Source organism: Undibacterium sp. WLX3042 (genome assembly GCF_049544825.1).
Classification (GTDB): Bacteria; Pseudomonadota; Gammaproteobacteria; order Burkholderiales; family Burkholderiaceae_D; genus Undibacterium.
In genome coordinates, this window is the sequence record NZ_CP186698.1 from 980,415 (window position 1) to 1,038,085 (window position 57,671).

Here is a 57,671-nt window from a genome sequence, read left to right on the forward strand (position 1 = left end):
AGCATTACCGCCGTGCCGATGTGGTTGTCCAGCCTTGGTTTATTATCCGGTGATCTGTGGCTGGTGATCGCCTGCGTGGTCATGGGGCTTCTATTGGCTGCCAGCGTGCTGTATCACGGCCTGTATGCGATTTTGAAATTAGAAGATACCGTTGATGCACAGGTCATGGGCTACAAAATTTTCTCTTTTGGTGGCATCGTCTGGATCATGCTCTGCAGTTTCGTTGCGTTACCACTGATGTGGTAAAACCTGCCGCTAGGCGAGCTAACATACGTTAGCTCGTCGCCGCCGTCCCCTGATGCCGGACATGCTGCATCTCAGGCTACATGTCCGGCGTCGCATTACCAGATACTCCCCCCTCTTTTTTCGCAAAAAGCCTTATTGTCGGCATCAATAAAAGGCCTTTTCAGATACTCCCCGGAGTATCTTGATAAGCCGGAAGCCGCCACGTATCCTGCATTTGCCTTGCCGCGCCTAGTTCCAATGACGAATAGACGCCTGTTCGCACAACTCTTAGCATGCTCAGGATCATTCCAGAGAGCAAATCATGAAACGCAGAACCTTTATCTTCACCAGCCTGGTCCTCAGCAGCGGGCTGATACTGCCGGCGTCAGCACAAGTGAGCAATCTCAGTGACGCGATCAATAAAGCCGGGCGACAGCGCATGCTGGCACAGCGGCTGGCGAAAGCCTATCTGCAGTTAGGCATGGATATCGATACCGAACACGCCAGAAAAATTCTGGATCAGTCCTTATCCGTATTTGATCGCCAGCTGGTGGAATTACGGACCTTCGCGCCGAATCCCGACATCAAATCGCGCCTGAGCGAAGCCGAAAAAATATGGCTCGATTACAAACAGCTGCTTGTCGGGAAAGCCCCCAACAAAGCCGATGGAAAAAGTATTCTGGTTTCGAGTGACAAACTGATGCAGCTCACAGATGACAGCACCCTGCAACTGGAAAAAATCGCCGGTAACAGTAGTGGAAAATGGGTGAATCTGGCTGGCCGGCAGAGGATGTTGTCGCAAAAGATGGCGAAGCTGTATCTGGGCCGGCAATGGAATATTGCACCGGCGGATACAGGCAGTCTGCTCAACAACGCACGCAAAGAATTCATTGCTGCCCAGAGTGCCCTGAAAACCGCACCTGTCAACACCGCAAAAATCAGGGATGAGCTGGAACTGGCGCAGCAACAATGGTTATTTTTCGATCATGCGCTGCAACAAGCGGATGATACTAAAACACAGCATCAGTCAGCCACCAACGTGGCTACCAGCAGTGACAGAATTCTGGAGCAGATGGATAAAATCACCAGCCTGTATCAGCAACTTAGTTAACGACGCCGGGCACACGTTTTTTTGCGGATGACAACGTCAGTGCAGACTGATCGTCATGAATTCAGCTGACATTTTTTCAGTTTGTCTTGCAGCGTATTCTCAGAAAGGCGAGACTGCACCCCGTCAGCGCGACGATCGTCTGCCGCACACACAGCAACAGCACGGACATCAAGGCTTCGTTCGCTTCCTTTTTTCCGGCATGCAGCCTGTATCCGGCAAGGAAGGCGGATTTTATGCAACGTCTGCATTTGAGCCACAGGTATTTCTGTGAATTCGCAGAGAGGATGCAGTGATCGGGTAAAATGGCGGATTGTTTTGCTCCGGGCGACTGACGGTCACCGGGCAATCGCTTTCAAATTGCTTTTTACCCAAGAAATTCTACTCGTTCGCTATGCTTGATAACCTTACCCAGCGCCTCGCCAAAGTCGTGAAGACTATGCGCGGCGAAGCCAGACTGACCGAATCCAACACAGCCGATATGCTGCGCGAAGTACGCATGGCGTTGTTAGAAGCGGACGTTGCCTTGCCTGCAGTCCGCGAACTGATCGCCCGCGTCAAAGAAAAAGCGATGGGCGAAGAAGTGATCTCTTCACTGACTCCCGGCCAGGCATTGGTCGGCATCGTTCAGAAAGAACTCGCTGTATTAATGGGCGCCGATCTCGGCGAAGAAGCCTCGCAACTCAGCTTCGCCTGCCAGCCACCGGCAATTATTCTGATGGCAGGTTTGCAGGGTGCAGGTAAAACAACGACCGTCGGTAAGCTCGCCAAATATCTGCGGGAACAGAAAAAGAAAAAAGTGCTGACGGTTTCTGCCGACGTTTATCGTCCGGCCGCGATCGGCCAGTTGCAAACCGTGACAGGGCAAGTCGGTGCGGATTTTTTTCCATCCACACCAGACCAGAAACCAGTCGATATCGCCTTAGCTGCGCTGGATTACGCAAAAAAACATTACCACGATGTGCTGATCGTCGATACAGCCGGTCGTCTTGGTATTGATGAAGCGATGATGCAGGAAATCGCTGCCGTACACGCTGCCGTCAAACCTATCGAAACTTTGTTCGTCGTTGATGCCATGCTGGGGCAGGATGCCGTCAACACCGCCAAAGCATTTAATGATGCATTGCCATTGACGGGTGTTGTACTGACCAAGCTCGATGGCGATTCGCGTGGTGGCGCTGCGTTGTCGGTACGTTATGTGACTGGCAAACCGATTAAATTCGTCGGCGTCGCTGAAAAACTGGATGGCCTCGAAGCCTTTGATGCAACCCGCATGGCCAGCCGTGTGCTCGGGATGGGCGATATTCTTGCGCTGGTGGAATCAGCGCAAAAAGGAATTGACGTCGCTGCAGCCCAAAATCTTGCACACAAAATCAAAGACGGCGGCAAGTTCGACATGAACGACTTCAAAATGCAGATCTCGCAGATGAAGAACATGGGCGGCCTGTCAGGTTTGATGGATAAACTGCCGGCGCAAATGCAACAGGCAGCCGCAGGGGCGAATATGGATCAGGCAGAGAAGTCCGTGCGCCGCATGGAAGGCATTATCAATTCTATGACGCCACTGGAACGCGCGAAACCGGAACTGATTAAAGCTTCACGCAAACGCCGTATCGCCGCCGGTGCCGGTGTGCAGATACAAGAAGTCAATCGTATGCTCGCGCAATTCGAACAAATGCAGTCTATGATGAAAAAATTACGCGGTGGCGGCATGATGAAAATGCTGCGCGGGATGAAGAGTATGATGCCCGGAAAACGCTGATCTTCAGCCGTCACCCAGAGGTTATAAAAAATGGCCGTATCAGAGGTAAAACCCTGCCGATACGGCTTTTTTTTGGCTGGAAATCCAACGAAGCAGCATTTCCTGCATTTTTTCTTAGAAAACGCACAAAAAACACTTGCATCACCGTGGAAACCGCACCACTATGGGCGATGCGTGAAGTGACGCAATGCAGGAGCTTTTCAAAACGATCAAAGCTCCGTCCACAAAATTGTGAAGGAGGCTATTTATGGCAACAGCAGCAAAAAAACCAGCAGCGAAAACAGCTGCAGCACCAAAAAAGGCAGCAGCAAAACCTGCAGCAGAACGTAAGCCAAACGCAGCGTTCATGAAGCCAATGACAATTTCCCCAACACTCGCAGCAGTGATCGGTGCCGCACCGATTCCACGTACTGAAGTGACGAAAAAAGTATGGGAATATATCAAAAAGCATAACCTGCAAGACGCTGCTAACAAACGCAACATCAATGCAGATGACAAGCTGAAAGCCGTGTTCGGTGGTAAAGCACAAGTCTCCATGTTTGAAATGACAAAACTCATTTCCGGTCACCTGTCCTGATTCATCAGGAACAGCAACCGCAGTTGCGTTGGGAAACTTTATGGGAAGATAATGTCCCATCCCAAACAAAAATGCCCGCATCGCGCGGGCATTTTTGTTTTCTGCTGCTCTTTCCTGAGTGCAGAGCTCAGAAACGCTCTGAACTATTTTTTATATTCCCAGTTCTTCCAGTTTGCCAGTACGGCATTCGGGTATTCCGGCTTACCACGGCTACCGTTATAACGCCCCAGCGCCATGTACAAATCGCCCTTTTCCATATCCATATACAAGCGCAGGATAGAGCAGCCATAGCGCAGATTGGTCTGCATGTGAAATAACTTGGTCGCGTCACCATCACCGATGCTGCGCGCCCAGAACGGCATCACCTGCATATAACCGCGTGCGCCGACCACCGAGGTCGCATATTTACGGAATGCCGATTCTACCTGCATCAGGCCCATGACCAGCGCCGGGTCCAGCCCGGCACGTTTGGATTCATACCATATCGTTTCCAGCAATTCGATGCGCGTCTGATAATCAGGTATCCGCTTTTTGAGACGTGACGACATTTCGCCCAGCCAGTGCAGATAGCTGATGCGCTCTTCTATTGTATTAAAGCTCGGTTTGGGCGGGCGGGGATCAGAAATCGCTTTCGACAAAGCCAGCCGGACCGAATCCGCCAGAGCTTCTTCTTTCTGATTACCGGCTTGCGCAGGCATGGTGTACAACAATGCTGTCCATACACTGAGCAGCAGAATGATCCATCGGGATAACAGCAAAATCGCTTTCAACTTCTTAAAAATGAAGAATTAGGGGGAGTATCTGTCATTTCATGCCTATCGTCTGAATAAAAAAAAGGGAGTTTTAAGATACTCCCCCCAGTATATTTAGACGCTTTAAGCCGCAATCAGCTTGCTCTGCACAAAAGCCAGCATCTCAGCAACCGGAACGTTAGTCGCTTCAGTATCGCGGCGACCGACGTATTCGAGTTTGCCTTCTTTCAGACCACGGTCACCAATCACCACACGATGCGGTACCCCGATCAACTCCCAGTCGGCAAACATCGCACCCGGGCGTTCACCGCGATCATCCAGAATCACGTCAATGCCAGCGTCCAGCATCGCCGTGTACAATTTTTCGGTTTCCGCTTTGACCGCCTCGCTGCGATCCATACCCATAGGGCAGATCACCACTTCAAACGGAGCCAGCGCTGTTGGCCAGATGATGCCTTTTTCGTCGAAATTCTGTTCTATCGCCGCGCCGAGAATACGGGTTACGCCAATACCGTAGCAACCCATCTGCAGTAATTGTGGTTTGCCGTTTTCGTCGAGGAAGGTCGCTTTCATATCTTGCGAATAGCGGGTACCAAGCTGGAATACATGGCCGACCTCAATCCCACGTTGGATCGCCAGCACGCCTTTACCGTCGGGGGAAGGATCACCATCGACCACGTTACGGATATCCATCACCAGCGGTTCTGGCAAATCACGTCCCCAGTTCGCACCGGTGAAATGGAAATCGGCCTCATTCGCGCCGCAAACAAAATCGGCCATATTGGCCACCGTGCGATCGGCGACGACGTGGACAGGCTTTTTAGTATTGATAGGACCGAGGTAACCTGGCATTGTGCCGAACCATTCGACGATTTCCGCTTCGGTAGCAAAACGGTAATTCGCCAGACCGGGTATTTTGTTGGCCTTCACTTCATTCAATTCGTGATCACCGCGCAGCAGCAGCAGCCAGATTTGTTTGCCAGCTTCACCTTTTTCTTCATCATCCACCGCGAGCACGATCGATTTAACGGTGCTTTGCAAAGGAATGTTCAGGAATGCGGCAACGTCCTCGCACTTGGCTTTGCCGGGTGTCGCTGTTTTCGTCAGCGTTGCACCCGCGGCAGGACGGGTTGCTGACAATGCCACCGCCTCGGCCGCTTCCATATTGGCCGCGTAATCCGATGTCGGGCAATACACCAGCGCGTCTTCACCGGTTTCTGCAATCACGTGGAACTCATGCGAGCCAGAGCCACCAATCGCGCCGTTATCTGCGGCGACCGCGCGGAATTGCAGGCCAAAGCGCTGGAAAATCCGGGTGTAAGCATCAAACATGATCTGATACGATTTCTTCAGACCTTCAACGTCGCGATCAAAGGAGTACGCATCTTTCATCGTAAATTCACGACCACGCATCAGACCGAAACGCGGACGGCGCTCATCGCGGAATTTGGTCTGAATGTGATAAAAATTCACAGGCAACTGACGGTACGAACGGATATCAGAACGCACAACATCGGTAATCGCCTCTTCCGACGTAGGCTGAATGATGTAATCGCGGCCGTGACGGTCTTTGACGCGCATCAGTTCCGGGCCCATTTTGTCCCAGCGACCGGTTTCCTGCCAGAGTTCCGCAGGCTGCACGACCGGCATCAGCATTTCAATCGCACCGGCGCGATTCATCTCTTCGCGGACGATATTTTCGACTTTACGAATCACACGCAAGCCCATAGGCATGTAGTTGTAAATGCCGGATCCCAGACGTTTAATCATGCCGGCACGCATCATCAGTTTATGGCTGACGATCTCAGCATCGGCAGGGGCTTCTTTAAGTGTGGAAATAAAAAATCGGGTAGCTCGCATGACAGTGATTCTTTTTAAATGGAAGGTTATAATCAACTCAATTTTAAAGGATTAGCTGGCTAATGCGCCCACTCTTTGCATATTTGATGAAGGAAACCGCGTTTTGTTCGCCAGACTGGCTGCTGCCCGGAATGAAATGGGCTCGCTTTTTGACGTAACCGACGCTTTCAATTGCAGGGACAAGCCGTGTAGCCACAGAAAGTTTTGAGGTTAGACATGCTCGATCGTGAAGGCTTCCGCCCTAACGTTGGCATAATTTTGCTTAACGCCAACAATCAAGTCTGGTGGGGAAAACGTGTGCGCGAACACTCGTGGCAATTCCCGCAAGGTGGCATTAAATATGGTGAATCTCCTGAACAGGCAATGTTTCGCGAGCTGGAAGAAGAAACAGGCCTGTTGCGAGAGCACGTCAAAATTATCGGCCGCACCCGCGACTGGCTCCGTTATGAGGTGCCAGATCATTTTATCAAACGTGAAATTCGCGGGCATTACCGTGGGCAAAAGCAAATCTGGTTTTTGCTGCGCATGGTCGGCCGCGATTGCGATATCAACCTGCGTGCCAGCAACCACCCTGAATTCGATGCCTGGCGCTGGCATGAATACTGGGTGCCGCTGGACGTGGTGATTGAATTTAAACGCGGCGTTTATCAACTGGCATTACAGGAATTATCCCGTTATCTGCACAGAAATGATCATCCCGGAGCCCAGCGCCAGCGTTCGCAGCGACAGCTGCAGAGGGCGAAGGAAAAATTGATTGAGCCCGGTAAACCTGAACAGGAAGAATCAAAATAATTTATGGCAAATGACTATCCATACCGTTCTGCCAAAAGCTGGTCTGGTCTGCTGCTGATTGCAGCCAGTCTGCATCTGCCGCTGACATACGCAACAGAGCTGGAAGACGATGACGCGAATAAGGAAAAACAGGAAGTTGCCCTGCAATTACCCGCCGCACCAAAATCAGAAAATCTGCTGCCTTTTTATAACAGCGGCACACAGACTTTCGCTATCGATAAGCAATCAGTTTCTGTCGAAAAAGATGGCTCCGTACGTTATACCCTGGTGGCAACGAGCAACAGCGGTGCCAAAAATGTCAGTTATGAAGCGATTCGTTGCGAAAGTTACGAAAGGAAACTGTACGCATTTGGCCGCAGCGATGGCAGTTGGTCAGCATCCCGCCGTAAAGAATGGGACAGAATTTCAAACGCCGGCGCGAATAAGCAGCATCATGTTTTATATACGGAGTATTTTTGTGATGGCAACACCATCGGCGGAAAAGCAGCAACGCTGGTCGATCGCTTAAACGGAAAACGCTCACCTTTTAATCGCTAGACAATCCCGTATGCCATACAAAAAAAGGTGCTCAGGCACCTTTTTTTACAGCACAACCAGATTATCCCGATGTATCAGCTCCTGCTCTTCAACAAAACCAAGAATGGCAGCAATTTCAGATGAAGGATGGCGCTTGATCCTTCTTGCGTCTGCACTCGCATAGTTTGACAAGCCTCTCGCAATCACCTGCCCTGCTTCATCTACGCAAGTAACGACTTCGCCGCGGCCAAATTCACCAATGACGTCCAGTACGCCTATCGGTAACAAAGATTTACCATCCTGCGTTAACTTCTGCACGGCACCAGCATCAAGGACAAGGGTGCCTGCAGTTTGCAAGTGATCCGCCAGCCATTGTTTGCGTGCGGCGATCGGTGCCATGTCGGAAACCAGTTGCGTACCGATGGCTTCGCCGTTCGCCAGCCGGACCAGCACATTCTCTTCACGCCCCCAGGCAATCACGGTATGCGCTCCGGAGCTCGCTGCACGCTTGGCAGCCAGAATTTTTGTCAACATGCCACCGCTACCAACGCTGGAACCGGCACCTCCAGCCATCGCTTCCAGTGTTAAATCCCCAGCTTTCGCCTCATGGACAAATGTTGCGTCGGGATTTTTTCGTGGGTCTGCAGTATACAAACCTTTCTGATCAGTCAGAATAATCAACGCATCGGCTTCGATCAGATTGGCAACCAGTGCTCCCAGAGTATCGTTATCGCCAAACTTGATCTCGTCGGTGACCACCGTGTCATTTTCATTGATGATAGGAACGACACCAAAATGCAACAAGGTAAATAAGGTAGAGCGGGCATTCAGATAACGTTCACGATCAGCCAGATCCGCGTGCGTCAGTAAAATCTGCGCCGTACCGATGTTGTGCGCGCGAAAGCTGCTTTCATATATCTGTGCCAGCCCCATCTGACCAACAGCGGCGCAGGCCTGCAACTCATGTATTCCGGTCGGCCGCTTTTCAAAACCCAGCCGCTGCCGCCCCTCTGCAATTGCGCCAGAGCTGACCAGAACCACTTCCTTTCCCATTTGCCGCAATGCGGCGATCTGCACAGCCCACCGTTCTATCGCGACCTTGTCGATACCTTTGCCGTCATTTGTTACTAGCGAAGAGCCTACTTTGATTATCAGCCGTTTGGCTTGCCGGATCACAGAATGCATAAAGAATAAAACCACCATCAATGGGAGGGAAAGTCTTAAATTATACTTTATGTGGAGTTAGCAGGATTAAACTAAATTAAATTCAGACTTCGCTTTTCTTTTCATACCAATATCCTGCAAAGATATTATTTCAATATGAATCAGGAATCCATTTCCCTATGCCTGACAAAGTAGCAGGCGAAAAAAAAGCCTGAAATTCAGGCTTTTTTGATTACTCGTCCCAGACTTTAAAGCGAGGATCATCAGGATCAATAGATAAAATCCCCTGCGCCTCTTCCTTCATCTTCGTCTCTTGCGAACGCTGTTCCTGTGTACGCTTCTCTTCGATGTCTTTGTAAATCGCCATCACCAGATCTTCGCAACCTTCGCGGTTCAGTGCAGAAATTTCAAAGACAGGCCCTTTCCAGCCGAAACGTTTGACAAAGTCTTTGACTTTTTTCTTGCGCTCTTCTTCGCTGAGAACATCGAGCTTATTCAATACCAGCCAGCGTGGCTTGTTATACAAACTCTCATCATATTTACGCAACTCTTTGATCAGAGCTTTCGCATCCTTCACAGGATCAACGTTATCATCAAACGGTGCCAGATCAACAATATGCAGCAAAAGACCGGTACGCTGCAGATGCTTCAGAAATTGCACTCCCAGTCCGACGCCGTCCGCAGCACCTTCGATCAGACCCGGAATATCGGCAATCACAAAACTCTTTTCATGACTGACACGCACCATACCCAGATTCGGATGCAGAGTCGTGAACGGATAATCTGCAATCTTAGGACGTGCATTGGATACGGCGGTAATGAATGTGGATTTACCCGCATTCGGCAATCCAAGCAAACCAACGTCAGCCAGCACTTTCAATTCAAGACGTAACTCACGCCGCTCGCCCTCTTTACCTTCGGTGCGCTGACGCGGAGCGCGATTGGTTGAGGTTTTGAAATGGATATTGCCCCATCCGCCTTCGCCACCTTTGACCAATTCTACCTGCTGACCATGCTCGGTTAAATCAGCGATCACTTCGTCTGTATTGCGGTCTGAAATGACGGTTCCCACCGGCATACGCAGGAAAATATCATCAGCCCCCTTACCGTAGCAATCCGCACCCCGGCCATTTTCACCATCTTTTGCCTTGTGCAGTTTTGAATAGCGATAATCAACCAGAGTGTTGATATTACGATCAGCAACCGCCCAGATACTACCGCCACGACCGCCGTCACCACCATCGGGACCACCGAATGGACGGAATTTTTCACGGCAGAAAGAGGCAACTCCATTGCCACCATCGCCGGCGATCACTTCAATTCTGGCTTCGTCAATAAATTTCATTTTTACCACCTAAAAAAGCTTGTATAAATCTTTGCTACCCAGATGGAACAACCGATTTATACAGGATTTCTTGAAACTAAAAAGGCTCTACCAATGGCAGAGCCTTTTTATCATACTGGCTTGCGCCTTAGCCTGAATTACTTCAAAACTTAAGCTGCAACAACAATTGCGTACTGATGCTTGGAAGCACCTTTAACAGCGAACTGTACTTTACCGTTAACCAGCGCGAACAAAGTGTGATCTTTGCCCATACCGACGTTTTCACCTGGGTGAACACGTGTGCCGCGTTGACGAACAATAATACCGCCAGCATTGATAGTCTGGCCGCCGTAAACTTTAACGCCTAAGCGTTTCGACTCTGAGTCACGGCCATTGCGCGTGGTGCCGCCGCCTTTTTTGTGTGCCATTTAATAGCTCCTTGATACAGGTAATTAACAGATAACCGAGGATTAGCCGTTGATAGATACGATTTGCAATTCAGTGTAGTTCTGGCGGTGGCCTTGACGCTTCTGGTAATGCTTACGACGACGCATTTTGAAAATACGTACTTTGTCGTGACGACCGTGATCTACTACCTTAGCCAGCACCGTAGCACCTGCGACCAATGGAGTACCAAATTTAATTGTTTCTCCAGCACCCAATGCGAGCACTTGATCAATGGTGATTTCGGAGCCAATGTCTGCAGGTATCTGTTCTACTTTAAGTTTTTCACCAGCGACAACTTTATATTGTTTGCCGCCGGTTTTTATGACCGCGTACATGTGAAACCTCATCAAATAAATAAAAGGGATTTTCGCCCGCACCTCAAAAACCAGCTTGGGAATTCGGGAAAACCTCAAATTATACATAGACTTAGACCTAGCGTCAAAAACAATTTGCATATTTTTTCAGCAGAGAAAGTCACGCTGTCAAAAGCGGCTTGAGAAATTTAAAGAAGAATTAAGAAAACAGGAGCAATCTGGCGAATTGCATACTCTGTTACAGCGCAAATTTGATCTTGTCGTCGTATAATCTCGCGGTCTTGAATTAATTAGCAGGATTCCCCCTTGTCAGCCACTGCAAACCCAACCCCTTTCACCGAAGTGATCGCCGCGGACATGTCCGCGGTCAACGGAGTTATTCGTCAGCAACTCTATTCTGATGTGCCACTGGTCAATCAGGTTGCCGAATATATTATCAGCGCCGGCGGTAAACGCCTGCGTCCAGTGCTGGTGTTATTGATTGCAAATGCGTATGGCTACCAGGGTAAATATCATCATGATCTGGCTGCAACAATAGAATTTATCCACACCGCCACTTTATTGCATGACGATGTTGTAGATGAATCATCGCTGCGCCGGGGCCGTCAGACTGCCAATGCCTTGTTTGGTAATGCTGCGTCCGTTCTGGTCGGTGACTTCTTGCACTCACGTGCCTTCCAGATGATGGTGTCAGTTGGCAGCGTTCCGATTATGCAAGTGGTCGCTGATGCCACTAATGTGATCGCTGAAGGCGAAGTGCTGCAACTGCTCAATATGCACGATCCGGACGTCACCGAAGAACGTTACCTGCAGGTGATACGCTCAAAGACAGCCAAATTATTTGAAGCGTCGGCCAAGGTCGGTGCGCTTATCGCCGGAGCGAATGAAGATCAGGTGGAAGCAGCGGCAGAATATGGCCGCAGCATCGGTACCGCATTTCAACTGATAGATGATGTACTCGATTACACGGGAAATGCTGAAGAAATTGGAAAAAACGTCGGCGATGATTTGCGTGAAGGCAAACCGACCTTGCCTCTGATTTACCTTATGAAACATGGCACAGCAGAAGAAAAGGAACTGGTGCGCACGTGTATAGAACAAGGTGATGAATCCAAGTTCGATAAAATTTTACATGCCATTACGCAGTCGGGCGCCCTGAATTATACGAAAGAAAAAGCAGTGGAAGCAGCGCTTAAGGCATCAGCAGCAGTCACTCACTTACCTGATTCTCCTTACAAAGAAGCACTTCTCATCCTGAGTCAGTTCGCGGTTCAGCGCAATCACTGAGCGTTAAAAACTCATTCAAATAGTATGCGATGCGAGGCAAACACAGAAATGTGCTTGCCTCGTTTTATTTGTGCACCACCTGATTCCAGAAGTATTTTTGCTGCATACTTACACACAAAGACAACAGTTCAGTTAACTGACCGCAGCTCAGATGTAAAAAAAAGTAGCATATCTTTACAAAAAAGAGCTTCAGTTGCATCATCGCAAAGCAACTCATTCATTTTGCAAACTTAACCCATAAGTCACTATGTCCGCTGCTCCACCAAACACTGCGCCGCAAGCAACTACACCGGGACTGGCCCGGGCTTTAATGCAAGGTAATTTGCTGACTGCGGCACAAGCCGACACCATAGTAAAAAAAACACAGACGGAAAAAACGGGATTTATCGACGGGCTGTTGCAAAGCAATCTGATCAGCTCTCGGGACCTTGCTACGTTTTGTTCAGAAACATTTGGCTACCCGCTGCTCGACTTATCGGCAATTGATGAGGGCCTGATACCAGACAAACTGGTCGACTCAAAACTGATGCAAACGCAGCGCCTCGTTCCTATTGCCAAAAAAGGAAACAAGCTGGCGCTGGCCGTATCAGATCCAACCAATAATTCTGCATTCGATCAGGTTAAATTTCAGACCAGCCTGGGCATAGAACTCATCATGGTGCAGCATGATGCGTTATTGAAATTGCTGGATAAAATCAGCAAGACGTCAGAGCAAAGTCTTAGTGACCTGTCTGCGGATGAATTCGATCTTGATTTTAAAGAAGAAGATTTAGGTCAGTCAGCAGCAGCGGCCGCAGCTGATGCGCAGGCGAATGAGGTCGATGACGCCCCTATCGTGAAGTTTTTACAAAAAATGCTGGTCGATGCTATCAATATGGGAGCATCTGATCTGCATTTTGAACCGTTCGAAAAATTTTACCGTATCCGCTTCAGGGTCGATGGAGAATTAAGGGAAATCGCCCAGCCCCCGCTGGCTATCAAGGATAAGCTGTCATCACGTATCAAAGTTATTTCCAAGCTCGATATTTCTGAGAAAAGAATACCTCAGGATGGCCGGATGAAACTGGTTCTGAACGCCAACAAATCCATCGATTTTCGTGTCAGCACGCTACCAACATTGTTCGGCGAAAAAATCGTTATGCGTATTCTCGACGGATCGCAGGCACAAATGGGGATTGATGCGCTGGGTTACGATCCGGATCAGAAAGAAATTCTGCTGAATGCGATTCAGCGTCCGTATGGCATGGTGCTGGTAACCGGGCCGACAGGTTCAGGTAAAACTGTATCTTTGTATACTTGTCTGAATGTGATTAACAAACCTGGCATCAACATCTCCACTGCGGAAGATCCTGCTGAAATTAACCTGCCAGGTGTGAATCAGGTTAACGTCAATGATAAAGCCGGCCTTACCTTTGCTGCAGCGTTAAAGTCATTCCTTCGCCAGGATCCTGATGTGATTATGGTGGGTGAGATCCGTGATCTGGAAACCGCAGATATCGCGATCAAAGCCGCACAAACCGGTCACATGGTGTTTTCAACACTGCATACGAATGATGCGCCATCTACCCTGACTCGTCTGATGAACATGGGCGTAGCACCCTTTAATATTGCTTCGTCCGTCATTCTCATTACTGCGCAGCGTCTGGCTCGCCGCCTTTGTACTTGCAAACGTCCGGCGGAAATACTTGATGAAGTGCTGCTGGCAGCGGGATTCAAAGAAGAAGATCTGGACGGAACCTGGAAACCTTATGAGCCCGTCGGATGCGATCGCTGCAATGGAAATGGCTATAAAGGACGTGTCGGCATTTATCAGCTGATGCCAATTTCAGAAGCGATTGAGCGCATTATTCTGAACAATGGCAGCGCTATGGAAATTGAAGAACAGGCGCAACTGGAAGGCGTTCGTAATTTGCGTCAGTCTGGATTGATGAAAGTGCGCCAGGGCTTAACCAGTCTGGAAGAAGTACTCGGATGTACTAACGAATAATCGGAGAGCAGTTACATGGCAACTAATTCCGCCAAACCTATAAAAAAAACGAAAGACGTTCTCTATGCCTGGGAAGGTAAAGATAAATTCGGTAAGACAGTGCAGGGAGAATTACGTGCGGGCGGAGAAGCGATTGTTAATGCAACGCTGAGGCGTCAGGGGATTCTGGTTACCAAGCTGAAGAAAAAAACTTACAGTTCAGGTAAAAAAATTACCGATGCGGACATTACCCTATTCACACGTCAGCTTGCGACCATGATGAAGGCAGGGGTTCCATTGTTGCAGTCGTTTGATATTGTTGCCAAAGGAAATGCCAACCCCTCAGTATCCAAACTGCTGCAGGACATTCGCGGCGATGTAGAAACAGGGACCAGTCTGAATCAGGCATTCAGAAAGTTTCCTTTATATTTTGATCCGCTGTTCTGTAATCTGGTGGGTGCTGGTGAGCAAGCCGGTATTCTGGAAGACTTGCTGACCAGGCTGGCGATTTACAAAGAAAAAACCCAGTCGATCAAGAAAAAAATTAAATCTGCATTAACCTACCCGATTGCGATTCTGTCTGTCGCGTTTGTTGTGACAGCCGTGATCATGATCTGGGTGGTGCCTGCATTCAAAGAAGTCTTCACCAGTTTCGGAGCGGATCTGCCTGCGCCGACCTTGTTTGTTATGGCGATATCCGATTTCTTTGTCAAATACTGGTACATGATTTTCGGTGGTCTTTTTGCGGTCATCTATTTTTTCTTTCAGACCTGGAGACGCTCCTTACAAATGCAACGCACCATGGACAGGCTGCTGTTGCAGGCACCTATTTTCGGCGCCGTGATCAGAAAAGCGACAATTGCTCGCTGGACGCGTACTCTGGCAACCATGTTTGCGGCCGGCGTTCCTTTGGTTGAGTCACTGGACTCTGTTGGCGGTGCTGCGGGCAATGCAGTGTATCTTGACGCTACGATAAAAATTCAAACGGAGGTCAGTACCGGTACCAGCCTGACAGTCGCCATGCAAAATGCAAATGTTTTCCCTACGATGGTGACACAGATGGTTGCGATCGGCGAAGAATCAGGTGCACTCGATAATATGCTGGGAAAAGTTGCTGACTTCTACGAGGAAGAGGTCGATGAGGCCGTTGCGTCTTTATCGAGCTTAATGGAACCACTGATTATGGTGATTCTGGGTGTCATTATCGGTGGTCTGGTCGTCGCGATGTATTTACCAATTTTCAAACTGGGTTCTGTCGTCTGATGTTAGAAGAAATTTTTTTTGCACAACCCGGAAATGTCATCAGCACGCTCGTATTAGGCCTTTTCGGGTTGTTGGTCGGCAGTTTTCTGAACGTCGTGATTTATCGTCTGCCCAAGATGATGCAGCAAGAATCGGATAACTATATTGCGCATGAAACCGGCAAGGAATTACCTCATCAGGAACCTTATAACCTGACGGTACCGCGTTCTGCCTGTCCTCATTGCGGGCACAAAATCACGGCGCTGGAAAATATCCCCATCATCAGTTATCTGCTCATCGGCGGCAAATGCACGAGTTGTAAATCGCCTATTTCGATTCGCTATCCGCTGGTTGAGCTGGTCACTTGCTTGCTGAGCGCAGGTATGATCTGGCACTTTGGCAGCGGTATTGCGGGATTATCTGCCATGTTTTTTGCCTATTTCTTAATTGCGATGACACTGATCGATGCAGATACGCAATTATTACCGGATGATCTGACGCTCCCGTTGCTCTGGCTGGGCTTGCTGGTCAATCTGAATGGAACTTTCACTTCTTTGTCGTCGGCAGTGATAGGCGCGGTGGCTGGCTATCTATCATTGTGGTCAATTTACTGGCTGTTTAAACTGGCAACCGGAAAAGAAGGCATGGGCTATGGCGACTTCAAACTGCTGGCAGCTCTCGGAGCGTGGATGGGCTGGAGTATGCTCCCTGTCATCATCCTACTGTCATCCGTTGTCGGCGCTGTCGTTGGCATTGCTCTGATCGTCATGTCAAAAATGGGGAAAAATACCCCGCTTCCGTTCGGACCTTACCTTGCCGGCGCTGGCTTAATTGCTTTATTCTGGGGAAAACAGTTGTCCGCCATGTACCTGGGAAGCTTCTGATGACCGGGCGATTTTCGGTCGGCCTCACAGGAGGGATAGGCAGCGGTAAAACAACCATTGCGAATATGTTTGCCAAGTTTGGTGCGAGCATTATTGACACCGATGTCATAGCGCATCAACTGACTCAGCCTGGCGGCTTGGCCATGCCTTCGATACGTGAACAGTTCGGAGATAAATATCTGACTGACGATGGCGCGATGGACAGAACCAGAATGCGTGAGCTGGTCTTTGCTGACAACCAGCAAAAACAAAAGCTGGAAAATATCCTTCATCCTCTGATACGCCAAGAAACCGAAAAAGCGGCGTCTCTGGCCACCGGCGCTTATCTCATTTTTGTCGTTCCTTTACTGGTCGAATCAGCAAGCTGGCGCAACAAGGTAAGTCGTATCCTGGTGATTGATTGTGAAGAGCAAACGCAGATTCGCCGAGTGATGACGCGAAATAATTTAAGTGAGGAACAGGTACGTTCCATCATGCGGGCACAGACGAGCCGCCAGCAAAGGCAGGAGGCCGCCGATGATCTGATCTTTAATGACGGCGATCTGAGTTTAATCAGCGACCAGGTCAGAGTGCTACATGAAAAATATCAATCTCTGGCAAAATCATTAATAAACAATCATCATAAAAAAGTGTGATGAAATAATTCCCGGCGAGAACAAAAAAAATTCACGTGGCATTTGTATTTTCTGACAGTATGGTTCAGAATCACGTGAAGCTAGAGTTGGCATAAATTTAAACAGGGATACTATTTTGATTGTTTACGAATACCCTTTCAACGAGCGTATTCGAACGCTATTGCGTTTGGAAGACCTGTACGAAAAATTTACTTTTTTCCTGCATCAGCCAGACCCTCTGCAACATCACATCGCGCTTGCAACCATTTTTGAAATGTTGGAAGTGGCAGGTCGTGCCGATCTGAAATCCGATTTACTGCAAGAGCTTGAGCGACAAAAACACACCCTAATCGGCTTCAAATCCAATCCCAATGTGCAGGCAGAAATGCTGGATAAAGTGCTTGACGATGTCGATCGCGTCAGCAGTGCACTCATTGCCTGTACCGGAAAGACCGGACAAAATATTCGTGACAATGAATGGCTGATGAGCATACGTGGCCGTACTATTATTCCCGGTGGCGCATGTGAATTCGATTTGCCCAGCTATCACGCCTGGCAAAAAAACACGACTGAAAAGCGATTTGCCGACATTACCGCCTGGTTTGCACCGATCGCCCCGTTGTTTGATGCCATCAATGTGGTGTTACGTCTTTTGCGGGAGTCAGGTACTACCAGCAAAGTCATTGCGCAAGCCGGTAGTTATCAGCAGATGTTACAGGGAAAAGTGTACCAACTCCTGCGCGTCAATGTCGCTCGTGAGACTAGCGCTATTCCTGAAATTTCAGCCAACAAATATATGCTCTGGATACGCTTCATGTCACAAGACGGCGATATGAAACCCAAAGCATTTGAGAGCGACATTGCCTTCGATCTCACCCTCTGCAATTTTTAATTTCTGATCATGGCGACATTTGTCAATTGCCCCACCTGCGGTAACAAGGTGGAATGGAAAGAAAGCAGCCTGTGGCGTCCCTTCTGCTCGGAACGCTGCAAGCAAATCGACCTTGGCGCGTGGGCTGAAGAAAAATACACCATTCCCGCTGTCAACTTGCCGGAAGACCCCGAAGAAAACGCTTTGAATTAACGCTTTTGCGGTATGCCGTATTTGCGTAATTTTGTCGCAATCATGGAATGAGAAGTCGCCAGTCGGGCGGCCAGTTTGCGGCTCGAAGGATATTGTGGATAAAGGCGTTCAAGCAGCGCCCGTTCAAACGCAGATACCGACAAATCCCAGTTCTCTGCCGCATCCAGATTGACCTCATCAGCACTGATGCTGCCCTCCGCCCAATCCACATCAGCAGCGCCAAGTACCCGCTGATCCGACATCGTAATTGCCCGGAATACGACGTTTTGCAACTGCCGGACGTTGCCCGGCCAGCGATTCGATACCAGTGCAGCACAGGCAGACGAATTCAGGCGACAAACCGGTTTTTGTGACTGTGTGCAGGCGCGCTCAATAAAATGTCCGGCCAACAGCAAAATATCATCAGGCCGGTCACGTAACGCTGGCATCTCCAGATGAAGAACATTCAGGCGGTAAAACAAATCCTCACGAAACAAGCCTTCTTGTACCATCTTAGGCAAATTCCTGTGTGTCGCACTGATGATACGCACGTTCACCCTGACTTCTTTATCGCCACCGATACGACGAAACTTACCGTCATTCAAAAAACGTAATAATTTCGCCTGCAGATACAATGACATCTCACCGATTTCGTCCAGAAAAACGGTGCCGCCATCGGCCATTTCAAATAAGCCGGGTTTGCCACCACGCTGCGCGCCGGTGAAGGCGCCGGACATGTAGCCGAACAACTCGCTTTCAGCAAGACTCTCAGGTAATGCCGCGCAATTCAGCTCAAGAAAAGGCGCGTTACTTCTGGTGCTGACACCATGGCAGGCTTGCGCAAGTAACTCTTTACCCGTGCCGGTTTCACCTGTTATCAGCAAAGGCGCATCCACTACCGCCATACGGGCTGCACGTTTTTTCAGAACACGCATCTGCTCGGACTCGCCGATCAGCAAGTCAAAGCCACTGCCGGCGGAATTCTGCAAGGCATGAATTCTGCCGCCGATACGGGTCGGGGCATGAAACGTCAGCACGGCACCAACGGAGCGCGATAAAGGAGCCAGCTCGGGAAGCAAGGGTTCCGATACCGGTGTCACATCCATAAAGAAAGGTTCGCCATACAAAGTCACTTCGCGGCTGGGAATACGAAAACCGTTCGCAATCAGCTCCTCTTGCAGCGCCGCGTCATCCAGCACCTGACTCAGGGTCAGTCTGCACAGCGCTGCTTCATCCATCCCCGCAACGGCCGCCGCAGCGGCATTAGCAATGACAAGATTACCGCTGCCATCAACCGCCAACACAGGGTCTTCCATAACAGCCATCATGGTGTCCAGATGCAAACGGCGACGAATACCCGGCAGCACATCTATCACCTCAATCTGACCAACACCATCCACTTTCTGACAATCTTCCTGCAAGGCAGGAAGCATATAGTCCAGCAGCTCCGGGCTGTCGATATAGATATGGGGCGGGTCAACCTCCACTGCAATGACATTCAGACCGCGCCTGGCCAGCACCGCCAGAATTTCATGTGCGATGCCAACCCGGTCACGAAACTGAATATTAATGCGCATGAATTGATGAATGAATGTGGTGGAAAATTAATGCGGCTCAGGAGTATAGTCACGCGGACGTGCGTAGTGACTGCGAAAACTATTTGTTGCCGCCAGGCCGCGCAAGCGCCCGAGATCAAATTGCTCGAGTTGCTCCAGCACGGCGCGGTTCACTGTCATCCTGACCTGTATCAGTAACAGATCCACGCTCTGCTGGCTAGGGTTACGGCATGAGCGCAAGCCGTCTCCGGCAAGGCGTACCTCACTCTCGGCAGCTTTACACATAGCGCGCTCTTCGGCTTCCACAAAGCAACGATAAACGTCTGCCAGTGTAAAGAGCTTGCTGCAGTCGCGGCAATGCCAGGCATCTTTCTCTTTACTGTCGCGCCCGACCAGACCATTCTGACTCAGAGTCGAGAGGATAGAACGTATCAGCCGCGGCGACTTTCCTGTCGTTTCCACCAGACTGCTGATACTCGTCGCTCTCGGCATCTCCATCATGATCTGCGCCAGCAGCTCAATTGCCGTGTAAAAACGCGTATTCAGATTCGCATCTGCAAATATCTGCGTTGATGACAGCAATTGTTCAAACTGACTCATACCAGTCCCTGAGGCATCACAACAGGACGATTGACACTGCCGTAACGATCCATGAACAAACCTTCGGTAGAAATTGCCGGACGCTTACCTGACACGATATCAGCAATGAACTGGCCGGAACCGCATGACATCGTCCAGCCCAGCGTGCCATGACCGGTATTCAGGAATAAATTACGGTAAGGTGTAGGGCCAACGATAGGTGTGCCGTCCGGTGTCATCGGGCGCAAACCGGTCCAGAATTCAGCCTGACTGACATCGCCGCCACCGGGGAATAAATCATTGACCGAGAACTCAAGCGCTTCGCGACGCTCTTTGCGCAGATCGAGGTTATAGCCGGCAATTTCAGCCGTTCCGCCAACCCGGATGCGATCACCGAGGCGGGTAATCGCAATCTTGTAAGTTTCATCCATGACCGTGGATTCAGGGGCACGTGTCGCATCGGTGATTGGCACCGTAATCGAATAACCTTTAATCGGATACACCGGAATTTTGATACCCAGATCGCGCAACAGGAAAGGTGAATAGCTGCCCAGCGCCAGCACATAACGATCCGCCTTGAATTCGCCTTCCGACGTGATCACAGAAGTAATCTCATCGCCTTCGTGTACCAGTTTCTGTATCGTCACGCCGTATTTAAACTGCACACCCAGCCCTTCTGCCAGTTTTGCCAGATTCTGCGTGAACTTAAAGCAATCGCCGGTTTCATCGCCAGGCAAACGCAAGGCACCGACAAATTTTTCCTGCACATTCGCTAATGCTGGTTCCACTTTCAGGCAACCCGCTTTATCCAGCGTTTCGTAAGGCACATCATAGCGTTTCAGAATGGCGATATCGGCAGCGGCACCATCAAGCTGTTCCTGATTCCGGAATAACTGCAAGGTGCCCTGGGTGCGCTCATCATAAGAAATGCCTGTATCCGCGCGCAATTGCTGCAGCACATCACGGCTGTATTCCGCCATGCGCAACATACGGCCTTTATTCACCTCGTAGCGCGCGGTTGTACAATTCATCAGCATCTGCATGACCCAGCGCCAGGTATTGAGATCCAGCGTCGGCTGTATCGCCAGCGGCCCATGTTTCATCATCAGCCATTTGATCGCTTTCAGCGGTACGCCTGGTCCGGCCCATGGTGACGAATAACCTGGCGATACTTCACCAGCATTGCCATAACTGGTTTCCAGCGCTGCAGCTGGCTGACGGTCGATCACCGTGACGTCATGCCCGGCTTTTGCCAGAAAATAGGCGGAGGTGGTACCGATGACGCCGGAGCCGAGGATCACTACTTTCATATTATTTCTCCTGGATACTGAATACTGAATTAAGCGCGGATGCGTTGTTCGTCTGTTGTTCGTCTATTGTTTGCCGTCTGGTTTACCGTCTGTATACTCGCGCTGATACCGCGCACCGAGACTGGTCAGAATTTCGTAAGCGATGGTGGACGCTTTACCGGCAACGGCATCGACTGTATTGGTTGCGGAAATCAGATCCACCAGCGCCCCCGGCTGTAAGTGTTCGCTGGCGATCTGTGTCACATCCAGCGTAATCGTATCCATCGATACCTTACCCACCATAGGCACATCACACCCGGCGATTTGTGCAATACCACGGTTACTCAGACTACGCAGCCAGCCATCGGCATAGCCGACCGCCACCGTCGCAATGCGGGTCGTTTCGCTGGCCTGCCATGTCGCGCCATAGCCGACAGTGGTACCGGCAGAAATTTCACGGGTCTGAATGATGCGCCCCTGCAAGTACGCCACCGGGAGTAAAGGATTTTCCAGCCCCGCAACCGGGGCGATACCGTATAAAGCCGCACCGGGGCGCGCCAGATCAAAGTGGAAATCAGGCCCCAGAAAAATGCCCGAAGAATTTGCCAGACTACCACCGGCAGAAGGAGCCAATTGACGAATCTGCTGAAAACGTTGAAGTTGCTGACGATTCATAGGATTACTCTGGTCTTCAGCGCAGGCCAGATGGCTCATCACATATCGCACATCAATACCCTGAATAAAATCAGGATCGGCGCGCCATGCCGCCACTTCAGCCGCAGACAAGCCCATGCGCGCCATGCCAGTATCAAACTGGACAATCGCAGGTAACGCGGTTTGTTTTTGCGCAGCCAGATTGCGCCACGCCTGAATCTGTTCGCGGCTGTTCAGCACCGGCACGCAACGATGCGCCAGAAATTCAGCTTCATATCCCACTGGCGAGCCGTGCATCACAATGATCTCAGCCGCCTCCGGCAAATGCGGACGCAAGCTGATGGCCTCTTCAAGATGCGCGACAAAAAAATGCCGGCAACCTTCATCGTACAACACCTGCGCGACCGGGATTGCCCCCAACCCATAAGCATCGGCTTTGACCGCAGCGCCGCAATGGGCAGTGCCGAGTTTGCTGCGCAGCAGCCTGTAATTGCCCCGCACCGCCTGCAAATCAATACGCAGTACCGCGCCACTCTTTCCAGCTACTTGTTGCATGTTCTTCGCACTCCATCGCTACCGGGAAAATGATGAGTATTCATAGCAATGCCCGTGCCACGTGAATTAGTCTCATCAATTCAAAGACTTAGCTTATAGCCCGGGAAACCACTCAGAAACAGGTGTATTGATTTCAATACACCTGTTGCGGCATTCACCCGGAATCACATGCAGAGCCAGACTGAATCGTATCAAAACCGGCACATCGTATATAAATCAATACAGTGTACGCATTTTAATACAACACCAAATTAAAAACGAGCAACGACCATTTTCACCCAAAAAATATCAGGCAATCGGATACTAAAAGGAAATAGTGATGAATCAGAAAAAGCATCAGGCTTGATGCACTTACCCGGAACGACACTGCATCAACGACGCGCTGGCGATTGACTGCGGGCGAAACGGTACGCGGCGCAGCAACACGAAACACATCGGTCAATCAGGTATTTTCAGGGGAGTATGTTTCAAAAACGCCTTTATCTCCTTATAAATAAAGGGCTTTTAAATATACCCCCGGGGGTATATTTTTAACACCAGAAGGCATTTCTGCGCGTTGCGGGCATAAAAAAGGCAGAACCTGTTGCGGTTCCGCCTGAGAGAATACGATGTTAGCAGGCATCTCAACGGCAAGCGTAGCGTGCCTGCTCCGTCGGGTGCTGTATGGGTACAGCTTTTCTCAAACAGCAAACGAACATCAATATCGCCTAATTGGTGCGTGTGACGCACCCTACGCTTGCTATACCCCCTATTTTTTACCACAATGTGGGAAATTTTCAGATTTAATACCACAATGTGGAATATTGCTGTGCTAGTAAAACCAAGATCAGGTTGGGCCGCCACTCATGACCATCATTCCCATACGTATGGAAATGCAAACCAGATACAGCTCTCATCGGGATCTTTCGACGCAACCTTCCATTCCTCCACAATTGCGCCAGCAGCAGCCTCAGCACTTGGTCCATAGTGAGAGACAGGCTGCCAACCGGATGAGCGTGATCGGTCGCCTACAATGGGATTCGCTCCGCCTTTCAACATCGCCAATACATAGTCGAATACAAAAGCTTCAAGATCACCACCGTCTAGGCCGAAGCCCTGTCTCCCTGTCTTGACTATTTCCCAAAATCCTACGGGATCAGATCTGGCCTCGTCGATGGAGAGTTGAAACCACTCAGAGTCCAGCGTCCCAAATTTAATGTGACGGCGCATGATTACCTTTGATGAATTTTTGTGACGTCTGGGACGCCTGGAATATTGAGGTCCAGACTGCGGCCGTTGTCTTTGCTATCTCGAATACCGAAGCCGCCTTGCCCATTCGGCAAGTTATACCAGTCACCGGGATAACGGCTATTGGGATCGAGTTTCGCACCGCCCCCTTTCAACTGATCAATTATGTCCGTCAGTTGCTCAGGAGGTACCGTTTGAACTCCAGGTTTGGCACCGCGAACATTCTCACCAACAGGCTTTCCATCGGGAGTAAGAATGTCGGCGGGATTTGTAGACTTGCCGCCCTCTCCGCTGTTTGTACCACTAAGCGCTGCCTCAGCCGAAGTATCGCCTCCTTCATTCTTTTTAACAATGTCATAGATACCTTTTCCAAGCTCATACACACCACCAATAATCAGCGCGCCCTCAACAAAAGGGGCTGCAGGGCCACTGAATGCCCCCGCTGTCATTCGCCATCCCGTCCGTACCGCGACACGAGCTCCCAATTTAATTATCGGCTCTTTAATAACTCTAAAATCTTTACCGTAAGCTGCCTCAATGGTCTTCGCCAACAGCCATTGCTCAGCTCTGGCCTGCGCCAGACTGCCTGTCACGGTGACGGTTTGTGACGATTTTCCTTGTCCGCCTGAATTATCCGCGCCACCAGTCGTTGGTTTTTCGTTCGCTGGCTCACTCTTTGACTCTGTGAAGCCTAATCCCGATTTTAGGAAAGTCAGCGTATCAGAAAGCAAGTCACCCGTATCTGCGGCCCGAAACCCCGTCGGATCTGTCAAATTCGTCGGGTTGTTCCACACGTAAGTATACCGGTTGTAGCTCTGGCTATGTGCCGGATCCTGAATCAACGGATCGGCACTCAGAAACCGTGCCATCAGGGGGTCGTAGATCCTGCCGTTCATGTGCACCAGATCGAGCTGATCGAGCATTTCATGGCCGGTGTAGCCTTTGTTGTCGACTTGCCCATCCAGATTATCCGGTGTTGCGCTGCCATCGGTGGTTCGGCGTTTGCCCCAGCTGTCGTAGGCCAGTTTTTCTTTGAGATTGCCGCTCGCATCGGTAATGCTGATGATGCTGCCCAGTCTGTCGTGGTGGCTCCAGTTGAGTTCGCTGGTGTTGCTGCCGGGTTGGTCGATCTCAACACCGAGCCCATACGGCCAGTAGGTTTTGACGGTGGCCTGACCATTGTTGAGTTCAGCTTCTTGTGCTCCGGCATAGTAGGTGGTGGTGACTGCCGGGTTGCCATTGGGCTGGCTGGTTTTGGTGTGTTTGCTGCGCTGGTGTTCGGGGCCGTAGGTGAACTGGCTGCTGTCGGCCTCGCCTTTGCTGATGCGTTTTGGCATGTCGAAGCTGGTCCAGTCGATGTTGACCCAGCGACTGCTGCGGATGGTGGTCAGCAGGTTGCCGTTGTCGTCGTATTCATGCGCGCCGATTCCGGGGATTTGCTTGACGGCATGGGGACGCACGCTATTGCTGCCGGCGGCGGGGTAGATGTAGTCGCCCATGCCAACACCGGTTTTGTAATTTTGTTGTCACCTGACATAGGCGTCCGAACGATGTTAACTAGAAACGAAAAAGCCGCACAATCCGATACTCTGAATTATGTGGCTTTTTGTGTTTTCTAAGCTTACGCCATCACGTTCCAGGTAGAACAAACTGGGTCGCAACGATTTGGATTACGTCTCCCGATTGCATTTCAATTTTTAGCTGCTGGAGTCCAGATGTAAGCACTTCAATTTCGAAGACCTCATACCAGACGAAGCAGTAAAGTCCCCAGTCATCGATTTAATCGAACATCGACAACAGATCTACTATCAGTTTCTCTCGCCAATCATCAATCACACCGGAATCAATAGTCGTCGAAAGCACATCAAACCCTTGCTCCGCCTGTCTCGGATCAACCGTTTCAATGTCAGCCAGTATGTCGAATGCCTCGTGTGCAACCTCCCAGTTACCGTGACAAACAAGATTTACTAACCACAAGAACTTGGTTGAGCAATCGAATCTTCCGAGGCAATTAACCAAAGTCGCACGTTGTTCCGACAGTTCCGGGCGATCAATGAGCTCAACGAGAACAGCTTGGACACTTGGGTCGCCGGTTTCAGCTACCGCAATGGCAAGCGCATTCCTCTCAATGCTGTCCGTTGTGCTTTTCAATCGTTTAAGCTGTTCACTTAGACTCAACATCTTTACTCCAATCGCAAAATCGTTAGGAATTACTTAGGAATTGGCTTGCCGATGTCCTTCCAATACTGCATGGCATCCTTCGCATTCTGAGAGTTTTGGATGTCCCGGCCGCCATTAAAGTCTGCTTTCCCTTCGCGGTGCCACCATTTTTGGAAATCCTTGTCATTCTGCCCGTACCGCGATACGAGTTCCCAATTTGACTATTGGCTCTTTAATAGCTCTAAAATCTTTACTGAAAGCCGCCTCAATTGTCTTCGCCAACAGCCATTGCTCAAATCTTTCCTGTGCCAGACTGCCTGTCACGGTGACGGTTTGTGACGATTTTCCTTGTCCGCCTGAATTATCCGCACTACCAGTAGTCTTTGTTTTTTCGTTCGCTGGCTCACTCTTTGATTCTGTGAAGCCTAATCCCGACTTTATGAAAGTCAGCGTATCAGAAAGCAAGTCTCCCGTATCTTCGGCCCGAAACCCCGTCGGATCCGTCAGGTTCGTCGGGTTGTTCCTTACGGGTTACGCCTTACGGTCTTGAGATGGTTGTCCAATTTGTTTGGTCATGTGTCAAATTTTTCTAAAAAATTTTTAATCGACAGACTATTGTCTGCTATCTCCTTAAAATAGCCATATTCTCCAGACCAACCACTACTTTTCAAGTGAGATTTCACAAGATCAACAACTTCGGGCAAACTCAATTCCCCCGTAATTTCAAATTCTAAAGATACAATTACCTCCTGCTTCTTAAGTAATCGAAATCCCCAAAATGGTGGAGCAAAACCTTTAAGTGAAACTTTACGTACTTTTAGTTTGCGCCCAGAAGAATCAACATAAATCGCTTTCTCATACACCTTATTCTTAATTGCACTTATCGAACAATGGGTAACTTTTTCAACTTGCCTACATACAGATAAAAAACGACTCCCTAGCATTAATACTGGGAATTCTAAATTTTCAGCAGAAATATTCACATTGATTTACCTCGATATTCAATCATTATTACCAGCACCGTTTGCTGTTTTTCCAATAGCATTTACCTCTAATGTCTTTGCCCAATTTGGCGTTCCATACCACCATTGTCCAAGAAAATTATATGCTTCTTGCCCTTGCCCATGAATCGCTGTATGTCTCGCTTGACTTGTCATCTGCTCCGTCGCATACAAAGAGTTCAAATTCCATGGTTGATTTTTTATACTATTCGGAACCATTTTTCCTAATGGACTATTTTGCTCAATTAACCAATGATGGACTTGTGTATTGGGCGGTAATTCACGAGTTGCCCCGTACCACCTCCTAGAAGCACTCCATGAATTTGAACCTAATTTCCATGCGCCACGCGCTGAACCAATAGCTGCGGCTTTCACCAAAAACACATCTGATATTGCTAGTACCGTATTCACGGTACCCCAAACGTTTCTAACATCTTTAAAATCCCTATACGCTTGTTTACCAGACCCCAAAACTGGAATCAGAGATTCGCCAAGTCCCATTTCTTGACTTTCTTTTTTCTCCATTACAGGCTTAACGGTAAAGCGCTGAACCCCATCAGCTCCGACACCACCAGTCATCGTAGTTGCGCAGTTAACGGCATTGCCAACACAATCTGGCTTGCCTGCATTAGCAACTACTTTGCCACCAGAATTATCTCTCGTATTAGACCCAGCATTTTCATAGCCAGTTGGCCCATTGTGTGTACAGTTACCCACCATTGCGGCACAACGGTTATACATGTTGCGTAGTTCTCTACAAGACATATCGCATTTTTCAGGATCACTAGACTGCTGACTAGCATTTTCATCCGCTCCCACAAACCCCGTCGGATCCGTCAGGTTCGTCGTGTTGTTCCACACGTAAGTACATCGGTTGTAGCTCTGGCTATGTAGCGGATCCTGAATCAACGGATCAGCACTCAGAAACCGTGCCATCAGGGGGTCGTAGATCCTGCCGTTCATGTGCACCAGATCGAGCTGATCGAGCATTTCATGGCCGGTGTAGCCTTTGTTGTCGACTTGCCCGTCCAGATTATCCGGTGTCGCGCTGCCATCGGTGGTTCGGCGTTTGCCCCAGCTGTCGTAGGCCAGTTTTTCTTTCAGATTGCCACTGCTGTCGCTGATGCTGATGATGCTGCCCAGTCTGTCGTGGTGGCTCCAGTTGAGTTCGCTGGTGGCGGCTCCGGGTTTGTCGATCTCAACACCGAGCCCATACGGCCAGTAGGTTTTGACTGTCGCCTGACCATTGTTGATGTCAGCCTCTTGCGCTCCGGCATAGTAGGTGGTGGTGACTGTCGGGTTGCCGTTTGGCTGGCTGATTTTAGTTTGTTTGCTGCGCTGGTGAATGACTGCGAGCAAAACGATATGCCGTGCAGCAACAAGGAAAACATCGGTCAATCAGACATTTTTATGGGAGTATGTGTCACAAATGCCTTCATCTCCTTATAAATAAAGGGCTTTTAAATATACTCCCGGGGGTATATTTTTAATGCCAGAAGCCATTTCTGAGCGTCGCAGGCATAAAAAAGGCGGAACCTGTTGCGGTTCCACCTGAGAGAATATGATGTCGGCAAATATCAAACCTGCCTGCGAAACACACCTGCTCCGTGTGCAGCAGGTGCATCGCGTCATTGAAGCAATCGCGCCGACGCAGGGTCAACAAATGATGAAGCGGATGGTATTTAAGAAAGAGACGACGCCTGCGTGGACATCTGGTCGTTTTGCAATAAGCCCAGCCACTCAAGCAGAGGAATCGTCGCTGGTAACAGGGGAGTCACTCCGACGCTGCCTTGCCAGGCGAATGCCTGCCCCTCCAGACTTTGCGGCTCTCCCTGCCATTCGCGGCAGATGTAAAAATGCAGGCGGACGTGGGCATGCGGATACACATGCTCGACACCACACCACGGCTCCGCACTCAGTATCTGAATGCCCAGCTCTTCGACAAATTCCCGTTTCAGCGCATGCAGAATGGTTTCGCCTTCCTCCACTTTGCCGCCGGGGAATTCCCAATACCCTTCGTAGGGTTTTCCTGCGGGGCGCTGGCCAAGCAAGACATCGCCGTTCGGCTTCATTAAGATGCCAACTGCGACGTCAACTGGCTTCACAGCCACTGGCGCGACTTCAGACATGAGGCACCTTCGTCACTTTACCGGCGTAGTCTCGTGCAAACTGCCACGCGACGCGACCAGAGCGCGAGCCGCGCTGCAAAGCCCAGCGCAGTGCTTCGGCGCGGGCTTCTTCAATCTGCCCGGCATCACAACCAAAATGACGGAGCCAGTGAGCAACGATGTCCAGATAATCGTCTTGCTTGAATGGATAAAACGATACCCACAAACCGAAGCGTTCCGACAAAGAGATTTTTTCCTCGACGGTTTCACCGGGATGCAGATCACCATCGTCGCCATGCGTATAACTGCTGTTGTCCGACATTTTTTCCGGCAACAGATGACGTCGGTTCGAGGTCGCATAAATCAGGACATTATCGGATTGCGTCGCAATGCTGCCGTCCAGAGCAACTTTCAGGGCTTTGTAACCGGCCTCGCCTTCCTCAAACGATAAATCATCGCAGAAGATGATGAAGCGCTCAGGTCGCTCCGCAATCAGATCAACGATATCGCCCAGATCAGCCAGATCGCTTTTATCAACTTCAATCAGACGCAAGCCCTGATCAGCAAACTGATGCAGGCAAGCTTTGATCAGCGAAGATTTGCCTGTACCTCTGGCTCCGGTCAGCAAAACGTTATTCGCTGGCAGCCCTTGTACAAACTGCCGCGTATTTTGCTCAATCTGCGCTTTTTGCGATGCGATGTTGTGCAGATCGTCCAGATGAATCGCTGAAGCGTGACGGACGACTTGCAAGTAACCTTGTCCACCGCGTTTGCGCCAGCGAAACGCATGACCGAGCTGCCAGTCCGGCGCCGGGGTTGTCATCGGCAACAAACTTTCCAGCCGGTTCAATACATGTTCGGCGCGAAGTAAAAACTGATCAAGCTGCGTCATAGTTCAGCGTATCAGGAACGGTAATCAGCATTGATCGATACGTAGTCGTGCGACAAATCGCAGGTCCAGACCGTGGCACTGGCATTGCCGCGTGCAAGCTTAACGCGGACGGTGATCTCGCTTTGCTTCATCACGCGCTGCCCGTCTTCTTCACGGTAATCAGGATTGCGGCCACCATTTTTTGCGACCCAGACATCGTCCAGATACAGATTCAGTTTGCTGACATCCAGATCGGTCACGCCTGCATAACCAATCGCCGCAAGGATACGGCCCAAATTTGGATCAGATGCAAAGAAAGCGGTTTTCACCAGCGGAGAATGGGCTATCGAATACGCAATTTTGCGGCATTCTTCAATGTCACGCCCTTCTTCGACGGCAATCGTGATGAACTTGGTCGCACCTTCACCGTCGCGGATAATCATGTGCGCGAGTTTTTGCGACAGATCGATGACCGCTTTCGCCAGTTGCGCGTATTCCGGCGAACCGATTTCGTTCACTTCTACTTCACCCGCGCCGGTCGCGATCAGCATGAAAGAATCGTTGGTAGAAGTATCGCCATCAATCGTGATGCAGTTAAACGATTTATCTGCGGCCTGCTTGACCAGATGATCGAGTACGGGTTGCGCGACTTTGGCATCCAGCGCCAGATAGCCGAGCATGGTCGCCATATTCGGCTTGATCATGCCAGCGCCTTTACTGATGCCGGTCATGGTCACTGTTTTTCCACCGATCTGCACCGTCGCGGATGCCGCTTTCGGCTGCGTATCGGTCGTCATAATCGCTTCGGCAGCGAAGAACCAGTTGTCTTCTTTCAGATTGGCAATCGCTTGCGGCAAACCGGCCACCAGACGATCAACAGGCAAAGGTTCCAGGATCACGCCGGTAGAAAAGGGCAGAATCTGCGCCGCTTCGCAACCCAGCAAATCCGCCAGCGCAGCACAAGTCGCATTCGCCGCCGCTAAACCGGCATCACCGGTTCCCGCGTTCGCATTGCCGGTATTCACCACCAGCGCGCGGATAGGGCCGGATGCCATGTGCAAGCCTTCCAGATGGGCTTTCGATACCTGTACCGGCGCAGCGCAAAAACGGTTGGTCGTAAACACGCCGGAAACCGTTGCCGTCGGCGCCAGTTCCATGACCAGCACATCTTTGCGGTTCGCTTTACGGATACCTGCTTCGGCATGCCCCAGACGAATACCGGCAACCGGTTTCAGGTCAGCAGCGACAGGGACGGGAGAATTAACGGCCATGATAGTTTCCTTGCGATGAAATCAAGCCGCCATTGTAGGACATTTTTAGGCCAGCGAACGGCAAAAATCAGCACCGGAAATGATTGACCAAAACAGACGCCGTAAGCGGATGCCCGCAGCATCCGCCTCATCCGGCGCGGGACATTACAGTCCCATCATCATCTGGGCAATGATATTTTTTTGTATCTCGTTAGAACCGCCGTAAATCGATAACTTACGCAGGTTGAAATAATTGGATCCCAGCGAACGTGCATCTCCATCGTTCGCCGCGTCGCCGTCATAGCCGTACATCGCAGTTTCCGGCTGGAATGGCTGCGCCTGCGGCCCCAGTACCTGCATCAATAATTCGCTGATAGCTTGCTGAATTTCAGTGCCCTTGATTTTCAGTATGGATGCTTCCGGCCCCGGCGCACGCTGACCGGCTTCTGCTGACAGCACCCGCAGATTGGTAATTTCTAACGCCATCAGATCAATTTCCACCTGCGCCACGCGCTGCGCAAACTGCGGGTCTGTAAGCAAAGGCTGACCATTTTTGCATGCACGCAGCGCCAGCTTTTTCAGGCGTCCCAGTTCACGTTTGGCGATGCCGATTCCGGCGATATTGGTGCGTTCATGACCCAGCAAAAACTTGGCATAAGTCCAGCCCTGATTTTCCTGACCAACCAGATTTTCTGCGAGCACCCGAACCTGATCAAACCAGACTTCGTTAATTTCGTGCGCGCCATCCATCGTAATAATCGGGCGCACCGTGATGCCCGGCGATTTCATATCGATCAGCAGGAAAGAAATGCCGCGCTGCGGCTTGACCTCTTTATCGGTGCGCACCAGACAGAAAATCCAGTCGGCGTACTGCGCCAGCGTGGTCCAGGTTTTCTGCCCGTTGACCAGATAATATTCGCCGTCAGCGTCGCGCATTCTGACTGCGCTGGTTTTCACTGCCGCCAGATCAGAGCCCGCACCCGGCTCGGAATAGCCCTGACACCACCACTCATCCGCCGACAGAATTTTGGGCAGATAGCGTTGTTGCTGTTCCGGCGAGCCGAACGCCATCAGCACCGGTGCCACCATCTTGATGCCGAATGGCGGCAGGCGTGGTGCACCAGCGGCGGCACAGGCTTCTTCAAACAGATATTTTTGCACCGCAGTCCAGCCGGTGCCACCAAACTGCTGCGGCCAGGAACTGCCGCCCCAGCCTTGCGCGAATAAAATCTTTTGCCAGCGAACATAGTCGTCACGCTCCAGCTTCCAGCCATTCAAGACTTTATCGCGGATATCTGCGGGTAAAGCGCGCGCTAAAAACGCCTGTACTTCGTCACGAAACATGCTATCGGCAACACTCAGATTCAGATTCATCGCAAGACCCGGAGTAGTGAAAAAAAATGAGAAAGCAGAACCCGCAGTATGCAGTAAACCGGCGCTGGCTGGCACTGTCTTCTGATGTTGCACGGCGACAATCCGTCATGACCAGATCAGGTGATCATCTGTATGCCAGTGTCCGATTTTGCATCAAAGAAACGGTTAAAACACATACTCCCCCCTGTTTTTATAAAAATCGGCTTAACGTCAGCGTAAACATTGGCTTTCTTAAGATACTGGGGGGAGTATTTTTAAGGCATACGGAAGCAAAAAATTGTCCCTGCAGACGAGGTTACTGCCGGCACAGGTGTTGTCAGGCAGGTCGCCCGATGGCAAATACAAGCGCAAGTATCGCGGGTAGCTGACGCCAAGATGTTAATCCGGCAAAAACAGCAATAAAAAAGGGATGAATTTCTTCATCCCTTTTTCAATGCCTGACACTAAAATTCAGACTTGCATCACGCCAGCTTGCCGTGGCATTGCTTGTATTTTTTACCGCTGCCGCAAGGGCAAGGATCATTACGGCCAACCTTCAGCGCGTAAGTAATTTCCTGCTGGCCACCGTTATTCGTCGCTGCAGATGGAGCCAGCATTTCTTCCGGTGAGGCGTTTTCATCAAAGTCAGCATGCTGGTAATGCACGTTGCCGACTTGTGATTGCGCCATTTGCTCTTCCGCCGCTTCGATTTCTTCACGCGACTGGATACGGACAGTCACCACGGTGCGAACCACATCGTTTTTGATCAGATCCAGCATTTGTGAGAATAATTCAAACGCTTCGCGCTTGTATTCCTGCTTAGGATTTTTCTGTGCGTAGCCGCGCAGATGGATACCCTGACGCAGATGATCGAGTGCGGCCAGATGCTCACGCCAGTGGCTGTCTATGCTTTGCAACATAACGCTGCGCTCGAAACCGGCAAAAGCGTCTTTGCCGACGATCTCGATTTTTTCCGCGTAGCTCGCGTCCGCCGCCTGCTGCACACGTTCAAGAATATCTTCACCGGTCAGGTTCGGCTCTTTATCCACCATGCTGGTCAGCGGCAGATCCAGCGCCCATTCCGAAGACAATACAGCCTCCAGACCGGGAATATCCCATTGTTCTTCAACCGAACCTGGCGGCACGTAAGCGTGTACCACATCGGCAAACATCCCGTGACGCAGGGACGTCATCAGTTCCGTGATGTCCTGTGCTTCCAGCAATTCATTACGCTGCTGGTAAATCACTTTACGCTGATCATTGGCAACGTCATCGTATTCCAGCAATTGCTTACGCACGTCAAAATTGCGTGCTTCCACTTTACGCTGAGCCGATTCGATCGAACGCGAAACAATGCCCGCTTCAATCGGTTCGCCTTCCGGCATTTTGAGACGTTCCATGATCGCACGTACGCGGTCACCGGCGAAAATGCGCAGCAACTGATCGTCGAGCGACAGATAGAAACGGCTGGAACCAGGATCACCCTGACGACCGGAACGACCACGCAGCTGATTGTCAACACGACGTGATTCGTGACGCTCAGTACCGATGATATGCAAGCCACCGGCATTGACAACCTGCTCGTTGAGCGATTTCCATTCATCGCGTAATTTTTGCGACTGCGCCTGTTTCTCAGCATCAGACAATGCCGGATTCTCATCGATCAGTTGCACCTGTTTGGCGACGTTACCACCGAGCACAATATCGGTACCGCGACCCGCCATATTCGTGGCGATGGTGATCGCTTTCGGGCGACCTGCCTGTGCCACGATTTCCGCTTCACGTGCATGCTGTTTCGCATTCAGCACGTTGTGCGGCAATTTGGCCTTGGTCAGAATACCGGATAACAATTCGGAATTTTCAATCGACGTCGTACCAACCAGCACCGGCTGACCGCGTTCGTAACAATCCTGTATGTCTTTGAGCATCGCACCGTATTTTTCTTCGGCGGATTTATAAACCTGATCCTGACGGTCTTTACGCTGCGAAGGACGATTCGGCGGAATCACGACGGTTTCCAGACCGTAGATTTCCTGGAATTCATACGCTTCGGTATCGGCCGTCCCTGTCATGCCTGACAGCTTGGTGTACATACGGAAATAATTCTGGAAAGTGATCGAGGCCAGTGTCTGATTCTCATTCTGAATCTTGACGCCCTCTTTCGCTTCGACTGCCTGATGCAAACCGTCAGACCAGCGACGACCCGTCATCATACGGCCGGTAAATTCATCAACGATGACGATTTCATCATCCAGCACCACATAGTGCTGGTCTTTGAAATACAAGGCATGCGCACGCAAAGCGGCGTACAGATGGTGAATCAGGCTGATATGCGCCGCGTCATACAGCGATGCGCCTTCCGGCAATAAGCCCATCTGCGTCAGAATTTTTTCAGCTTTGTCGTGACCCGCTTCGGTCAGCAGGACCTGATGCGCTTTTTCATCTTTGGTGTAGTCGCCCGGAACCTCAATGTGGCCTTTACCGTCCGGCGTTTCTTCGCCGATCTGCAAGGTCAGCAGTTTCGGCACTTCATTAATCTTGTAATACAGTTCGGTGTGATTTTCGGCCTGACCGGAAATAATCAGTGGTGTACGCGCTTCATCGATCAGAATCGAATCGACCTCATCGACGACGGCGAAATTCAGACCACGTTGTACGCGGTCTTTCGCTTCAAACACCATGTTGTCGCGCAGGTAGTCAAAGCCGAATTCGTTGTTCGTGCCGTAAGTGATATCGGAGGCATAAGCAGACTGCTTGGCGTCGTGATCGAGTTGCGACAGATTGATACCGGTCGTCAGCCCCAGCCAGCCATAGAGTTGTCCCATCCATTCCGCATCGCGCTGCGCGAGGTAATCATTCACCGTCACCACATGCACGCCCTTACCGGACAAAGCATTCAGATAAATCGGCAGGGTTCCCATCAGGGTTTTACCTTCGCCGGTACCCATCTCTGCAATTTTGCCATAGTGCAGAACCATACCGCCTATCATCTGCACATCAAAGTGGCGCATTTTCAGGACGCGCTTACTGGCTTCGCGGCACACCGCAAATGCTTCTACCAGCAAACTGTCTAAAGTTTCACCTTTCGCTACGCGGGCTTTAAATTCAGCAGTCTTGGCTTGTAAAGCCTCGTCCGACAGAGTTTCCAGCTGAGGTTCCAATGCGTTGATCTCACGCACCGTCTTTTGGTATTGCTTCAAAAGCCGCTGATTACGGCTGCCGAATATCTTGGTCAGGAATGACATGCTATGAACGAAAAGTTAAATTCTGAAAAAAGCCGCAGCAAAAACTTGCTTGCACAGCAACAATATGGGATAACTCACGATTTTACCACGCGGGAACGGCTTGACCAGCAAATCACTGCTGAAACCTTGACGCATTGGTACGAGTTGGTGGCTATTTGGACAAACTCAAGCCTATTTTTGGTTCAAAGCAGAGAGACTGGCCTGATTGGCTCCGGCCGACAGGAATTTATGCGGATTTTGCGGCACATCCTTGACCCGCACCTCAAAATGCAGATGGGCGCCGGTTGAGCGACCGGTCGAGCCAATATCGGCAATATGCTGTCCGCGTTTGACGATATCGCCGAGTTTCACATAAATTCTGGAGGTATGCGCATAACGGGTAATCAGCTCACCGCCGTGATCAATTTCCAGCATATTGCCGAACTGCGGATGATATTCAGCGGCAATCACCACGCCACCAGCGGCAGCCTGAATCGGTGTTCCGGTCGGTGCTGAAAAATCGATACCCTCGTGAAACGCACTACGCCCGGTGAACGGATCAAGACGCCAGCCAAATCCGGAGGCGTTATATGCCACATTCACAGGCTGTATCGTCGGCAACATTTTTGACTGTATCTTGAAACCCATCAGCTTCGTCTCGATGACGTTCATGTAGTCGGAACGATGTTCAACGTCCTTCTCCAGGGCGTCCAGCGCTGCCTGAAACTCTTCCATGTTCAGCTCGTGTGACGGTACACTGGAAATTTCAGGACCACCGCGCGCTGGCAACTCCTTGAAATTGAATTCTTCAGGCTTGACACCGGCCAGACCTTGCACACGCTCACCCAGGGCGTCGAGCCGTATCAGCTGCGCCTGCATTTCGCCCAGCTTAACCGCCATTGCCGCCAGATTTTCTTTGACATAGCGGTCTTTCGCACTCGGATCATTGGGCAGTGCGACGCTGGCCGGCAGGATATGTCGTAACAGTGGTAAATCAGCGCTCGCCAGACGGAATGTGAGTGCCGCCATCAGCGCACTACACATGATCGTGATGAGCAGAAAACCCAGTACCGCCAGCACGATATGATGTGACGACAAAGTCACCGATTTCGCCTGGGTAAAGCGGGAGTGCATTAATATAATTTGCATCAATACTACCCCTTAAAAACTCTGTGGAATGCGGCTGTAACGCCGCCCGGTTTGTGGTAATGTGCTGCCCATGTCAACACCATTCACACCATCGCGACCTCCGTACCGGATCAATATCAAGCGCGGACGCCCGCTAACGGGTGCTACCGGCGCTGGTGATTTTTTACGTAGCAACGATAAAATTGCACCACTGTTACCGACAATACAACGTCACTTGTCGCTGCAAAAAGATTGTGCGGCGATTTTGCCACCGATATTTGATACCTGTGAAGTCATGCAACTGGCAGATGGTCTGCTAACGCTGTCTGCACCAAATGCAGCACTGGCAACCAAACTGAAACAACAATGCCCGAAATTGCTGGCCAGCCTGCAAGAGCGGGGCTGGCAGATTAACGCAGTCCGCATCAAAGTACAAGTCAGGCGAGTCGTAGAAAAAGCGCCTCCTGTAAAACAACTTGTACTCCCGGGAAAAGCCCTGCAGGCATTCAGCACACTGGAACGGAATCTGGAAAACTCCTCCCGGAACACGGATTTGCTGACAGCATTATCGCGTCTGTTAGAACGCCATCAACAGACGAAAAAATAACGCTGCCCCGCTGTAACTGCAATCAGCGCTCGCGTTCTTTTTCCCACAGAACATCGCTGCCGCCATCAACCCGGTTCAAAACCCGCGATAAAACAAACAGCAGATCAGACAGACGATTCATGTACTGGCGCGGGTGATCATTGATGGGTTCGCTTTTACCCACACTGACAATCGCCCGCTCAGCCCGGCGACAGACAGTGCGACACACATGCGCCAGCGCCGCAGGCCGGTTTCCTCCGGGCAGAATGAAATCCCGTAACGGTGGTAAATCAGCGTTATATTTTTCCAGCAATGCATCCAGACGCGCGACCTGAGCCTCAGTAATCAGGCTGTAGCCCGGAATACACAACTCACCGCCCATATCAAATAGATCATGCTGGATAGAGATCAGCTCATGCCGTAACTGCGGCGATAAGTTTTCACACAACAAGACGCCGATATGTGAATTCAGTTCATCCACATCGCCCATCGCGTGCACGCGCAAGGCATCTTTATCGACACGGCTGCCATCGCCCAGACCGGTGGTGCCGGTATCGCCGGTACGTGTCGCAATTTTTGAAAGTCGGTTACCCATAGCTCATAGAATTCGGACGGAAGTCGCAGAGCATAAGCCAAAAACGCCGGGAACGCATCATAATAGACGCCGGTAAAAATGCTGCTGATCAGCATAAAATAAAAAAAACAGTGTTATCGCAGACCAGATCCGGGTGTACTAAATAACGACAATACTGAGAGGCTTATAAGGCAGTTGTCAGAAATGCGCGTCATAATGACGAATTGGCGATCATTCGTGTCGCCTTCGCTACGCCAATAACGAGACACACTACATCCGCCCGCGACAATGAGCGCATGGAATGAAGAATCATCAGGATACAGAATGGCTACAAGATTACCTCCGGTTCACGCACTTTCCGCTTTTGAAGCGGCTGCCCGCTTTGGATCATTTGCCGTTGCAGCAGAAGAGCTGTGCATTACTCCTTCTGCGCTTTCACACCGTATACGTTTACTCGAAGAACATTTATGTGAGCGTGTTTTTGTCAGGGAAGGCCGTAGTGTCACACTGACCGAATTCGGTCGTCGCTATCTCGATGTCGTGCGGAATGTGCTGCGCACTTTGTCTGATTTCCCATTGCCAAACAAGGCAACACAGAATCAGATGCGCGTCAAAGTCACGGTGCCGCCGACATTTGCCCGCTATATGTTCATGCCGCGTCTGGCGGAATTCACGAATAAACATCCGGATATCGAAATTGAAGTGTATCTGTTCGTTCCCTTATACGATCTCAGTTTGTCTGAAAGTGATGTCGAGGTCCGCTTCGGCGCGGGTGAATATCCCGATCTGGTCACTAAAAAGCTGTTTATCGAACCCAGCTTTGCTGTTGCCAGCCCAGCCTATCTGAAGACGATTCCTAAGATCAGCACCCCGGCCGATTTGCGCCATGCCCGTTTGCTCCGCTCGGCGCTGGAACCCTGGCAACCATGGTTTGAAGTAGCCGGTTTAGACTGGGCTGAACCAACGCATGGATTACGCGTAGATGATCTGGGCTTATTACTCGAGGCGATTAAACATGGTCATGGTGTAGGTTTAACACGCCAGCACTTTGCGCAGGAAATGATCGATAACGGAGAAGTCATACGTTTATTTGACACGCAACTGGCAACACCGCCGCACGCTTATCATCTGGTACACGAACCGCTGCCCAGCCTGAGGCCCGAAGTAGCACTGTTCATAGACTGGATGCAGTCGGTCTTTAAGGACTAACCGTGGCTGCATCAGTCTGGCGCTGCAATGCGATCCACTCTTCTAAAGGCATGGGATGAGAAAATAAAAAACCCTGCATAGAGCCGCAACCGTTTTCGATCAGAAAATCTGCCTGCTGTGTCGTCTCCACGCCCTCGGCAACAACTTTTAAACCAAGATGCGCGGCAATCGACAAAATAGAACGAACGATTGCGGTTCCATGCAAATCGTCCGGTATGTCCTGAACAAAGCTTTTGTCAATTTTTAGTTCATACAAAGGCAGTTTTTTGAGGTAAGAAAAACTTGAATATCCAGTACCGAAATCATCAATAGAAAACCGGATACCCAGTGTATTGAGTTCCAGAATCCGCTCTATCGTTTCTTGTAAGTTGTCAATCAGCAGCCCTTCCGTTACTTCGAAAATCAGCCTTGCCGGATCAGCAGCCGTTTCCTGCAGAATCTCTTTCACTTTCCTGACAAAGTCCGGTTGTCTGAATTGCTTCGGACTGACATTGACAGATAATGCAATCGGCATTCCAGCGTCTTTCAACCGGTTCAACGACAGACAAGCTTCACGCAATAACCAGTCACCTAAACGCAAAATTAATCCGGCATCTTCGGCAACCGGAATAAACACTGCTGGTGAAATAGGGCCATGTACCGGGTGAGTCCAGCGCATTAATAATTCACCGCCGACAGGCGTTCCAAGTCGGTCAACCTGCGCCTGCATATACAGAGATAATTGCTGACTATCCAACGCCTCGCCTAACTCCCGCTCCATCGTGAGTCTCTGCTCAATCTCGTTTTGCATCCATTTTTCATAAAATGCAATCTGATTTCTTCCGCGCGCTTTTGCTCTGTACATCGCGGTATCAGCTTCGCGCAAAAGATCATCAGCAGTTTGATTTTCGCGTGGCAGCAGTGTCATCCCGATACTGCAACTGGAGTTATATAACAAGCCATCGATGTCGAATATCTCCATCATGGTTTGCTGAATTTTCTCAGTAACATGCAATGCTGCATGAGTGCCATTGACGATATCGTCAGAAATATCCACCAGCAACACAACGAACTCATCCCCCCCAATGCGGGATACGGTATCCACTTCACGCAAGGAGTTAAGCAATCGATGGGCTACTTGTTTCAGTAAGGCATCACCAACAGCATGCCCACGTGCATCATTGATATATTTAAACTTATCCAGATCAATAAACAGTACCGCGCTGACCAGACCTGTGCGTCTGGCATGCGCGAGCAAAACACCTATTCTGTCCATCAATAAGCGCCTGTTAGGCAACCCGGTGAGCGCATCAAAATACGCTAAGCGGTGTATATGTTCTTCAGCCTCTTTCTTTTCATTGATGTCGCGTGCTGTCATTACCCAGTGGGTAAGTTTGTCAGCGTCATCTACTAAAGGTACGCCATCGACTTCTACCCAGAATTCACTACCGTCGCGCTTATAACAAATCAATTCAACGTGGAAAGCGCGCACCTGCGACCATGCCAGGCGAATCTCTGCCAGTCGCTCTGCCTGGGTTCGTTGTCCAGTGATTGAATGAGGGATGCGTCCGATAACATCTTCCGCAGCGTAGCCAGTCATGCGTTCAAAGGCATCATTCACAAAAACTATCCGGAGTCGCTCCTCGTCTGAACTATCTGGCAATACACGGATAATCATGACGACTTCGTTTAAATGAGATACCGCAGCAAAAATCAGACGCAATTCCTCGTTCACTTTTTTCAATGACGACTGCTCCTGCACCAAGGTCTGGCTGCTCATTTGTAGTTGTCGCAACGATATCTCCAGACGACTCAGTAACACATTGCAGGAAATGGTCAGCACTGCACAGATAAACGAAAAATTCAGTGTCACAACGAGCCAGCGCAGAAACGTATCGGCATGAAAACTCAACAGCTGAACTTCAACGCCTCCCCAATAGCCAACCAGCAATAAAGTCAGAGAAGACAGGAGTAAAGAAAAGATCGCTTCACGCAGAGAGCAGAAAAATGAAGTCATGACCGGAAAGGCCATTAAATAGATCAAGCCAGTCACACCCACTTTCAACAAAAACCAGATCCCCAATACATAAACAAGTATCAGGAAACTCCAGGCTCTGCGGCGGAAACTTAACTGAGGCAAAAACAGCGTCGCACCAACCCAACAGAGCGCGAGGAAATCAATAACAGCGATGGACCAAAGACCCTCTGTTACTGCCAGCATAATACTGGGGATCGCCGTCACAACGCCCAGCAGCAGCACGCATAGCAAAATTACAGACAGAATTTGGAACCGCCACTCATCAGTATCACGGGCAGCGTGTTGTGACACACGGTACTTTTCAAGGAAAAATTGAAAAACAGCCACGGGATCTGTCCTTTTTCCAATCATGCGGGAGTTGATAAGTACAAGCTAAGGCAATCACTGGTCATCCAGGATGACAACAAACGGCTTGCTGAAGGTAATCTTATACTAAGGAGAAAAATTGTGAAAAATATATTTTTCGGTTAAGTGCCCATTGTCAACAGGTCAAGAAATGCCTGTTCAATCCTGAAAAACACTAGCACAGCGCCAGATACGGTCGATATTTTTGTCCTCAGCCGAGGGCATGACACAAGCCATTATTCACGGGGCAAGCGCCGATTGCACACGAATATATGCGTAATGTCATTCAGATTGACAGTGCAATCCTTCATCGCTGAGACAGATACAGCAGGCGATCGTAGAAAAGCAGCAACAGCATCAACGATGCAGTCAATCTTATTCGAGACCAATGAGAAACATGAGCCCGGCAAGTTAAATGAAGACGGGGAGATATGTGACCAGCAGAATAAGCGTGTCGTGCTGCATTACCCGCGTTGAATTGTCGGTAACAGCAATCGGGTACAAACGACTGACATTGTGTATTGAATGTGACGTCCCGACCACCACCAACCGAAACCTACACGGGATGATTTCAGGTGGGCCGAAGCCACCTGAACACGCGGCGCAATTAAAGCAGTCTGCCGTTTTTTTGTATTTCCTCAATAGCAGAAACTAGTGCGGCCCTCTTAGTAAAGCCGGATGCGATCATGTGCAGCGCGTTGTTGTGAACCAATAACAACGCGGGAAAACCGCGTATCCCCCAGCGCTGGCATTGCTCAAATTCCTGTCGCGTGTCCGCCATACACAGCGGCGAGACCAGCGTCTCATAAAAACTGGACGCATCAAAACTCTCTGCACCGTCTGTCTCATTCAGCGCACGCACCGCGATATCCGACAGAAGACGTAAATCAGTCACGTCTTTCCCTTCTGCATAAAACGCATGCTGAATCGCACGAAAAACCGATAATAACTGGACTGGACTAAGATGATCCGCCAGCATTTTAGTCGCAACAACTGTACGACATGCGGGTTCGGTATCGTATTTAAAACCAGCTTGGGTCATCCCTGTCGCCGCAAACGGCAGACCAGTGGCTTCCGCCACATGCTTCCAGTGACCGCGTATGGTTTGCCGTTGCTCCTCGCTCATGACCTCCTGGTTATAGGCACGCAAACCTCCGACGATGATATCCAGATTCGCATCAGGCATCATTTCCAGTAAGGCTTGCAACTCCGGGCCAAAACCGTAGCACCAAGAACACATAGGGTCAGCGACATAAATCAGTTGAATCATGCGATCTCTCTTTTCGTAGCGAGAAAAATTAAACGGGTCGGAGCGTACGCAAATTATGCGGGATAAAGAGCACCAAGAATACGCGGCCCTCGGGCGCCAGTGACTTCAGGTAAATTACCAGGACGACGCAGACAGAATTGTTGTGCCAGCCAGGCGAATGCCATCGCCTCTACTTGCTCCGGTGCGACACCGAGCGCATCTGTCGTGCATACCAGCGCAGACGATCCAGCCTCAGATAAGAATGTCTGTAACATCAGCATCAGACGGCGATTAAATGCACCGCCCCCACAAACATAGACAGCCTTTGCCTGCTGTCCGCCGTAACGACAAATCGCCTGCGCCAGACTCATCGCGGTAAAGGCGCATAATGTCGTCTGTACGTCAACCGCAGCCACCGCTTCAAATCCCTGTAATTGCTGCTGCAGCCATACTGCGTGAAAGAGATCACGCCCGGTGCTCTTGGGTGGGGCCAGCTGTAAATAAGCCTCGGCCATGAGCTTCCCGAGCAAGGCTGAATTGACGCTACCTTGCGATGCCCAGGCTCCGTCAGCATCATAATTTTTTCCCAGATGCTGATGTATCCAGTAATCCATCAGCACGTTGCCCGGACCGGTATCAAAACCGGTCGTACTGCCATCCGCAGCGAGAATACTGATATTGCTGATGCCACCGATATTAGCAACGACTCTGCATTCATTGTCGGCCGCAAATACGGCACGATGAAATGCCGGTACCAACGGTGCGCCTTGTCCGCCAGCAGCAATATCACGGCTGCGGAAATCGGCAATCACATCAATGCCGGTTAATTCTGCCAGCAACGAAGGATTATTCGTCTGACGGGTGTAGCCCAGTTCTGGCCGGTGCCGTATCGTTTGTCCGTGCACACCGATAGCCCGCACCTCCTTGAGTGTATGCTGACCGGACAAACTGTGAACACAATCCGCATAAGTCTGAGCCAGCGTATTCGCGAGCACGGCCTCATGATGTAGTTCGTCGTCACCGGAGCTCTGCAGCAGCATCGCCTGCCGTCTTACTTCTGGCGGGAACGGAAGGTAGGCACTGGCTAACAGTTCAACAGGTGTTTCCGGTGTTTCCGGCAAGCGCACGAGCACCCCATCCACACCATCAAGACTGGTACCAGACATCAGGCCGATATACAAAGAATTGTTACGCATAGTCACGCGACCAAAATGAAAAAGGCCGAACGCAGTGTTCGGCCTGAATTAAGCTGCTTGCTTTAACGGGATGCCAGTTTCATCGTTTCCGCTAAACGTTCAGGGCGCAGCAGATTAAAACGGTGATGCATTTCAGCCGCAATCGCCTTGAATCGCGGCATATCGTTTCCGGCCAGTGGCGGCGCCTCAGGCAAACTGACTGTCATAGGATCACGAGCCTCATTATTCACACGGAATTCGTAATGCAGATGGGCTCCGGTGGACCAGCCTGTCGATCCGACATAGCCAATAACTTCACCCTGACTGACACGGCTGCCTTTATGCAGGCCAGCCGCAAACCGGCTCATGTGCGCATAGGCCGTGCTGTAATTCGAGTGATGTTTCACCACAACCAGATTGCCGTAGCCACCGCTCGGACCTACAGATTCAACCACACCATCTGCAGTCGCACGAATAGGTGTGCCTGTCACTGCCGCGAAATCCACGCCTTTATGCGCTTTCCACTGTCCTGAAATCGGATGCACGCGCATCGCGAAGCCGGAAGAAATACGGGTGAACTCCAGCGGCGACTTTAGGAAAGATTTTTTGAGAGACTTACCATCAAATGTGTAATAGCCGCCCTGACCGCCAGCTTCATCAAACCACACCGATTGGTAAGTTTTTCCGGCATTAGTGAATTCACCGGCGAGCACACGGCCGGTTTTCACGAGCTGACCGTTTTGCCAGAAACTTTCATAGACCACATTGAACTGATCGCCGCGTTGCAGCTTGCGAAAATCAATATTCGTTTCAAACATACTGACAATCTGGGACGCCACATTATCAGCAATATTCGCTTCATCTGTCGCGGCGAACAGCGAGGAAACGATATTGCCGGAAGTCATTTCAACGCGACGCTCCAGCACTGCAGGGGCGTCGGTAGCGACGAAGTGTCCGGAAGCATCACGCTTGATTTCGATGTTCCTGGCTGGCTTGTCGGTACCATCCACCACCGTAGTCTGCAACCACTCGAGCTGACCGTCTTCATTGGTTTTGACGCGGACGGATTTGTCGGTGCGCAACTGCAACAAGCTGCGCGCCACATTATCCGTTTTGATAAAAGTGTTCGCGTCAGCGTCATCCACGCCCAGGCGCAACAACAAGCCGCTGAGAGTATCACCACGACGGACGATTTCTTCGCGAACATATTGCTGATCAGCATTGGTCAGCGCAGCGACCTGTTCGTCCAGACTGGGTAAAGGCAATTCTTTGGTAATTTTTTTGACCGGTAAATCTGCGGCATCCGGTGCCAGCGGCGCAACGGCAGTCGCTCCCACAGCACAGACAGCGAAGAATAAAGCGGTAACGGAAACAATACGTGAAACGCGGGTGGAACCTAACAACAGTCTGGAGCTGCCGGTAGCCACACGAAGTAATTTATCTGATGGTCGCATGCAATAAGTTAAAATTGACTGTTTTTATCGAAAATTCGGGGGTCGTTGCGGCGATAACTTTCTGAGCGAAAAACGCTCGAAGAACGTGACCGGCGACAAACCAAGGCTGGATTATAAAGCAAGAAAACTTGATTCCAGCAAAATTAAACTAACGCCCAGAATCTGGCAAAACGCTGATTATTGATTCAGAATGAGAACCCTGACCAGCGATGTTACAAAAAATCTCGTTTAAATACCTATGACTTCTGCACACAATTCCAACTCCAGTTCCAGCCTGATTACGCCAGCCAAAGCCTTACCCTTGTCCGATGCAGTGCAACATGCCCTTGCAGTGACCAAACGCGGTGTTGACGAATTGCTTATCGAAAGCGAATTTGCACAAAAACTCGCCCGCAGTGAACAGACTGGCAAACCTCTGCGCATCAAACTGGGTCTGGACCCGACTGCACCAGATTTGCATCTTGGTCATACGGTTGTTCTGAATAAATTACGTCAGCTGCAAGATCTGGGCCATCAGGTCATCTTCCTGATCGGCGACTTCACATCGATGATCGGCGACCCTTCCGGACGCAATATCACCCGTCCGCCACTGACTCGCGAGCAGATCGAGGAAAACGCCAAGACCTACTTCCGGCAAGCGAGTCTGGTACTGGACGCGGCGAAAACTGAAATCCGCTACAACTCCGAATGGTGCGACCCGCTGGGTGCGCGTGGCATGATTCAGTTGTCATCGAAATATACGGTCGCCCGCATGATGGAGCGCGATGATTTCACAAAACGCTTCAAAGCCGGCACCCCGATTTCTATCCATGAGTTTCTGTACCCGCTGATGCAAGGCTATGACTCCGTCGCATTACATGCCGATCTGGAACTCGGTGGCACGGATCAGAAATTCAATTTACTGGTCGGACGCGAACTGCAAAAAGACTACGGTCAGGAGCCGCAATGCATACTGACCATGCCGCTGCTGGAAGGTCTGGACGGCGTTGAAAAGATGTCGAAATCGAAAAACAACTATATCGCCATCACTGAGCCGGCAAATAACATGTTCGCCAAGATTATGAGTATTTCCGACGAAATGATGTGGAAGTACTACGATCTGCTTTCATTCTGCTCTATTGAGCAAATTGCGGCCTACAAAAAAGCCGTCGCCGATGGTCAGAATCCGCGCGATATCAAGGTTGCGCTGGCACAGGAAATCGTCGCCCGCTTCCACAATAAACAAGCTGGTGAAGATGCGCTGACCGATTTCGTGAACCGTTCCAAAGGCGGTATACCGGACGACATACCGGAAGTCAGTCTGAGCGGTGCACCGGTCGGTATTGCACAGCTGTTGAAACAGGCGAATCTGTGTACCTCGACTTCTGAAGCGATGCGCATGATAGAGCAAGGCGGTGTACGTATTGACGGAGCCGTTCTCAGTGACAAAGGTCTGAAAGTGGACGCAGGTACTTTCGTACTGCAAGTTGGAAAACGGAAATTTGCCCGCGTGACCTTATCAGCATGATCGCACTATTGCAACGCGTCAGCCATGCCAGTGTCGTCGTCGATGGTGAAACCACCGGCGCGATCAGCGCAGGCTTAATGGTATTGGTCTGCGCAGAACGTGGCGATACTGAAAGCGAGGCAGATGCCTTACTCAGTAAGCTGCTGAGCTATCGCGTGTTCAGTGATGACGCAGGAAAAATGAACCTCAGCATCACAGATACGCAAGGTGGCTTATTGCTTGTACCGCAATTCACGCTGGCGGCCAATACCAATTCCGGTACCCGCCCTTCGTTCACGCCAGCAGCGCCGCCGGAAGTCGCGCGTCATTTATTCGACTATTTTGTGCGTCAGGCAAAACATAAACACAGTCGCGTCGAGACCGGACGTTTTGGTGCCGATATGAAAGTTTCATTGACGAATGATGGCCCGGTGACATTCTGGCTGGAAACAAAAAAAACAAGCTGATGAACACACTGCCCCTACTGCGGCACGCATGCCATTATCCATCAATCAGATGACTGAAATCCTCCTTATCCGCCACGGTGAAACAGCCTGGAACGCCATTAAACGCTTACAGGGTCACCTTGATATTCCATTGAATGCACAAGGAACGCAGCAGGCAAAAGCGCTGGCGTGGTCGCTGCAGAACGAAAAGCTTGATGCCATCATTGCCAGTGATTTGCAACGTGCAGTGCAGACTGCTGGTGAAATCGCACGTCTGCAAGGTATCAGCACCCGCATCGATGCCGGCTTACGCGAACGTTGTTATGGTGGCTTTGAAGGACTGCTCTACAGCGAGATTCCGCATGTTTTTCCGGAAGCCTATGCGGCCTGGAAGTCACATGATCCTGATGCGGAATTTCCACCGGGTGAAAATCAAGGTGAGACGACACGCCAATTTCACCAACGCATCATCGACCATATTGAGTACTACGCCAAACAATTCGAAGAGAAAAAAATCGCCCTCGTCGCCCACGGTGGTGTACTCGAATGCGCGTATCGTGCCGCTAAAGGATTGTCGCTGAATGCGCCACGCGAAGTCACCATTTTCAATGCCAGCATCAACCGCTTTGAGTTCAGAGACAATACCTTGCACCTGATCCAATGGGGAGATGTTGCTCATCTCGATACCGATGCCATGGATGATATTAACCAAAGCGATAAAGCATCTTGAACTTATCGATACCACAGGTCGCATTGACGTAAGCACCGGATCAATGCGGCGCCAGGCACGCGGCATAGGGTGCGATTTTCAGCGCAACAAAATACGACTACGAGTCAGCATTAACTGACTTTCAAAATTTAGAAAAACAAGTCTAAAGCTATCAAGGTCACGGTCTGATTGAAATAAATATTCCTTCAGATTGCAGCGGTTTTGCTAATTATTTAGGCAGGTTTCAGGTAGAATAACGCTTCTTCAAATTCCCTCCCACCTCATCGTGCAAATTGGTTCCTACATCTTGCGTAACAATATTTTTGTGGCTCCCATGGCTGGTGTCACCGACAGACCTTTCCGTCAGTTATGCAAAGAACTTGGTGCAGGTTATGCCGTTTCGGAAATGGCGGCATCGAATCCGAAATTATGGGAAACCGAAAAATCGACCCGGCGCACTAACCATGTCGGAGAGATGGAACCCAAGGCGGTACAGATAGCCGGTGCTGATCCGCAAATGCTTGCGGATTGCGCAAAATACAATGTGGATAAAGGCGCTCAGATTATCGACATCAATATGGGTTGTCCGGTCAAGAAAGTATGTAATGCCTGGTGTGGCTCAGCTCTGCTGCAACACGAAGCTCTTGTCGGCGAAATTCTCGATGCTGTGGTCGGGGCGGTTGATGTACCTGTCACACTGAAATTCCGCACGGGCTGGGACAGAGCAAATAAAAATGCGCTGACCATCGCCCGCATGGCGGAATCTGCTGGCATACAAATGCTGACCTTGCATGGTCGCACAAGGGCTGACGGCTACAAAGGGGATGCCGAATACGACACCATTGCTGCCGTTAAAGCGGCGGTGAAGATTCCAGTAGTTGCGAATGGCGACATCACAACACCGGAGAAAGCTAAATACGTATTAGAGGTCACAGGTGCGGATGCGATCATGATAGGGCGTGCAGCACAAGGGCGGCCCTGGATCTTTCGTGAAATCGAACATTACCTTGCAACTGGCGAACACTTACCACCGCCGTTGATCAGCGAAGTACGGTACCTGATGGATAACCACCTGAAGGCACATTATGAGTTTTACGGTGAGTATCTTGGCGTCAGGACTGCGCGCAAGCACATAGGCTGGTATGTTCAGGACCTCGTCAACGGTGAAGAATTCCGGCAACAAATGAATTTACTCACTTCATGCGAAGAACAACTTGATGCAGTCAGTCAATTTTTTGATCGCATGGCGGGGGAACGGTTACAATACCGCCCCTTTGAAGAAAAACTAGCGGCGTAAAACAAACGATATTTGTAACGCGACCGCATAACATCAGCGCCTAGAGCATTTAAATATAAGCGCCGACCGGCATAACCGAACAGTGACAAAAACAGCATGAGCAAAGATAGCATTCAGGACGCCGTCCATAAAAATCTGGAAAAATATTTCCGCGATCTGGGCGAACAACCCGCCTCCAATATTTATGACATGGTTGTATTGGCAGTAGAAAAACCTATGCTGGAAATGGTGATGACACGCGCCTCCAGCAACCAATCACAGGCAGCAGACATGCTCGGCATTAACCGCAATACCTTGCGCAAGAAATTGCAGCAGCACGGTTTGCTGTAATTATTTGCCGCCAGCGCCTGACACCGATTTCCTTACTCATTTATCATCATCATGATCAAACAAGCTCTTATCTCCGTCTCCGACAAGACTGGTGTGCTCGAATTTGCACGTGAATTGTCTGCACTCGGTGTCAAGTTGCTCTCCACTGGCGGTACCGCTAAATTATTGGCCGATAATGGCCTCGCTGTAACCGAAGTGGCGGACTATACAGGCTTTCCGGAAATGCTCGACGGACGTGTGAAAACACTGCACCCTAAGGTACACGGCGGCATTCTGGCACGCCGCGATTTTCCTGAACATGTAGCAGCACTTGAGCAGCACAGCATTCCGACGATAGACATGGTCGTCGTGAATCTGTATCCGTTCCAGCAAACGGTTGTCAAAGCAGAATGTTCGCTCGAAGATGCGATTGAGAACATCGATATCGGCGGTCCGACCATGTTGCGCTCATCGGCAAAAAATCATAAAGACGTGACCGTGATTGTTGACCCCAGCGATTACGCCGTGGTTCTCGCTGAAATGAAGGCGAATAACAATGTCGTCAGCTATGACACCAAGTTCACGCTGGCAAAAAAAGTCTTTGCGCATACCGCACAATATGACGGTGCTATCACTAACTATCTGACCAGCCTCGGTGAAGATAAAGCACACACAACCCGCAGTGCATATCCGCAAACACTGAATCTGCATTTCGACAAAGTGCAGGAAATGCGTTACGGCGAAAACCCACATCAGTCCGCGGCTTTCTATCGTGATTTGAAAACAGTGGATGGCGCACTCGCCAACTACAAACAATTGCAAGGCAAAGAACTGTCTTACAACAATATCGCTGACTCAGATGCTGCATGGGAATGCGTTAAGTCGTTCCAAGAATCCGCTTGCGTCATCGTTAAGCATGCGAATCCTTGCGGCGTAGCGGTAGCCCCGACACCATTTGAGGCATACAGCAAAGCATTGCAAACGGATCCGACATCCGCCTTCGGTGGCATCATTGCATTCAACCGTGAACTCGATGGCAAAGCAGCAGAAATCGTCGCTAAACAATTCGTTGAAGTGTTGATCGCACCATCTTTCACCGCAGAAGCTAAAGCCATTTTTGCAGCAAAACAAAACGTACGTTTGTTGGAAATTTCCTTGGGCAACGAAGTCAATCAATACGACGTCAAACGTGTTGGTGGTGGCTTGCTGGTACAAGCGCCTGATGCGAAAAACGTTTTGCAGGAAGAATTACGCGTTGTCTCAAAACTGCAGCCAACACCACAACAAATGGCAGACATGATGTTTGCATGGCGTGTCGCGAAATACGTGAAATCGAATGCGATCGTCTTCTGTGGCAACGGCATGACACTGGGTGTCGGTGCAGGTCAGATGAGCCGTATTGATTCTGCGCGTATCGCCTCGATCAAAGCACAAAACGCAGGGCTGTCTCTGGCTGGTTCCGCGGTTGCATCCGACGCATTTTTCCCGTTCCGTGACGGTCTGGATGTAGTGGTTGATGCCGGAGCGACTTGCGTGATTCATCCAGGTGGCTCCATGCGCGATCAGGAAGTTATTGATGCGGCAGATGAACGCGGGGTGGTGATGGTCTATACTGGCACACGTCACTTCCGTCATTAATCATTCGCCTTGCTCTTTTGCGGGGCAAGGCATACATGAAGATTTTAGGTATCGACCCCGGATTACGGACTACTGGATTCGGGGTTATTCATAAGCAGGGACAGAAGCTCACTTACGTGGCGTCTGGCACCATCAAAACGGTCGAAGGTTCATTACCTGAGCGGCTGAAAACCATCCTTTCCGGTGTTGCCGAAATTGTCCGCACTTATCAACCGGATTGTGCGGCGATAGAGAAAGTCTTCGTCAACGTCAATCCCCAATCCACCTTATTGCTAGGACAGGCACGTGGTGCCGCCATCTGCGCTTTGGTCGCCGCCGATCTGACGGTCGCTGAATACACCGCGCTGCAAGTCAAGCAAGGCATTGTCGGCCAGGGACGCGCCAGTAAAGAGCAAGTGCAGGATATGGTGCAACGTTTGTTAATGTTATCCGGCACACCCAGCCCGGATGCAGCGGATGCGCTAGGCGTAGCGATTTGCCATGCCCACAGCGGTGAAGCACTGGCAACACTAAGTGCAATCGCTCCAGAACTGGCAAAAAAAGGTTTGCGCGTGAAAGCGGGCAGGTTGATAGGCTGAACAGGTATCAGAAATACACCGCCGAACACGACTTAACATTGATGCGCCTTTGCAAAGCCTCTCCCCCCGAAACCCATATAAAATCTGCGGCATCTGTTTCTGTGCCTGTTGCGCCTTCATGCAGACAAACAGGAAAGCAACAGCAATCCTGAGCAGCAGAATTTCGCTGACATCCTCTCGTCAAGCCGGAGAGAATCGTTTACTATCACTGCTTATTCATACAGTATGAAAGCAGTCTCATGATAGGTCGCATCGCAGGCACTCTGCTAGAGAAAAATCCCCCACAGTTACTGATCGATTGTCAGGGTGTCGGCTACGAAGTCGATGTTCCTATGAGCACGTTTTATAACCTGCCTCCTTTAGGTGAAAAAGTGGTTTTGCTGACCCATCTGGCTATACGCGAAGATGCGCATGTACTGTTTGGTTTTGGCTCGGCAGAAGAACGTGCAACCTTTCGCCAACTGGTAAAAATCAGCGGCGTCGGCGCACGTACAGCACTGTCTATCCTCTCAGGTATGTCTGTGGCAGATCTGTCGCAAGCGATTACGATGCAGGAAGTCGGCCGCTTGACCCGCATTCCGGGCATAGGCAAAAAAACGGCAGAAAGACTACTGCTGGAACTCAAAGGAAAACTCGGCGCCGATTTATTTACGTCCAGTACGGCGGCTGCGGCAGGTGATCATAGTGCCGACATTCTGAATGCCTTGTTAGCACTGGGTTATTCCGATAAAGAAGCCATGCTGGCGATGAAATCTGTGCCAAAAGAGTCAGGTGTATCGGAGGGTATCAAGCTGGCCCTGAAATCCCTGTCTAAAGGCTGAAAAATTACATCATGAGCATACAGACAGATAATCTCTCTATCAATTTCAGTGAGCAACGCATCATTGCGGCGACGCCGGTGTCCGCCAGTGAAGAGGCGATTGAACGCGCATTAAGGCCGAAACAACTCGATGAATATGTAGGCCAGGAAAAAATCCGCGACCAGCTGGAAATTTTTATTACTGCTGCGCGCCAGCGCGGTGAAGCACTGGATCACACCCTGCTGTTCGGGCCTCCCGGCTTGGGTAAAACTACACTGGCACACATTATCGCCAGAGAGATGGGAGTGAATCTGCGTCAGACTTCGGGGCCGGTTCTGGAGCGTGCAGGCGATCTGGCAGCGCTACTGACGAACCTGGAGGCAAACGATGTGCTGTTTATCGATGAAATTCACCGTTTATCTCCCGTCGTTGAAGAGATTTTATATCCTGCACTGGAAGACTATCAGATCGACATCATGATAGGCGAAGGCCCGGCAGCCCGCTCAGTGAAACTCGATCTGCAACCATTCACGCTGGTCGGAGCAACCACAAGGGCTGGCATGCTGACCAATCCTTTGCGTGATCGCTTCGGTATTGTCGCCCGCCTCGAATTTTATACCCCAGAACAACTGGCGCGCATCGTCACGCGTTCGGCATCCCTTCTGAATGCACCGATACACGAAGCTGGAGCGAGAGAAATCGCTAATCGTGCACGTGGCACGCCACGTATTGCAAATCGATTACTGCGGCGAGTGCGCGACTATGCCGAGGTAAAAGGCAATGGCGAGATCACCAAAGATATTGCCGATGCCGCACTGAAAATGCTGGATGTGGATACGGTAGGTTTCGATCTGATGGACAGAAAACTCCTGGAAGCCATCCTGTTTAAATTCGGCGGTGGCCCGGTCGGGCTCGACAATGTAGCAGCAGCCATCGGTGAGGAGCGCGACACCATTGAAGATGTACTGGAACCCTATCTGATACAGCAAGGTTATCTGCAACGCACTCCGCGCGGAAGAATCGCTACCTCACTGGCTTATGAACATTTTAATCTGATGCCTCCAGATGGAGAATAAGACGCAGGCTATACCTGATCAGCCTGCTCCCGTTAAGTAAAACCATTTGTAAGAAGCCCCGCGCTAGAAATAACGCACGTCGTCGAATGAAACAATGCCTGACTCAGGCAGGTATTCGGTCGCTGCGGATAAACCACGCCTCCATTATCCGGCGTCACGCGCTTGCATGATTCAGTGCGTTTGATACAGAAAATAAAAAAGCACCCGAAGGTGCTTTTTTATTTTCCACAACAGCAAGTTCACACTTGCCGAAGATTAGAATGCGTGACGGATACCCAGGTTAACCATACGCTCTGTACGACCCAAACCATCTGCCAGACCGCCAGCATTTACTTTTGCATCATTAGCAACGCGAGAGAATGATGTGTAAATATTAGTACGCTTAGACAAAGAGTGTGTATAACCCAGAGCCAGTTGTGTACTGTTGCGATCTGAGCTGACAACATCGCTGGTAACACGTGTAACGCCAGCAATAACAGAACCAGCTGCACTTACTGGAATTGTTGCACCCAGGTTCCACAGTTTGTAGGCAACAGAATCATCATCCGATTTTACTTTACCGTAAGCAAGCGCTGCTTTAACAACAGAGAAATCATAAGTCGCGCCAGCAAAAATGTGTTTTACAGCGTTCGTTGGTTTAGTAGATGCTGCCACATCTTCAGTGTGGTAAGCAACTGTTGCCAGCAACGGGCCTGCTGCATAAGAACCGGAAACACCGATACCACGGCCCTTACCGATGTCACCAGCTTGTTCGCCGAATGTGTATGCCAGAGAACCAGTGAAACCACTCAGATTATTCGTGGTGTAGTTCGCTGTGTTGTTAGAACGTGGATTTGTTGCGAAGAACAGATTACCCAGACCAGTTGCACTTGTGCTGTCTGTTGCGCTGCCACCGATGATACCTGTACCGAATGGATCGATAGAATCTACCGCATCAAACATTGGTTTGTTTTGACGACCCAGCTGGATCGCACCGAAATCACCAGACAAGCCAACCCATGCTGCACGGCCGAATGCCAGACCACCTTGAGCAGATGCGCCTGTATCAGCTTGAATACCCATTTCCAGTTTGAAGTTTGCTTTCAAACCGTTGCCCAGATCTTCACTACCTTTGAAGCCCAGACGGGAACCGGATTGAACACCGCTGTCCAAGGATGTAATGGAACCTTTGCCTTTAGAAAAAGCACCATTGCTTTCATTTTGAAGAGCCATATCCAGTACACCGTAGACGGTAACGGAAGATTGTGCCTGAGCAGAACCTGCAACTGCAGCCAGTACTGCCAATGCGATAAGTGATTTTTTCATTTTTATTTCTCCAAAGGATTTAAAACAATTACGTTGAGTTTCGATCATTCATTTCAACTTGCGAACAAGTGACACTAAAAATGAAACGTCAAAATTATGTGAACTGCTAATATCAACAGTCGTATTTGACCAAATATGAAGGAGAACAGCCAAGTTAAATCGACGTTCGATGGTAAATAAGCGAAATTGATGTCTCAATTCCACAACAGACCATGACAGACCAGCAACGCCGTTCCGGATAAAAAAAATCAGCGCAGTCCGATTAAACGGAAACAGGCAACGGCATGAATACAGTTTCAGGAGTGATTTTGTTTGTGTCATAAAAAAAGCCAGCTGTTCGCTGGCTTTTTAATCATACTAGCTGAGTTACCGCAAATCAGAATGCGTGCATGACACCAAATGCTGCACGAGTTGCGCTGCTTTGAACGCCGTCAGTACCGATGATGCCCAGCGCCAGCGTTGTATCTTTCAAAGCTGAAGAACCTGCTTTAGCATAAGTCAGAGATGCGTAAGCCGTTGTACGTTTGCTGAATGCATACTTAGCCATACCGATGTACTGATCAGCCTTGCCATCGAAATCGCCGCTGCGCTTGGTGTTGTAGTAAGCGCCAGTCAGGGTCAACTGATCTGAAACAGCGTAGTCAGCACCCAAACCGATAACGGTGATTTTACGATTATTGTTTGGACTTAATACGCTTAACGGAGCACCCAGGTTACCTTCAATCGTATTGTGGCCATAAGTAAAGCGCAACATAGTCGATGGCACAACTTTGTATTTGATACCGCCAGCCCAACCATTCAGAGAAACATTTCCAGTAGGATCTTTCAGTTTTGCGAAAGACAATGCGGCACCATTCGTGCCATCTGTGAAGATACCTGCCAGACCAGCATAAGAACTGGAAGACATTTCGCCTGCTTTTTCACCAAAGCCGTACATCGCTGCACCGGCAAAACCGGAAATGAAAGGAGAAACGTATTTCACAGAGTTATTCTGACGCAGACCAGGACCGCCCTGATTCGTACCGAAACCACCGAAGAATGCACCGGAGTACAGACCAACCAGCATAACGTTAGGGTTTGTACCTGCATGTGCGAGGCTCATAGGATCGGCCAGACCAACGGAATCCACACCCAGAATGTTGTTACGACCCAGAGTCACAGCACCGAAAGAGCCTGACAGACCAACCCAGGAAAGGCGGTCAAACAAGGAAGAGTTGTTACCGGCCTGGCTGAAATTCTGTGTCAGGTTGCTGCCGCCAAAACCGGCACCTGCTGCGCCTGTATCATTCGCCAGGGTGCCTTCCAGATTAAAGTTAGCTTTCAGACCGCCGCCCAGATCTTCGCTGCCTTTAATACCCCAGCGGGATATTGCCAGCTGACCAGCTTCCATCACGGCTTTATTGGTGCCACCCGCTTGATTATTGGTGTACATAACAGCAGCATCGACGATACCGTAGACGGTCACATTGGATTGTGCGGATGCTGCAGATGCGAACGCGCCCAGTACAGCAAAAGCGATGAGTGATTTTTTCATTGAAATTGTCTCCAGATTTTATGATTAATTTGACGTGATGTCTGCAGCTCTTAATTAGGCTGCTTTTTTGGGTATTGCTGGTTCTTCCGAACTGATTGATAAACAATCTAGGTTCCATTGAACCAAACTAAGCGAATTTGGGCAAAGAGAATTTGCGAACGATCGTGTTTAAGCAAATTAAATGTGGCGCGGCGACAACAGTTGTAATTCTGATGAGAATTGTCAGGTTTTGATGCATACGCAATCTGCATTTGCCTTGCGCCAGCTTAAAACCAGTCCTCCGGTCTGATGTTTTACAATAGAGACCTACTTCTTAAAGCATCGTAACCATGTCTCTGCCAAATATAGATCGTATCGTCCTGAGCTTTGATCGCGCGCTGCGCACCGTTTCTGCCCAGGCAAGAAGCTCTCGTCCTTATCCCGCTGCTGCCATCACCAATGAAGACAAGTTGAGCGAGCAGGAAAGAAAGCACAGTGCCGGTCTGATGCGGGTCAATCACGTCGGCGAAATCTGTGCTCAGGCGCTGTATGACGCTCAAAGTGCGTTTTCACATAAAGAAGAAGTGACCCGTCAGCTTCAGCATTCCTGCATAGAAGAAGAAGATCATCTTGCCTGGACTGCCACTCGCTTGAAAGAACTGAACTCGCATACCAGTTTCATGAACCCGCTCTGGTATGCCGGTGCTTACACATGCGGAATCATCGCGGCAAAATGCGGCGATGCAGCAAGCCTTGGATTTGTCGTCGAAACCGAGCGGCAGGTTGAAGCCCATCTGGCGGGGCATCTGAATTCCTTGCCTGCACATGACGCAAGGTCACGTGCGATCGTCGAGCAAATGCGCGTTGACGAAGTCGCGCACGGTGCCGCTGCACAGGAACTGGGTGCCAGTGAAACACCACAGCCCGTCAGAATAGCGATGAAACTGATGGCCAAAGTCATGACATCAACGGCTTACTATATCTGACCAAGCGCTACCAATCTGCGGCGCGACAGCCCCTCCCACGAAGGTAGCTTCGGGCGCTGTCAGAGCA

55 protein-coding genes (1 of these 55 only partly in view) are annotated in these 57,671 nt (G+C 50.2%); 26 read left to right on the forward strand and 29 right to left on the reverse strand.

Going from position 1 to position 57,671, the window contains the following annotated elements:
* From ACPAOP_RS04445 to ACPAOP_RS04465, 5 genes are all read left to right on the forward strand, one after another.
* On the forward strand, window positions 1–246 hold the 3' end of the coding sequence (locus ACPAOP_RS04445; RefSeq protein WP_423681432.1) for a YIP1 family protein. 324 nt of this gene lie to the left of the window's left edge; 246 of the gene's 570 nt are visible here — the last part of the coding sequence; its start codon lies beyond the left edge, outside the window; its stop codon occupies window positions 244–246.
* 301 nt (window positions 247–547) lie between these two features.
* Window positions 548–1,336, forward strand: a complete 789-nt coding sequence (locus ACPAOP_RS04450; protein WP_423709463.1) for a type IV pili methyl-accepting chemotaxis transducer N-terminal domain-containing protein — start codon at window positions 548–550, stop codon at window positions 1,334–1,336.
* A gap of 55 nt (window positions 1,337–1,391) precedes the next feature.
* On the forward strand, window positions 1,392–1,607 hold the full coding sequence (locus ACPAOP_RS04455) for a hypothetical protein (RefSeq protein WP_423681436.1): 216 nt from the start codon (window positions 1,392–1,394) through the stop codon (window positions 1,605–1,607).
* Window positions 1,608–1,727: 120 nt separating this feature from the next.
* Complete coding sequence (gene ffh, locus ACPAOP_RS04460) at window positions 1,728–3,095, forward strand: signal recognition particle protein (protein WP_423709464.1); 1,368 nt, start codon at window positions 1,728–1,730, stop codon at window positions 3,093–3,095.
* Window positions 3,096–3,342: 247 nt separating this feature from the next.
* Window positions 3,343–3,672, forward strand: a complete 330-nt coding sequence (locus tag ACPAOP_RS04465) for an SWIB/MDM2 domain-containing protein (protein ID WP_423681440.1) — start codon at window positions 3,343–3,345, stop codon at window positions 3,670–3,672.
* Between the two features lie 143 nt (window positions 3,673–3,815).
* Here ACPAOP_RS04465 and ACPAOP_RS04470 read toward each other — a convergent pair whose 3' ends face one another.
* Together ACPAOP_RS04470 and ACPAOP_RS04475 are read right to left on the reverse strand one after the other, a co-directional pair.
* The gene (locus ACPAOP_RS04470; protein WP_423682261.1) at window positions 3,816–4,370 is read right to left on the reverse strand and encodes a lytic transglycosylase domain-containing protein; all 555 of its coding nucleotides are present in this window, start codon (window positions 4,368–4,370) and stop codon (window positions 3,816–3,818) included.
* A 177-nt stretch (window positions 4,371–4,547) separates the two neighbouring features.
* Window positions 4,548–6,284: a proline--tRNA ligase gene (locus ACPAOP_RS04475; protein ID WP_423709465.1), complete on the reverse strand. Its 1,737-nt coding sequence runs from the start codon at window positions 6,282–6,284 to the stop codon at window positions 4,548–4,550.
* 216 nt (window positions 6,285–6,500) lie between these two features.
* On the opposite strand from ACPAOP_RS04475, the gene ACPAOP_RS04480 reads away from it, so the two are divergent.
* A complete protein-coding gene (locus tag ACPAOP_RS04480) occupies window positions 6,501–7,076 on the forward strand; it encodes an RNA pyrophosphohydrolase (RefSeq protein WP_423709466.1) in 576 nt (191 codons plus the stop codon).
* Window positions 7,077–7,079: 3 nt separating this feature from the next.
* Window positions 7,080–7,613: a CNP1-like family protein gene (locus ACPAOP_RS04485; protein ID WP_423709467.1), complete on the forward strand. Its 534-nt coding sequence runs from the start codon at window positions 7,080–7,082 to the stop codon at window positions 7,611–7,613.
* Between the two features lie 45 nt (window positions 7,614–7,658).
* Here the strand turns inward: ACPAOP_RS04485 and proB are convergent, their stop codons facing one another.
* The 4 genes from proB to rplU form a co-directional block, all read right to left on the reverse strand.
* Window positions 7,659–8,777, reverse strand: coding sequence for a glutamate 5-kinase (gene proB / locus ACPAOP_RS04490; RefSeq protein WP_423709975.1), 1,119 nt, complete (start codon window positions 8,775–8,777; stop codon window positions 7,659–7,661).
* Window positions 8,778–8,988: 211 nt separating this feature from the next.
* Window positions 8,989–10,101 (reverse strand): GTPase ObgE, encoded by a 1,113-nt coding sequence (obgE, locus tag ACPAOP_RS04495; protein WP_423681449.1) that lies wholly within the window; start codon window positions 10,099–10,101, stop codon window positions 8,989–8,991.
* 149 nt (window positions 10,102–10,250) lie between these two features.
* Complete coding sequence (rpmA, locus tag ACPAOP_RS04500; RefSeq protein WP_423709468.1) at window positions 10,251–10,508, reverse strand: 50S ribosomal protein L27; 258 nt, start codon at window positions 10,506–10,508, stop codon at window positions 10,251–10,253.
* 42 nt (window positions 10,509–10,550) lie between these two features.
* Window positions 10,551–10,862, reverse strand: a complete 312-nt coding sequence (rplU, locus tag ACPAOP_RS04505) for a 50S ribosomal protein L21 (protein WP_186882810.1) — start codon at window positions 10,860–10,862, stop codon at window positions 10,551–10,553.
* Between the two features lie 285 nt (window positions 10,863–11,147).
* Here rplU and ispB point away from each other — a divergent pair, with 285 nt between their 5' ends.
* The 7 genes from ispB (at window position 11,148) to ACPAOP_RS04540 (ending at window position 17,918) form a co-directional block, all read left to right on the forward strand.
* Window positions 11,148–12,128, forward strand: coding sequence for an octaprenyl diphosphate synthase (ispB, locus tag ACPAOP_RS04510; protein ID WP_423709469.1), 981 nt, complete (start codon window positions 11,148–11,150; stop codon window positions 12,126–12,128).
* A gap of 247 nt (window positions 12,129–12,375) precedes the next feature.
* Window positions 12,376–14,115 carry a type IV-A pilus assembly ATPase PilB gene (gene pilB / locus ACPAOP_RS04515; protein WP_423681455.1) on the forward strand — a complete coding sequence of 580 codons (1,740 nt, stop codon included), beginning with the start codon at window positions 12,376–12,378 and terminating at the stop codon, window positions 14,113–14,115.
* 15 nt (window positions 14,116–14,130) lie between these two features.
* Window positions 14,131–15,357 (forward strand): type II secretion system F family protein, encoded by a 1,227-nt coding sequence (locus ACPAOP_RS04520; protein ID WP_423681457.1) that lies wholly within the window; start codon window positions 14,131–14,133, stop codon window positions 15,355–15,357.
* Window positions 15,357–16,220 (forward strand): prepilin peptidase, encoded by an 864-nt coding sequence (locus ACPAOP_RS04525; protein ID WP_423681458.1) that lies wholly within the window; start codon window positions 15,357–15,359, stop codon window positions 16,218–16,220. The genes ACPAOP_RS04520 and ACPAOP_RS04525 overlap by 1 nt, the downstream gene beginning before the upstream one ends.
* Window positions 16,220–16,855, forward strand: a complete 636-nt coding sequence (gene coaE / locus ACPAOP_RS04530) for a dephospho-CoA kinase (RefSeq protein ID WP_423709470.1) — start codon at window positions 16,220–16,222, stop codon at window positions 16,853–16,855. The genes ACPAOP_RS04525 and coaE overlap by 1 nt, the downstream gene beginning before the upstream one ends.
* Window positions 16,856–16,970: 115 nt before the next feature.
* Complete coding sequence (gene zapD / locus ACPAOP_RS04535; protein WP_423681461.1) at window positions 16,971–17,726, forward strand: cell division protein ZapD; 756 nt, start codon at window positions 16,971–16,973, stop codon at window positions 17,724–17,726.
* Window positions 17,727–17,735: 9 nt separating this feature from the next.
* Window positions 17,736–17,918 (forward strand): DNA gyrase inhibitor YacG, encoded by a 183-nt coding sequence (locus tag ACPAOP_RS04540; RefSeq protein ID WP_423681463.1) that lies wholly within the window; start codon window positions 17,736–17,738, stop codon window positions 17,916–17,918.
* On the opposite strand, the gene ACPAOP_RS04545 is transcribed toward ACPAOP_RS04540, so the two are convergent.
* From ACPAOP_RS04545 to ACPAOP_RS04620, 16 genes are all read right to left on the reverse strand, one after another.
* A complete protein-coding gene (locus tag ACPAOP_RS04545) occupies window positions 17,915–19,474 on the reverse strand; it encodes a sigma-54-dependent transcriptional regulator (RefSeq protein ID WP_423709471.1) in 1,560 nt (519 codons plus the stop codon). The two genes, ACPAOP_RS04540 and ACPAOP_RS04545, sit on opposite strands and share 4 nt — an antisense overlap.
* Before the next feature lie 27 nt (window positions 19,475–19,501).
* Window positions 19,502–20,053 carry a hypothetical protein gene (locus tag ACPAOP_RS04550; protein ID WP_423681465.1) on the reverse strand — a complete coding sequence of 184 codons (552 nt, stop codon included), beginning with the start codon at window positions 20,051–20,053 and terminating at the stop codon, window positions 19,502–19,504.
* On the reverse strand, window positions 20,050–21,342 hold the full coding sequence (locus tag ACPAOP_RS04555) for a D-amino acid dehydrogenase (RefSeq protein WP_423709472.1): 1,293 nt from the start codon (window positions 21,340–21,342) through the stop codon (window positions 20,050–20,052). Before ACPAOP_RS04555 ends, ACPAOP_RS04550 begins: the two co-directional genes overlap by 4 nt.
* Window positions 21,343–21,405: 63 nt before the next feature.
* Window positions 21,406–22,530 carry an alanine racemase gene (gene alr / locus ACPAOP_RS04560; protein WP_423709473.1) on the reverse strand — a complete coding sequence of 375 codons (1,125 nt, stop codon included), beginning with the start codon at window positions 22,528–22,530 and terminating at the stop codon, window positions 21,406–21,408.
* 852 nt (window positions 22,531–23,382) lie between these two features.
* Window positions 23,383–23,739, reverse strand: coding sequence for a hypothetical protein (locus tag ACPAOP_RS04565; RefSeq protein WP_423709474.1), 357 nt, complete (start codon window positions 23,737–23,739; stop codon window positions 23,383–23,385).
* Between the two features lie 2 nt (window positions 23,740–23,741).
* Window positions 23,742–25,256: an RHS repeat domain-containing protein gene (locus tag ACPAOP_RS04570; protein WP_423709475.1), complete on the reverse strand. Its 1,515-nt coding sequence runs from the start codon at window positions 25,254–25,256 to the stop codon at window positions 23,742–23,744.
* 280 nt (window positions 25,257–25,536) lie between these two features.
* Window positions 25,537–25,938: a hypothetical protein gene (locus ACPAOP_RS04575; protein ID WP_423709476.1), complete on the reverse strand. Its 402-nt coding sequence runs from the start codon at window positions 25,936–25,938 to the stop codon at window positions 25,537–25,539.
* Between the two features lie 162 nt (window positions 25,939–26,100).
* Window positions 26,101–26,382, reverse strand: a complete 282-nt coding sequence (locus ACPAOP_RS04580; protein WP_423709477.1) for a hypothetical protein — start codon at window positions 26,380–26,382, stop codon at window positions 26,101–26,103.
* A 107-nt stretch (window positions 26,383–26,489) separates the two neighbouring features.
* Window positions 26,490–26,900 carry a hypothetical protein gene (locus ACPAOP_RS04585; RefSeq protein WP_423709478.1) on the reverse strand — a complete coding sequence of 137 codons (411 nt, stop codon included), beginning with the start codon at window positions 26,898–26,900 and terminating at the stop codon, window positions 26,490–26,492.
* Between the two features lie 18 nt (window positions 26,901–26,918).
* Window positions 26,919–28,316, reverse strand: a complete 1,398-nt coding sequence (locus tag ACPAOP_RS04590) for an RHS repeat domain-containing protein (protein WP_423709479.1) — start codon at window positions 28,314–28,316, stop codon at window positions 26,919–26,921.
* A 284-nt stretch (window positions 28,317–28,600) separates the two neighbouring features.
* Window positions 28,601–29,047 (reverse strand): 8-oxo-dGTP diphosphatase MutT, encoded by a 447-nt coding sequence (gene mutT / locus ACPAOP_RS04595; RefSeq protein WP_423709480.1) that lies wholly within the window; start codon window positions 29,045–29,047, stop codon window positions 28,601–28,603.
* The gene (locus tag ACPAOP_RS04600) at window positions 29,040–29,918 is read right to left on the reverse strand and encodes an ATP-binding protein (protein ID WP_423709481.1); all 879 of its coding nucleotides are present in this window, start codon (window positions 29,916–29,918) and stop codon (window positions 29,040–29,042) included. Before ACPAOP_RS04600 ends, mutT begins: the two co-directional genes overlap by 8 nt.
* An 11-nt stretch (window positions 29,919–29,929) precedes the next feature.
* Complete coding sequence (argJ, locus tag ACPAOP_RS04605) at window positions 29,930–31,168, reverse strand: bifunctional glutamate N-acetyltransferase/amino-acid acetyltransferase ArgJ (RefSeq protein WP_423681475.1); 1,239 nt, start codon at window positions 31,166–31,168, stop codon at window positions 29,930–29,932.
* A 144-nt stretch (window positions 31,169–31,312) separates the two neighbouring features.
* Window positions 31,313–32,521 (reverse strand): acyl-CoA dehydrogenase family protein, encoded by a 1,209-nt coding sequence (locus ACPAOP_RS04610; RefSeq protein ID WP_423709976.1) that lies wholly within the window; start codon window positions 32,519–32,521, stop codon window positions 31,313–31,315.
* A 461-nt stretch (window positions 32,522–32,982) separates the two neighbouring features.
* Window positions 32,983–35,745, reverse strand: a complete 2,763-nt coding sequence (secA, locus tag ACPAOP_RS04615; RefSeq protein WP_186882792.1) for a preprotein translocase subunit SecA — start codon at window positions 35,743–35,745, stop codon at window positions 32,983–32,985.
* A 171-nt stretch (window positions 35,746–35,916) separates the two neighbouring features.
* Window positions 35,917–36,873, reverse strand: a complete 957-nt coding sequence (locus ACPAOP_RS04620; RefSeq protein WP_423709482.1) for a M23 family metallopeptidase — start codon at window positions 36,871–36,873, stop codon at window positions 35,917–35,919.
* A gap of 70 nt (window positions 36,874–36,943) precedes the next feature.
* Between ACPAOP_RS04620 and ACPAOP_RS04625 the strand changes: the two genes are divergently transcribed.
* Window positions 36,944–37,459, forward strand: a complete 516-nt coding sequence (locus ACPAOP_RS04625) for a DciA family protein (protein ID WP_423709483.1) — start codon at window positions 36,944–36,946, stop codon at window positions 37,457–37,459.
* A 22-nt stretch (window positions 37,460–37,481) separates the two neighbouring features.
* On the opposite strand, the gene ACPAOP_RS04630 is transcribed toward ACPAOP_RS04625, so the two are convergent.
* Window positions 37,482–38,033: a cob(I)yrinic acid a,c-diamide adenosyltransferase gene (locus ACPAOP_RS04630; RefSeq protein WP_423681478.1), complete on the reverse strand. Its 552-nt coding sequence runs from the start codon at window positions 38,031–38,033 to the stop codon at window positions 37,482–37,484.
* Window positions 38,034–38,336: 303 nt separating this feature from the next.
* On the opposite strand from ACPAOP_RS04630, the gene ACPAOP_RS04635 reads away from it, so the two are divergent.
* Window positions 38,337–39,221 (forward strand): LysR substrate-binding domain-containing protein, encoded by an 885-nt coding sequence (locus tag ACPAOP_RS04635; RefSeq protein WP_423709484.1) that lies wholly within the window; start codon window positions 38,337–38,339, stop codon window positions 39,219–39,221.
* On the opposite strand, the gene ACPAOP_RS04640 is transcribed toward ACPAOP_RS04635, so the two are convergent.
* The 4 genes from ACPAOP_RS04640 to ACPAOP_RS04655 all read right to left on the reverse strand — a co-directional run bounded on the left by ACPAOP_RS04640 (window position 39,211) and on the right by ACPAOP_RS04655 (window position 45,461).
* Window positions 39,211–41,565, reverse strand: coding sequence for a putative bifunctional diguanylate cyclase/phosphodiesterase (locus tag ACPAOP_RS04640; RefSeq protein WP_423709485.1), 2,355 nt, complete (start codon window positions 41,563–41,565; stop codon window positions 39,211–39,213). The two genes, ACPAOP_RS04635 and ACPAOP_RS04640, sit on opposite strands and share 11 nt — an antisense overlap.
* Before the next feature lie 625 nt (window positions 41,566–42,190).
* Complete coding sequence (locus ACPAOP_RS04645; protein WP_423709486.1) at window positions 42,191–42,853, reverse strand: DsbA family protein; 663 nt, start codon at window positions 42,851–42,853, stop codon at window positions 42,191–42,193.
* Between the two features lie 53 nt (window positions 42,854–42,906).
* Entirely contained in the window at window positions 42,907–44,028 is a 1,122-nt protein-coding gene (locus ACPAOP_RS04650; RefSeq protein ID WP_423681483.1) for an anhydro-N-acetylmuramic acid kinase, read from the reverse strand.
* Window positions 44,029–44,090: 62 nt separating this feature from the next.
* Window positions 44,091–45,461 (reverse strand): peptidoglycan DD-metalloendopeptidase family protein, encoded by a 1,371-nt coding sequence (locus tag ACPAOP_RS04655; protein WP_423681484.1) that lies wholly within the window; start codon window positions 45,459–45,461, stop codon window positions 44,091–44,093.
* Between the two features lie 238 nt (window positions 45,462–45,699).
* On the opposite strand from ACPAOP_RS04655, the gene tyrS reads away from it, so the two are divergent.
* From tyrS to ruvB, 9 genes are all read left to right on the forward strand, one after another.
* A complete protein-coding gene (gene tyrS / locus ACPAOP_RS04660) occupies window positions 45,700–46,968 on the forward strand; it encodes a tyrosine--tRNA ligase (RefSeq protein ID WP_423681485.1) in 1,269 nt (422 codons plus the stop codon).
* On the forward strand, window positions 46,965–47,414 hold the full coding sequence (gene dtd, locus ACPAOP_RS04665) for a D-aminoacyl-tRNA deacylase (protein WP_423709487.1): 450 nt from the start codon (window positions 46,965–46,967) through the stop codon (window positions 47,412–47,414). The genes tyrS and dtd overlap by 4 nt, the downstream gene beginning before the upstream one ends.
* Window positions 47,415–47,442: 28 nt before the next feature.
* Window positions 47,443–48,123, forward strand: coding sequence for a histidine phosphatase family protein (locus ACPAOP_RS04670; protein ID WP_423709488.1), 681 nt, complete (start codon window positions 47,443–47,445; stop codon window positions 48,121–48,123).
* Window positions 48,124–48,388: 265 nt separating this feature from the next.
* Window positions 48,389–49,399, forward strand: a complete 1,011-nt coding sequence (gene dusB, locus ACPAOP_RS04675) for a tRNA dihydrouridine synthase DusB (protein WP_423709489.1) — start codon at window positions 48,389–48,391, stop codon at window positions 49,397–49,399.
* 96 nt (window positions 49,400–49,495) lie between these two features.
* The gene (locus ACPAOP_RS04680; RefSeq protein ID WP_110258221.1) at window positions 49,496–49,729 is read left to right on the forward strand and encodes a helix-turn-helix domain-containing protein; all 234 of its coding nucleotides are present in this window, start codon (window positions 49,496–49,498) and stop codon (window positions 49,727–49,729) included.
* Window positions 49,730–49,780: 51 nt separating this feature from the next.
* A complete protein-coding gene (gene purH / locus ACPAOP_RS04685; protein ID WP_423709490.1) occupies window positions 49,781–51,346 on the forward strand; it encodes a bifunctional phosphoribosylaminoimidazolecarboxamide formyltransferase/IMP cyclohydrolase in 1,566 nt (521 codons plus the stop codon).
* Window positions 51,347–51,381: 35 nt separating this feature from the next.
* A complete protein-coding gene (ruvC, locus tag ACPAOP_RS04690) occupies window positions 51,382–51,924 on the forward strand; it encodes a crossover junction endodeoxyribonuclease RuvC (protein ID WP_423709491.1) in 543 nt (180 codons plus the stop codon).
* A 239-nt stretch (window positions 51,925–52,163) separates the two neighbouring features.
* The gene (ruvA, locus tag ACPAOP_RS04695; RefSeq protein WP_423681493.1) at window positions 52,164–52,745 is read left to right on the forward strand and encodes a Holliday junction branch migration protein RuvA; all 582 of its coding nucleotides are present in this window, start codon (window positions 52,164–52,166) and stop codon (window positions 52,743–52,745) included.
* An 11-nt stretch (window positions 52,746–52,756) separates the two neighbouring features.
* Window positions 52,757–53,800 carry a Holliday junction branch migration DNA helicase RuvB gene (gene ruvB, locus ACPAOP_RS04700; protein WP_423681494.1) on the forward strand — a complete coding sequence of 348 codons (1,044 nt, stop codon included), beginning with the start codon at window positions 52,757–52,759 and terminating at the stop codon, window positions 53,798–53,800.
* Window positions 53,801–54,055: 255 nt separating this feature from the next.
* Here the strand turns inward: ruvB and ACPAOP_RS04705 are convergent, their stop codons facing one another.
* Window positions 54,056–55,105 carry a porin gene (locus ACPAOP_RS04705; protein ID WP_423681496.1) on the reverse strand — a complete coding sequence of 350 codons (1,050 nt, stop codon included), beginning with the start codon at window positions 55,103–55,105 and terminating at the stop codon, window positions 54,056–54,058.
* A 376-nt stretch (window positions 55,106–55,481) separates the two neighbouring features.
* Window positions 55,482–56,639, reverse strand: coding sequence for a porin (locus ACPAOP_RS04710; RefSeq protein ID WP_423709492.1), 1,158 nt, complete (start codon window positions 56,637–56,639; stop codon window positions 55,482–55,484).
* Window positions 56,640–56,974: 335 nt separating this feature from the next.
* On the opposite strand from ACPAOP_RS04710, the gene coq7 reads away from it, so the two are divergent.
* Window positions 56,975–57,604 (forward strand): 2-polyprenyl-3-methyl-6-methoxy-1,4-benzoquinone monooxygenase, encoded by a 630-nt coding sequence (gene coq7 / locus ACPAOP_RS04715; protein ID WP_423709977.1) that lies wholly within the window; start codon window positions 56,975–56,977, stop codon window positions 57,602–57,604.
* Window positions 57,605–57,671 lie beyond the last annotated feature (67 nt).

Bases quoted from the DNA above. Each gene is read 5' to 3' on its own strand.
- ACPAOP_RS04450 (WP_423709463.1), top strand. From the start codon at position 548: ATGAAACGCAGAACCTTTATCTTCACCAGCCTGGTCCTCAGCAGCGGG.
- ACPAOP_RS04455 (WP_423681436.1), top strand. From the start codon at position 1,392: ATGAATTCAGCTGACATTTTTTCAGTTTGTCTTGCAGCGTATTCTCAG.
- ffh (WP_423709464.1), top strand. From the start codon at position 1,728: ATGCTTGATAACCTTACCCAGCGCCTCGCCAAAGTCGTGAAGACTATG.
- ACPAOP_RS04465 (WP_423681440.1), top strand. From the start codon at position 3,343: ATGGCAACAGCAGCAAAAAAACCAGCAGCGAAAACAGCTGCAGCACCA.
- ACPAOP_RS04470 (WP_423682261.1), bottom strand. From the start codon at position 4,370: ATGCCTGCGCAAGCCGGTAATCAGAAAGAAGAAGCTCTGGCGGATTCG.
- ACPAOP_RS04475 (WP_423709465.1), bottom strand. From the start codon at position 6,284: ATGCGAGCTACCCGATTTTTTATTTCCACACTTAAAGAAGCCCCTGCC.
- ACPAOP_RS04480 (WP_423709466.1), top strand. From the start codon at position 6,501: ATGCTCGATCGTGAAGGCTTCCGCCCTAACGTTGGCATAATTTTGCTT.
- ACPAOP_RS04485 (WP_423709467.1), top strand. From the start codon at position 7,080: ATGGCAAATGACTATCCATACCGTTCTGCCAAAAGCTGGTCTGGTCTG.
- proB (WP_423709975.1), bottom strand. From the start codon at position 8,777: ATGCATTCTGTGATCCGGCAAGCCAAACGGCTGATAATCAAAGTAGGC.
- obgE (WP_423681449.1), bottom strand. From the start codon at position 10,101: ATGAAATTTATTGACGAAGCCAGAATTGAAGTGATCGCCGGCGATGGT.
- rpmA (WP_423709468.1), bottom strand. From the start codon at position 10,508: ATGGCACACAAAAAAGGCGGCGGCACCACGCGCAATGGCCGTGACTCA.
- rplU (WP_186882810.1), bottom strand. From the start codon at position 10,862: ATGTACGCGGTCATAAAAACCGGCGGCAAACAATATAAAGTTGTCGCT.
- pilB (WP_423681455.1), top strand. From the start codon at position 12,376: ATGTCCGCTGCTCCACCAAACACTGCGCCGCAAGCAACTACACCGGGA.
- ACPAOP_RS04520 (WP_423681457.1), top strand. From the start codon at position 14,131: ATGGCAACTAATTCCGCCAAACCTATAAAAAAAACGAAAGACGTTCTC.
- ACPAOP_RS04525 (WP_423681458.1), top strand. From the start codon at position 15,357: ATGTTAGAAGAAATTTTTTTTGCACAACCCGGAAATGTCATCAGCACG.
- coaE (WP_423709470.1), top strand. From the start codon at position 16,220: ATGACCGGGCGATTTTCGGTCGGCCTCACAGGAGGGATAGGCAGCGGT.
- ACPAOP_RS04540 (WP_423681463.1), top strand. From the start codon at position 17,736: ATGGCGACATTTGTCAATTGCCCCACCTGCGGTAACAAGGTGGAATGG.
- ACPAOP_RS04545 (WP_423709471.1), bottom strand. From the start codon at position 19,474: ATGCGCATTAATATTCAGTTTCGTGACCGGGTTGGCATCGCACATGAA.
- ACPAOP_RS04550 (WP_423681465.1), bottom strand. From the start codon at position 20,053: ATGAGTCAGTTTGAACAATTGCTGTCATCAACGCAGATATTTGCAGAT.
- ACPAOP_RS04555 (WP_423709472.1), bottom strand. From the start codon at position 21,342: ATGAAAGTAGTGATCCTCGGCTCCGGCGTCATCGGTACCACCTCCGCC.
- alr (WP_423709473.1), bottom strand. From the start codon at position 22,530: ATGCAACAAGTAGCTGGAAAGAGTGGCGCGGTACTGCGTATTGATTTG.
- ACPAOP_RS04565 (WP_423709474.1), bottom strand. From the start codon at position 23,739: ATGCGCCGTCACATTAAATTTGGGACGCTGGACTCTGAGTGGTTTCAA.
- ACPAOP_RS04570 (WP_423709475.1), bottom strand. From the start codon at position 25,256: ATGGGCGACTACATCTACCCCGCCGCCGGCAGCAATAGCGTGCGTCCC.
- ACPAOP_RS04575 (WP_423709476.1), bottom strand. From the start codon at position 25,938: ATGTTGAGTCTAAGTGAACAGCTTAAACGATTGAAAAGCACAACGGAC.
- mutT (WP_423709480.1), bottom strand. From the start codon at position 29,047: ATGTCTGAAGTCGCGCCAGTGGCTGTGAAGCCAGTTGACGTCGCAGTT.
- ACPAOP_RS04600 (WP_423709481.1), bottom strand. From the start codon at position 29,918: ATGACGCAGCTTGATCAGTTTTTACTTCGCGCCGAACATGTATTGAAC.
- argJ (WP_423681475.1), bottom strand. From the start codon at position 31,168: ATGGCCGTTAATTCTCCCGTCCCTGTCGCTGCTGACCTGAAACCGGTT.
- ACPAOP_RS04610 (WP_423709976.1), bottom strand. From the start codon at position 32,521: ATGAATCTGAATCTGAGTGTTGCCGATAGCATGTTTCGTGACGAAGTA.
- secA (WP_186882792.1), bottom strand. From the start codon at position 35,745: ATGTCATTCCTGACCAAGATATTCGGCAGCCGTAATCAGCGGCTTTTG.
- ACPAOP_RS04620 (WP_423709482.1), bottom strand. From the start codon at position 36,873: ATGCAAATTATATTAATGCACTCCCGCTTTACCCAGGCGAAATCGGTG.
- ACPAOP_RS04625 (WP_423709483.1), top strand. From the start codon at position 36,944: ATGTCAACACCATTCACACCATCGCGACCTCCGTACCGGATCAATATC.
- ACPAOP_RS04630 (WP_423681478.1), bottom strand. From the start codon at position 38,033: ATGGGTAACCGACTTTCAAAAATTGCGACACGTACCGGCGATACCGGC.
- ACPAOP_RS04635 (WP_423709484.1), top strand. From the start codon at position 38,337: ATGGCTACAAGATTACCTCCGGTTCACGCACTTTCCGCTTTTGAAGCG.
- ACPAOP_RS04645 (WP_423709486.1), bottom strand. From the start codon at position 42,853: ATGATTCAACTGATTTATGTCGCTGACCCTATGTGTTCTTGGTGCTAC.
- ACPAOP_RS04650 (WP_423681483.1), bottom strand. From the start codon at position 44,028: ATGCGTAACAATTCTTTGTATATCGGCCTGATGTCTGGTACCAGTCTT.
- ACPAOP_RS04655 (WP_423681484.1), bottom strand. From the start codon at position 45,461: ATGCGACCATCAGATAAATTACTTCGTGTGGCTACCGGCAGCTCCAGA.
- tyrS (WP_423681485.1), top strand. From the start codon at position 45,700: ATGACTTCTGCACACAATTCCAACTCCAGTTCCAGCCTGATTACGCCA.
- dtd (WP_423709487.1), top strand. From the start codon at position 46,965: ATGATCGCACTATTGCAACGCGTCAGCCATGCCAGTGTCGTCGTCGAT.
- ACPAOP_RS04670 (WP_423709488.1), top strand. From the start codon at position 47,443: ATGCCATTATCCATCAATCAGATGACTGAAATCCTCCTTATCCGCCAC.
- ACPAOP_RS04680 (WP_110258221.1), top strand. From the start codon at position 49,496: ATGAGCAAAGATAGCATTCAGGACGCCGTCCATAAAAATCTGGAAAAA.
- purH (WP_423709490.1), top strand. From the start codon at position 49,781: ATGATCAAACAAGCTCTTATCTCCGTCTCCGACAAGACTGGTGTGCTC.
- ruvC (WP_423709491.1), top strand. From the start codon at position 51,382: ATGAAGATTTTAGGTATCGACCCCGGATTACGGACTACTGGATTCGGG.
- ruvA (WP_423681493.1), top strand. From the start codon at position 52,164: ATGATAGGTCGCATCGCAGGCACTCTGCTAGAGAAAAATCCCCCACAG.
- ruvB (WP_423681494.1), top strand. From the start codon at position 52,757: ATGAGCATACAGACAGATAATCTCTCTATCAATTTCAGTGAGCAACGC.
- ACPAOP_RS04705 (WP_423681496.1), bottom strand. From the start codon at position 55,105: ATGAAAAAATCACTTATCGCATTGGCAGTACTGGCTGCAGTTGCAGGT.
- ACPAOP_RS04710 (WP_423709492.1), bottom strand. From the start codon at position 56,639: ATGAAAAAATCACTCATCGCTTTTGCTGTACTGGGCGCGTTCGCATCT.